The organism is Schlesneria sphaerica, from assembly GCF_044336245.1.
Classification (GTDB): domain Bacteria; phylum Planctomycetota; class Planctomycetia; order Planctomycetales; family Planctomycetaceae; genus Schlesneria; species Schlesneria sphaerica.
This window is the reverse complement of sequence record NZ_CP172346.1, coordinates 5,559,384-5,617,054: the sequence shown is the minus strand read 5'-3', so window position 1 is coordinate 5,617,054 and position 57,671 is coordinate 5,559,384. Positions and strand designations below refer to the sequence as shown.

The following is a 57,671-nucleotide window of genomic DNA, read 5'->3' as shown; positions in this document are numbered from 1 at the left end:
CATCGAACTATTGGTGGTGATTGCCATCATCGCGGTGCTGATCGCCCTTTTACTACCCGCCGTGCAGCAGGCACGTGAAGCAGCGCGCCGCACCCAATGCAAGAACAATCTTAAGCAGATGGGCCTGGCCTTTCATAACTACCACGACGTCTACGGCCAGTTCCCGCTGCCAGCTATTCTTAGTATCGACGTCAGTAGTGGTTCTTTGCGTTTTGGGCAGACAATCGGATGGGGAACATCCATTCTTCCATACCTGGATCAAGCTCCAGTGTTTAATTTGTACAATGTTGGCGTATCCGTCTATGACCCTGTTAACGCGGCAGCCATTGCCTCTCCGCTTAAAGCATTTGTATGCCCCTCCACTCCACGCAACGGCACGACGACCACCTACTCCATTCCTTCAGGCACCGTTCTCGCCAGCGGATACCCCGGCACTGCACAGACCTATAACTTCACCGGCGGAGCCTCTGACTACCTCGTTCCTTCCGGTGTCAGAGGGGTCTTCAGCAATCTGGCATACCAGGGAACGTCGTATACGGGCGATCGTAGCGGATACGCGACCTGGTCTATATCAGTCCGCCCGTTCGAACTGGGTTACAGCAGTGGTGGCCGTCCCGGGCGAATCGCGAACATCACGGATGGATCGTCGAACACAGCATTGATTTTCGAAAACGCCGCTCGAAACACGTTGTATCGTCGAGGCAAAGCGATTGGGAGTTCCGATCCAGAAGCCGCCGCGATCGGGATCAGCGGAGGGGGAGCATGGGCTGACGCCGTTTTTTCGGGCGATATCTGGATTAACGGAACTGGCTACAATGGTGAACTTCTAGGTGACGGTGGACCGTGCGCGATTAACTGTTCGAACCGAGCCCACTCAGGAATGTATTCCTTTCATGTCGGCGGAGCTCATACTCTGATGGCTGACGGAGCTGTTCGATTTGTGAATGAGAACACTGCCGCTTTGATCATCGCGTCAATTATCACCGCCCAACGTGGAGAGATCCTCGGCGAATTCTGACGAATTCCAGTACGTTCGTTGTCTTTCAGGGCAACTCTGCATCTGGTGGGGTGCCCGGTTCTGCTTTGACTTGATGAGGCATGGTTCATGGTTGGGCACCGATTCCTGTTAATGATGGTCACACTTGGAATCTTTCTCGGGTTCATCGGGTGTGAGCGAGGACCGAAAGGGGTCGTGCGCGACAAGGTGAGCAAAGTAACGGGGACCCTGCTTATTGACGGTGAACCCGAGTCGATGGTGGCAGTTCGCCTGATTCGGGTGAACGGCCCCGATCCCGAGGCGGGCACATCACAAGTGATCGTCCCCTCCGCATACACAGATGACGAAGGGAAATTCACCATCGGTACATACGAAGGCGGCCCGAATGCAGATGGAGCCCCTAAAGGTGATTATGCAGTCGTCTTTCAGTGGGGACAGATCAATTTGATTGGCGGCAATTACGCTGGTGACAAGTTCAAAGGTAAGTACTCTGATCCAGAAAAATCAGAAATTAAGCTGACCGTTGCCGACGCCCCTGTCGATTTGGGCGAAATTCAGCTCAGCACGAAATAGGAAACTGGAAGCATCACACGTCTTCAGGTATGCCACACAATGCAGCTGCACCATTTCGTGCCGATGAATTCACATCCCTGTAAGCTCAGCCAACATGCCCCCCACGTCGTTCAAGTCACGCGGGACCCCACTCACATTGCCGTTCGTCACGAGAACATAGTTCAAACACGTTTTGGTGGCGGAATAAGACTTGAGACCGTGGAATCCCGGTCGGAATCGGCCGGTCGGCATCGTCGATGAGCCACTGAAGCCCTCTTTTCCGACGACGCCGCAGGATTGTCGCGGTGAAGCTGATCACCTACGATAAAATGACTGAAACTCATTCCTCTCTTTCTCTACGAACATTCACCAAAACTTCACGAGAGTTGACTAGTTTGACGTTCGTCGAGACCAGTCCTCGGCATTATTCCTTCAAGGTTATTTCACAACCTGTGAGCAATTGCTGTGGCATCTGGTTTTATAGGCAGAATTCCATCGACCGCATATGCAAAATGGATTTCGAAACTGCTTCTCAGCTTTAGGGATTTCAATGTCAGAAAAGCCTCTACGTAAGCGTCAGCGCGGATTTACTTTGATCGAATTGCTGGTTGTCATTGCCATCATTGCGGTCTTAATTGCCTTACTTTTACCAGCCGTTCAACAGGCACGGGAGGCGGCTCGACGAACACAGTGCAAAAACAACCTCAAACAAATTGGCCTAGCCATGGCCAATTATGAGAGCACCTACGGACGGTTTCCAATTCCTGTGTTTTTGTCCCTGATGAACTCAACGGGTTACAGTGGCGCTCTTAGCTCCACCGTCTGGTCATTGGCGGTGCTGCCTTACATGGATCATGCCGCGACCTTTAATCTCTACAACCAGAACTACAGTGCCTTTGATCCTGTCAATGTTACCGCCGGTCAGACGGTCATCACAGGATACTTGTGCCCTTCCACACCTCGATCAAGCACCAAGATCTCTTATGAGAATCCTTACGTGGTTGGAACATTTTCAACGGCTCCGTGGAACCTCACGAGCGCCGGGGCGATTGACTACATCAGCACCATTCAGGTCCAGCGACAGTTCGTCGATATCGTCTACAACACGACAGGTTCGGTCACGCTGGATGGTTGGGCCGTGGGCGGAAATGCGATCGCGGGGAACGTCCTCAACATCCCCACCGGGGGCCGAATCTCTGACATCACGGATGGAACATCCAACACGATGATGGTCGGTGAACTTTGCGGACGGAACACTCTGTACCGAGGGGCCCGCCAAGTGGTTCCGACCTCAGATCCGGAATCGGGTTGGCAAGCTTCATTCGGCGCGGGGGCGTGGGTCGATCCGTTCAATGGACAGTGGAAGCTCTCGGGGCGGAATTATGATGGTTCCGGTGATCGGGGACTCTGTACGATCAATTGCTCGAATGCTCACTTTCGCAGTGGCAGCCCTACCGAATATTCCGCGGGACTCTACTCCTGGCACACGGGAGGAGCCCAGATCCTGCTCTGCGATGGGTCAGTCCGTTTCCTGAGCCAGAACATCAGCGGCATTACGATGGTCGGGTTGGTCTCCGCCCGAGGTGGCGAGATCATCGGCGAGTTCTAATTGTGGAACAAAAAATCTCCGCATGGGTGCAGGACTGATTTGTTACACAGATTCGTAACGCGGCGCGTCAGGAGTCTCCCCACAATCGGTTCTTCAACCACGGCCCCCTGGCGTTCTTGAACGCGATGGAGTGCCCTCCCCAGGGCCATCACTAACTGGGATATAACGTTTTAGAGACAACGCGTGAGAAAGTGGAAACTCCCGGTGAGTTCACTGAGTACTCCCACACAGGCAGAGGCTCCCCACATGTAAGGTGTCGGGAGCCTCTGGAATTAACGGACTCGCTTTGTCAGCAGTCCGCCCTATGACGACTTGTCACTCTTTGAGTACGATTTGCCTCGGAAACTGGAATGCACACACGGAAATTTGAAATCTATTTGTGGATGGTTCTGGGAGGACTGATTTCCGGCTGCGCGCCTGCTCAGCAAGGGGGGCCTCGAATCGAAACCACCCCGGTGACGGGTATCGTGGAAGTCGACGGTGAACCTGCGGAAAATCTCCTTGTCGAATGCCATCCCCTGCCCGGCACAGAAACGATCAAGTACCCCTTGACCGCCTTAACAGACGCGGAGGGACGTTTCTCGATGTCGATGTATCAGGCCGGAGACGGGCTGCCAGAAGGGACCTACAATCTCGCATTCGTCTGGGAAGAAATGGGGATCCCGCCCAAAGACAGACTGAAAGGGGCCTACGCCGACCCCAAAAAATCCAAACACCAGCTGACCGTTGTGTCCGGTGAGTCAAATGACATTGGGTTAATTGAGCTATCGACGAAAGGAGCGAAGCCCTAGACCTTCACTCGCATTGCATAACCCCACTGCTCGGCCTGTTGCCTCGTCTTCTGAAATCACGGGCTGACATTGAAAGTCTTGCTACACACTGTTTCAATCATTCTTCCTGTCCAATTAAATCACTTCTGAACAAAGAGACGCTATGAAATTTGTTCGACCGAACTGTTTGACTTGCCTGATGCTGGTTTTTGCCAGCACGGCATTCGCCCAGTCGTCCCCCGCTCCGGTCGCATCACCGCTTCAGGATTACCTGAACCTGCCAGACAAGACCTTCGCCTGGAAGCTCAATGAAAAGATTGAGAATCCGCTGGGCAAGATCTACGACGTCGAACTCGCGTCGCAGGCCTGGATGGATATGACCTGGAAGCACGTGATGATGGTCTACGAGCCAGCCGACCTGAAACACAAGGACCATGTGCTGCTCTTCATTACCGGCGGGGGCAATCTGAACAAGCCCAGCGATGGTGACCGCATGATGGGCCTGCTGATCGCGAAACTTTGCGGGGCACGGGTCGCCATGGTCCATCAGGTCCCCAATCAACCCCTGCTGGGTGGCCGCAAGGAAGATGATCTGATCACAGACACCTTCCTCTTCCACCTCGCCACAGGTGATAAACGCTGGCCGCTCCTGTTCCCGATGGTCAAAAGTGCCATCCGAGCCATGGACTGTGTCGAACAGCTTGCAGAAAAAGAGTGGAACGCGCCCGTCAAGGGGTTTGTCGTCACGGGAGCGTCGAAACGAGGATGGACCACGTGGTTGACCGGAGCATCCGACAAACGGGTCGTCGGCATTGCCCCCATCGTGATCGATACGCTGAACTTCCCCAAGCAAATGGACTACCAGATCGAAACCTGGGGACGCTACAGCGAGCAGATCGAAGATTACGAACGGAAGGGACTGATCAAGCATCTGCAGGAAGACAGTGACTTCCCGCTGTGGCGCTGGGTCGATCCCTGGTTCTACCGCGACCATCTGACTCTGCCGAAATTGATTATTAACGGTACCAATGACCGTTACTGGACGGTCGACGCTCTGAACGTCTATTGGAATGACCTGTCAGGCGACAAGTACATTCGTTACGTCCCCAATGCAGGACATAGTTTGCAGGGGGGCCGCGAAGGGGCCTTCGCCACACTGGGGGTATTCTTCCAGCACGTGATCGAAGGAAAGGCGTTACCCGCCATCGACTGGAAGCACGAAACCCTCGGCGACGCTCTCCAGTTGACCATCAAGTCAAACCAGAAGCCCACCGCCGTGCGGCTGTGGAAGGCATCCTCAGCCACCAAAGACTTCCGTGAGTCGAAGTGGGAAGCCAAACTGATTAAGGACACCAACGGCGACTATATCGCCACGCTGCCGAAACCAGCGGACGGACACGTGGCTCTCTACGGCGAGGTTCAGTTCCACGCCTATGGACAAGACTACACGCTGACAACACAAATTCGCCGCGAGTAATTTCCGCAGGCAACGTCCCTCCGAATTGAGTCCCCATCGGGGTCGGGTATTCTTACTTTCAGAATCGGCACTCCAGCGCCCCATTCGCCGTGTGGGCCGAGTGCCGATTCCGAAAGTGGGACGCCCGACCCCGATTTTTCTTTTACCCTTCTTTGTTATGCTATCGATGCGGGGCTTTCTAAAACACGAACTCGATTTTGAACTTCAAGAAGATCATGACGAAGACCACACCCTGGACTCACCTTCCTCCCCTGGCCGGACTTTGTTCTTTCGCCGATGCTCAGCGATCAGGACTCTCCGTTGAGGAGTGTGTCACGTGGATGAAGCGGCATCACTACCTGCTGGTCCGGCTTCATCAGATCTTCACCGCACGGATCACGGCAGAACCGGTCTACGAACTGAAAACGGCGTTCAGTCTGCACACCTACTTGTGTGCCGAGCACGCCACGGCAATTCGGCAGCGGGTCAGCGAACTGCGTGACCCCCCGCTGGGTTTGGAGGTCGTTCCGCATCCCGCACTCGAACTGCTCTGCGACGAAGTACTCGCCGCCCCCACGCATACAGAATTAGTGCTGGGAATCTACGATGTGATTGTTCCCGCACTGCTGGAATCACTGCAGCAGTATATTTCGACCACGAACCCTCTGTCCGATTCTCCTTCCGTCCGGATCGCCCGTTTCTGCATCCTGGAAATGGAGGATCTGCTCACCTTCGGCCGCCAGGCGGTGAATTGCCTGGTCGATGCAGAATCGGCTCGAAAGCGTGAATCATGGCGATCGCTGCTCATGGACTGCCTGGCACATGCCGGTGGTGTGTCTGGTCGCGACGCATGTGTTTTGAAATCGAAAACGGACGTGGCTGCGGCCGCGGAAGACGGCGACGAGGTCCACTCCCTGGTTCCCCAGTTTTCTGCCGTCCCCTACGAATACGATCCCATTCCGAAACGGGATGCGCGATTTCAAGACTCGTTTAATGGCGGGGTCAATCCGGAAGCATTCCTCTACGACGAGCGTTTTTCGGCCCGGGACAAATCCCTGATGATGTTCTACAAGCGTCTGAGGGAAATTGATGTTCCTGAAATGATGGCCAGTATTCTGGTCCAGACGCCGGGCAAGCCCTGGAAGTATTATCGTGATATGACTCGCCAGCTCTGGGACGAGGCACGCCACGCGATGCTGGGGGAAGTTGGCTTTGTGCACCTGGGGATTGACTGGTCGCAAATTCCGATCAACTTCACCTGGTCGCGAAACCTGAATACGCAGCTCAAGCCCTGGGAACGCCACGCCGTCCTGTTCTTCATCGAGCAGGGACTGATGCCCCGTACGGGCAAACGCTACGAATGGGAAGTGGGACTGGCTTCAGGCGTTCCGCTGGCGGGACTGTTCCAGGACTTCGACTGGGCCGACGAAGTCCTGCATGCCCAGATCGGGCGTGAGTGGTATGTCAAAGAGTTTGGTAACCTGAACGAGGCCATGTCGTATGGGGACCGTTGCTGGTCTCAGGTTCTGAGTCACTGGCGCAACTATCTCGACGAAGGCCTGACCCAGCACCGAAACTGGTGGCCAGTCATCTATCGCGCTGCGTGCGAACACTGGGGTGTCACCCCCGATCCTGACGCACTCGCCTTCAACACCACCTACGAAACGACGCGCGCTGACCTGCAGGAGATCCACTAACGATCGCATGTCGAGAGGAAGTGATTGATCCGGCCTCGCCGTTCACTCAACAGCGGGCCCCCCGCTCTGTCGGGGTCCGGAACGGCAGGCATGAGATACGCCGCAGGGATGAGCGCGGAAGGGGGGCGCTCGTTTGCTCTACTCAAGAAGTCGCATCGGTGGCCAGATGTCGGACTGCATCGCATTCCCCCCCATACCGCAGGTCTACATGTCTGCCCATCGGTCGTCAGTGATGATTGCGGTGAGCCGAAAGAATCCAACAGATCCGAAGGTTCTAATGGATGCCCCTCGGCGGTGCTCTTTTTGTGCGGATGTGCCTTCTGGCTGAGCAATCTACGATGAGCTTCGAGAAATTGAATCTCTTTCAAAACTCATTTTCTGCATGACATTCGCCCGGAATCCATTTTATTTGCGAGCCGTCACGTTGCGGCACGCCCCTTGCTTTCGTATCTCTTCGTCAACAAGACTTTGACTTCGACTGCTGCAAGGATGCAGATATTGAACATGTTTCGCAGTCGGTTCCACCAAGGGTAAGTCGGCTGGAAGTGTAGCCGGAACTGGTCTGATGGCCAGAGCCGGGCGAGCGCCTATGCTTTCAGCCGACTCCTCTTTTTGGAAACGACTGCGAAACTTTTTTGACAGGACAATCCAGCGCTGATTGCTGAGGTGGATTACCTGAAAGTCTCTCGCCCTCTGCGTTACGCCTCCCGGGCATCGGTCAACAACTTCGGCTGACGTGCTGGGACCAGCAACGAACGACAACTTCTGGCTCACGGCCTCGAACAGATCAGCGTGAGACTGTGTCCCCTTCGTTCACCGTTCCTTCCGCCCTGAAATGACACCGCGAGCGGGCGTTTCGTCGCTGCATCCGTGCCACCTTCACGACAGTGGCTCACCAGACACAGTGGCTCACCAGACATAGTGCACGGCGATTCGGGCTTTGCCGTTCTTCAATTGAACGGGAATCAACAGTTCCTGCTGCTCACCCGATTTACGAACGAGCGGCTGCACGGTCTGCGAATCTTCAACCTCGATCTTCCAAACCCCTTCGATCTGATAAAGACCGGTTCGTTCCGTAGTAATCGACTTCCCCGAGGCTGCTCGAAACCAGAGACGTGAGGTTTGATCCGCCCGGTCAGGGGCATTCTCAAAAACCAGGCTCCTCTTCAGCGAGGGATACTGCCCCTCTCTGGCCACAGGCAGCGGCGTGTCACTGATGGTCAGTCCATTCCACGAATAGCGAAACGTGGGTCGGTTGGAATCGTCCAGACGGTATCCAAGAAACTTGAACCCCCGATCGCGGGCGGGTGTCGCAGGAAATTCCTGATCGAGTGCATCGAGAATAGCGAGTGGACTCTGCTGCGGCAGGAAGAGTACGTCGTCTCCCAAGGGGTCGGCAAACCCCTGCCCTCGCCCGGTCCAATGTTTGGAAGCGTCGATGAACGCCCCATGCCAGATGACAGCCAGACGCATTTCATTGGCGTCGAACGCGAGGTTGACTCCTTCGGGGTATCCGACACCGATTCCTCTGCTGCCCGCTCCTTCGATGAAATTTCGGTAGAGAATCGGCTCGTTGGTCGGCTTCAATTCAATCGGTTCCCGGACAAGCCCTGCGGGGACTGCGGCTTTCTCGGCATCGGACAGATAGAGCCAGACGGCCTGTACCTGAAGATTAACGTCGGCATTGAGGACATTCCGGACGGTCGTCTGTCCGAACGGCCACGGAGCGGGCATGCGTGTTCCACGTCGATAAGCCTGGGGATCCAGTACGTATCTGTAGAACCATTCCGGTCTCAATCGTTTATGCATCGAGGTCAGATTTATGGCGCGGACACCCGTCGAAGGGTGCGGACCGAAGTCGTGACACTTAATGCAGGACAGAGACTGCCCCCCCACCATCAATCGCCCGTGTGCCTTCACGCGATATTCCGGCTCAGTAAAGTCGGCCGGTGGCAACGGATCAGGCTGCTGGTCAAGTTTGCGGAACTGGTCCACCAGGGGTTCCACATTCGTCGCTCCGTAGCGGGGCATGCGGGTGACCAGATATTCCTGGCGATCATTGCTGCTGTGATGAAGAATCTGCCGCAGCCAGTCTGCCCGCAGCTTGTCACCGACTCCTGTCAGCGTGGGAGGAAGGCGACCTTCGTTTCCCATTTCCCGCTGCCGCGACTCGAACGCCCCGTCGCGTTCGGCTTCGGCTCCCCCCAGACCATTGCGCTGATGGCAGGCGTAACAGTTCAAGGTCGTCAGCGTACGATGTACGCCTTCCGCGAGAGTTTCTTCGAACGGTACCTTCAGCGCCAGATGCAGGGCCGCTCGCTGGGCCGCATTCAGCCCGTACCGGGGATGGTTGCCGGAAATGTGTTCGGCAAGACAGCCTGAATCAGGTCGTACCTCAACCAGTGGCTTGACTTTGAGTGATGACGCGATTCGTTGACCATCCACATTTATGACATGACACGCAGCACATCCCATGCTGGCAAACAGCTCTTTTCCTTTTGCCGCCAGTTCAGGCACTATCACGAACGATGGCTGTTCTTCGGTGGAAGGTTTGGGTGTTGCCTCGAGCGACAGCAAACCGCTGAGGGGTTGCTGGGGCAATCCAGGCCCCTTGATCTGCACTTCCAGCGTCGCTTCCCCTCCACCCTGGAAATACTCGACAACCACCTGATGCTGGCCAGCTCCCAGGACTTTTCGACCCTGCACCGTCTGATGGGGATGTATGCCGTCACAGTCCAGGACGACGTCGTGATCGATGACGAGCCTGCTGCCGTCATCCGATCCCAGCCAGAACTGGAATTCACCGTCGTTCTGAACATTGAGAAGTGCGGTGAATTGGATGGCGTAGTCGTTTGCACGCCCGGAGACCGATAAATCAAAACCAAAGCACTCACCATCCCCCACCGGTTTCAACTCACGGAAGTCGGGTAGTTTCTCCCAACTTCCGTGAAACAACAGATACTTCGACGTCGGGCTCAGGTTTTTATCCTGGACGAAGAAATGAGCCAGACTCGCTGCTTCTTCATCGTTCAATCCCAGCGAAGGCATTCTCCCCGAAGGGCGGGACTTGAGTGGATCCTTGAGGAACGACATCAGACCGGATGTCGTGTACTTCTTTTCCAGATCAGGCAGGGGTACCGACGTTGCAAGCGGCCGCAGATCCGTCCCGCGTGCGTCGTGGCACGCCAGGCATCCGGATGTTCGAAAAAGGTGGGCTCCCTTTCTGGCGGCGGCGGGATTGGGATTGGTCAGCGTCAACCCCCCGGTGGAGGCGAGAAAATGGGTGAGTGCCTCTGCATCCTCGGCCCGCTTGGATTCGGACAGTCCCTCCATCAGGTCAGGCATCGTCGTGCCAGGTTTCGTCGTGTGAGGACTCAACAGATAAGCACGCAACCACTCGGGCTTTACTCGAGCCCCAATGGTGTCGAGAACGGGTGCCTGCTTCGAGGCCAGTCGGGTGCGAGTCTCTTCGTCAACGGCATGACAGGCGACGCAGTTGAGTTCACTTAACAGCACACGGCCACCCGTTTCAGGGCTCAGTGGGATCGGTTCGCTGTCGTCGCCCTCCTCCTCGGCATCCGCTTTTGGTGGGTGAGCCGGCGGTGCATAGAAACGTTCAAACCCTGGCAGCCGAGGGGGGACGAGTTCAGCAGCGAAGAGGTGACTTTCCCGAACTCCGACAATCAGAAGGACGACACAGCACGCCGAACGCACAAACATCTCGCAGACTCCCTGTCGAGTTCTGGAAAACGGTCCCGTCTAGATTGGTGTTCTATTCTTCAGTCCCTGCAACGTCGCACAGTTGCCCTGTGGCCAACAAGAATGCCGAGGCGACCTGATCGAGAATTCTTTCAAGATCATCCCTTCGGCATTTCCGTTCGACCGAGTGCGGAGTCGTACTCACTGATGGCTGGAACGAGCATGGCAAGTGTGGTGAAGCCGTAAGCCGCGACAACGAACAGACAGACCCCCAACGTCTGACCGAGCAGGAAGCTGGTGATCGCATAAAACGTGCAGAACGGCAAGATTCCAGCCGCTAGAGTAAGGGCCGGAGATGGGTTGCGGTGGGTGAGCGACGCCCAAAGCCCCAGACTTCCCCCCAGGATGAAGACCAGAAAGCTGGGAAGCTGCAGGCCGAACGAAGCGCGGGCCTGAAGGATCAGGATCATACAGATGAAGATCCCGACAAACAGGAAGAACATGGTTCCAAGACTGCTGGCGATTGCCGTCCGGGATACGGTGTAACTCAAACCCGAATGCAGCCCCAGCATGGCGGCAAACGTCACCAGCGACAGGAAACCGAGCGCAATGTAGATGAAGTTCTCGAGTGTCAGTTGGCCCTGTCCGAGATACCAAATCATGAACAACAGCGGAATCAGAATCAATTCTTTGCTGTTATACAGAACCCCACCAAGCTTTCCGAAAATGAACTCTTTTGCACTGATATCCGTCGCGAGCAGCAGTTCCAGTGTCCCGGTGTCTCGTTCACTGGTGAGCGCCGTCACTCCTTGAGCATTGATCAGCAGCATCGAAAGGAGACTCAGCGAGACGAAAGCCGCTCCGACCGGCGAAATCATTCCCAGCACCAGGGGCGAATTCGGCGGAGCTGTCAGTACCGAATAAAGAGCCGCAGCGGCGATCACCACATAGGCCAGCTTGATGACGATCACTTTGCGTCCATACGCTTTCGTCATCATCTCTCGCCAGATGACCGGACTGTTCCAGACCGGACGGGGTGGACGAACAACGCCTCGGTCATTCTCGTCGAGCGTGGCCATATCGCCCAGGGTGCGGGATGGATTCCAGACACGAACTCGAACGATCGTAAAGAGAATAATCAGCACCGCCACCAGCAGGAGCAGACCCGATGAAATGAGCGCCACCGCCGAATACGAGAAGCGGCCGGCACTGTTCAAGGGATCCAGCACGCGCGCCATCGCACGAAATGGGTTGAGCGAACCGATGATGATGCCGACATCGGACAGACTTCCTGTCACTGTCAACACCCCTTCAACCACCCCCAGAAAAAAGACGATTCCGATGAGGGTGATCGCCAGGGTCTGAAAGGTCTTCTCGCGCCAGAAAGCGACCAGCGAACCCCAGCTTCCCGCCACAAGCCCCGAAGCGGCAGAGATGGCGACCGCACACGCAACCTGCTGCAGCGAGACCCCTCCCAGCATTTGGACGAGGGTAAAAACGGGGATCGACGCGGCCAGAAGCACTCCGGGCAAAAGCAGGCTGGAACAGAGCTTTCCCAGTACCAGTTCGCGGTCGCGCAAGTCCGTCATCAGCAGGAGCAGCATCGTCCTGCGGTCTTTTTCCTGGGCCACGTTCCCGGCGGCGAAGAGCGCCGCGAAGAAAATCATGATGGCGAGCTGCACCATTGTCAGCACCTGAAAGACCAGTTGCCCATAACGAGCGATGTCTCCCAGGTTCCGCACCTGCTGCCAGCCGAACGTTGTCTGCGCCGCGGTGTACATCAGCACGAAGAACGCGGCGACATATCCCGACCGGATCAGAAAGTGCGACAACTGGCGGGGAACCGTCAATGCCTCACGCGAAAACAAGGGGCCAGCGAGCACAGGATCAGCCTCAGATGTATTGGATAAAGGCGACGAATCGGGGCCATTTCGCGTCCACTTCCGTCGCTGAGATAGATGCAATTACGTCGTGCGTATCATACGAACGAAATTCGCTTTCTTCGAGTTAAGCGACGAACGCTGTGCGAAATTCCCGAAACTCTTGTGTCCCCGAACTTTCGGTACGGATGATTGTGCCGGGCCCATACTCGGCAGCACTCAAGCGGCGCAGCCAGTCACAGAGACATCAGCTTTCATCGGCGGCGTCTTCCGTGGGGGCCGGGGCGGCAGCGGAATCGTCCTTCATGAGTTCTCTCAGCAGCGTCGTGGCGTAGACGCCGCTGGGAAGAGTGAACTTCAATTGAATCCCCTCACTGACCTGGGCCGTCTCCAATTCCGCAGGCCGTGCAACGAATGAACGGCGAGCCCCCGAAAGCAATTGACTGTACTTCTGGAACAGATCGAGGGTGAGCCCCGATTCCGCCAGCAGTTTGGTTTCCCGCTCCAGGGTGACCCCGTGGGGACTCAACATCTTCACCCCGAACATGGGCCCCGTCACAGTGACCTCACCCGCATCAAGACGTGCCTGCTCTTGAGTGACATCTTCCGAGACGAATTTTCCTCCCGATTGAGTCACTTCAAGGATATCCCCCTCCAGCACCGTGTGCAGCAATCCCTCCTGCAGTCGCTGAGACAGCGCCTGGTTGAACAAGTCGGACTGAACAGCCGATAAAGCAAGTCGCAACAGGAACTTCCGTTTGGAATACGGAATCTCTTGCGGTTTTTTCACTCCCGTCAGCAGATCCAGCCCCAGTTTCAGCGTTTCCCCATCGTGACCGAACCGCTGATCTCCGTAATAGTTCGGGAAACCAAACTGGCTCAGTCGCTGCACAACCGATTCAGCGACTGCCAGCGCGTTTTCGGCGGGATTGCGGATGACAATGGTGAAGCGGTTGCCGCGCAGATGGCCCGTTTTCAGTTTGTTGACGTGAGGAGTGGCCTGAAGCACAGTGATTTGATCCGAATTCAGGTCCCCCACCCGTTCCTGACAACTGATGGGAACCGAAACGTACTGTCGGGCGACTGCACGGCGGTCCTTAATCCCCGCGAAGCCGATGTCGTTCGGTGAAACCGCGAGCGTGCTTGCCATTCGCCGAATCAACTGATCATGCGGAATATCCCGCTTTTGAAGCCACAGAAACAGATGCTGCCCTTCACCACCCGGTTCGTAAGCGGGAATCTCTTCAACCACAAAATCTTCAGGCTCGACTTTGATTTCGCCCCCGATTCCCGGCAGGTCGGCGGTGAAATAAGGAAGATTGTTGCTGGCTTTGGGCATGGTCTCAGGTTCCGTCGAGTAGACATCGTCATTGGCGGCTTGGTGAATCGCGCAATCGCTTCCACCGTCGTACCGAATCCGGATTGTAGTGGATGAGCGAAGCGAAAGGGACAGAGGGTGCGTCGCCCCCTTTTGCCATCGCCCTGGGAAGTCCCACAAGAGGAATCACCACAAAAAATTTTCCGCCCGTACCTACTGGATCTCGGCCTGGACGATCGAAGACTGGCTGTCCTGCTGCAATGCGGTCCCGCGCGAGTTCTTCGCCTGATCTCGCGAGATCAGGAACGCCCCGACCAAGACGAGCAGAACCCCGGAACCGAGAAACGTCAGGTCATAGACAAGATGGTCAGGAGTTTCCCTGACGTGGTGCAGATGCAGAATGTGATGGTCAAGAATCCCTTCCACCAGATTGAACATTCCCCACCCCAGCGGCAATCCTCCCGCGAGCGTGTAGCCCGACCAGGGAACTTCCGCCCTGTTACTGGCCTTCCATAACAGGAGCAGTCCAGTGCAAGTCATCACCCAGTTAAACAGATGGAACATCCCGTCCCAGAACATGTTGATTTCCAGATTTCGAATCACAACCAAAGGATCGGGATCAACTTGGGGATACTTCGCCGACAACATCCCATGCGCTTGCAGGATCTGATGGAACACAATTCCGTCCAGGAATCCACCCAATCCGATCCCGAGAGCCGTTGCCGCAGCGATCAGAGGGCCTCGATGGGTTTTCATCTTGTTTCTCGCAGGGAGGAAAAGTTCGGTTCGGAGTAGGTCGTCGCAGGATCCCCAGACGGTTCCGTCGCCGCAGTGCGAATGGGGCAACCGAGGTAGAGCCAGCGCAGGACGAGGCAAAAGACGGCGAAGGGCAAGACCATCACGAGAGTGTTCGGCACGAACGACGCGGAAAAGATTTCATCGCGGACCTGATTGAGGCCGTTTGTCCCCTCGCAGAATGGACAGGCCAGCAGTGTGATCGCCATCTGCGTCTCTCCCATGATTTCTGATTAGGCCAAGCAGATTCCGTGGCCGCCCGTGTCGCAGCTGGACCAATCGGCAGTGCTCTCGAGCAATGGCCGACGACTCCCGAGGAGAGGTCGTGGTGCAACGAGCGTTCCGGCGGAGCAATCAGGCAGACTCGATTCCGGGGGATCCCATTCGAGCAGGCCGATGTCGCCTGGTTACGCACTCTTGCCCCATCAAATATTGCGGTTCCTCCTTCGGTTAGGCTCGGAAATACGGCTTGCTGAAACGTCGGGCTGGACGTTGACCATCCAGCAACGTCGTCGCGGAACGGTTGCGGCCGTTCTGTTTACGCCCCCTAGTGGCAGGAGGAGTCCAACCGGAATTGCCGGTTTCTCCGCAGGCGGACTTCGCTTGAAGCCGCGATCCGATACACTTGAGCTGATCCTCTCTTTCGGAAAGCGATGTCCCATGCCCGAATTTCAAATTGCGAGTCCGTTCCAACCTTCGGGGGACCAACCCGCCGCCATCGAATCACTCGTCAGAGGCATTCGCGAGGGCAAGAAGGACCAGGTGCTGCTGGGTGTCACCGGTTCGGGCAAGACCTTCACCATGGCCAATGTCATTCAGCAGATGCAGCGACCGGCGCTCATCCTGTCACACAATAAGACGCTGGCAGCTCAGTTGTACGGCGAATTTCGCGAGTTCTTCCCCAACAACGCCGTGGCCTATTTCGTCAGTTATTATGACTACTACCAGCCGGAAGCCTACATCCCTCAACGAGACATCTACATCGAGAAGGATTCCTCAATCAACGAGGAAATCGATCGACTGCGATTGCTGGCGACGAGTGCCCTGGTCAGTCGACGTGACGTGATCGTCGTGGCCAGTGTCAGTTGTATTTATGGATTGGGTTCTCCCAAAGATTACCTCGAAATGATGGTGCCACTGACCGTGGGAGGAACCATTGACCGAGATGACCTGCTGCGGCGACTGTGTGACATCCAGTATTCACGGAACGATATCGCCCCCGCCCGCAGTAATTTCCGTGTCCGGGGGGATGTGATCGAAGTCTGGCCCGCTTATGAAGAATTTGCCTACCGGATCGAACTGTGGGGTGATGAGGTCGAGAAGCTGTCGATCATCAATCCCCTGACCGGGGAAGAAGCTCAGCGACTCAACGACATCTACATTTATCCCGCCAAGCACTATGTCCTTCCCGAAGACAGGATCACTTCCGCGACCGATGAGATCGAGAACGAGCTGAACGTTCAACTCGAAAAGTTCCAGCAGGAAGGGAAGCTGATTGAGCGGCAGCGGCTGAACGCCCGAACGCGGCACGACCTGGAACTGTTACGTGAGATGGGATTCTGTCCGGGGATTGAAAATTACAGCCGTGCTCTGTCCGGTCGAAAACCGGGTGAACCGCCGTTTACGCTGCTCGACTTCTTCCCCGACGACTTTCTGCTGTTCGTCGATGAATCCCATGTCAGCATCCCCCAGATTCGGGCGATGTTTAATGGCGATCAGGCACGCAAGACGACGCTGGTCGAGCATGGCTTTCGCCTGCCGATGGCATTGGATAACCGGCCGCTCAAGTTTGAAGAATGGAATGCCCGACGTAAGCAGACCATCTTCGTGTCCGCCACTCCCGCCGACTGGGAAATTGAGCAGACTGCAGGAGAGGTTGTCGAACAGGTGATCCGTCCCACGGGTCTGCTCGACCCCACCATTTCCATCCACCCTGCCCGGGGCCAGGTGCCCCATTTAATCGAACAGATCAAAGCCAGGACCGAGAAAGGTCAACGAACACTGGTCACGACATTGACCAAACGGCTTTCCGAAGACCTGACGAATTACCTCACCGAAGAAGGAATCAAGTGCGCCTGGCTGCACTCGGAACTCGATGCCTTCGAACGTGTCGAAATTCTCCGAAACCTGCGTGAAGGCAAGTACGACGCCGTGATCGGCGTGAACCTGCTCCGCGAAGGGATCGACGTCCCCGAAGTGTCACTGGTGGCCATCCTCGATGCCGACAAGGAGGGCTTCCTGCGCAGCGCCACGAGCTTGATTCAGACGATCGGCCGATCAGCCCGTAACGTGAATGCGGAAGTTGTGCTTTATGCAGATCGTGTGACCGACAGTATGCAGGAAGCGCTCGACGAAACGAAGCGCCGTCGCATCCTTCAAATGAAGTACAATGAAGAGCACGGAATCACGCCGGAAACGATCAAGAAAGCCATTCGACGGGGTATTGAAGAAGAAATCGAAGCCAAGCGAATGGCCCAGAAAGTGATCGGCGTCGAAAGCGAAAGCCAATACGTCACGCAGGAGTACCTCAATGAACTTGAGGCCGAGATGCTTGCAGCGGCTGAATCACTGGAATTCGAGCGTGCGGCGAAGCTGCGGGATCGGATTGTGCAACTGAAGAAACAAATGGGCAAGCCCGTCCCCGCGGAAGACGATAGCGCCAGTCCCAAGAAGGGCCGCGGTCGTGGACGCAAAGGGAGTCAACGCAAGCCAAACCCCCATCGATAGAGTATCGGGGATGCCTGCCGCGTCTCAAAGCTTTTGACGGACCTTTCCAAACTTTGGTACACTGCAAGCTCCCAAATTCCTGTCATGAAATCCTCTTTTTCCGGTCGATTTTTTCGTGGGAAGTAATGATGAAAATCGTATTGCCTTCTCGTGTGTCGCATACGAGTTTCATCACCCGACCAATGCCGTCGTTACTGGACCATGAAACGGGGGATCGCAATGAGTAGCGAATCCGAACCGGCAACGAAAAATCAGGAATCGACCCCTCCCCTCAAGTCGCTGGGGAAGTACCAGATTGAACGCAAACTGGGACAAGGAGGGATGGGGACGGTGTATCTGGCGAGGAACACCGATCTCAAGAAGCTCGTCGCCCTGAAGGTTCTCCCTCGGGACAAGGCCAAGAATCCGACACTCGTCCGACGCTTCAAGGCCGAAGCGCAGGCCGCCGCCCAGCTTGAGCATCCCAATATCGTTGCCGTGTATGACACCGGTGAGGCCGACGGTTATCTCTACATAGCGATGGAGTACGTCGAGGGAATTGACCTGTTCGAACAAGTCCGGCGTCGCGGAACGATCCCCGTCAAACGCTCGATCGAGATCATTAAGCAGGTCGCCTCCGCATTACAGCATGCCTTCGAACACAATATCGTCCATCGAGACATCAAACCGTCGAACCTGCTGCTGCGAAAAGATGGCGTCGTCAAAGTGACCGACCTGGGTCTCGCCCGCTCGATCGACGACACGCTGGAAACCAACATCACCCGTGCCGGTACCACCGTCGGCACTGTCGACTACATGGCCCCTGAGCAGGCCCGCAGCAGCAAGTCTGCGGATATCCGCAGCGATTTGTATTCGCTGGGCTGCACGTGGTACCAGATGCTGACGGGCGATCCCCCCTTCGCGGAAGGAAGCCTGACAAATAAGCTGCAGGCTCACGCCATTAAGGATCTTCCCGACCCCCGGGACATCAATGAAAACGTTCCGGAAGGGCTGATTGCCGTTCTGCGGCGCATGACGGCCAAGAAGCCTGCTGACCGCTATCAGACTCCGGCCGAGCTCCTGGACGATCTGGAAAACTCCAAGCTGACCAATGCGGCGTTCTCGAACGAGATCTTCAGCGACCTGAGCGATGACGAGATTTCGACTCTCAAAGAACAGCCGGAAGCAGAGATCGAAGCGGTCGGCGATCCGGAATCACCCCGACCGAGCAAACGTCGTCGCAAGCCAACTCCGAAGGACGAACCTGAGGGGGACGAGTCGGACAAGCCCCGTGCGCGCCGGCGCCCCCTTCCGAACGATGAAGAGATCTCCGACGAGGTCTCGCCGCCCAAAACCCGTCGAAGGTCAAATAGTCCTGCACCTGACACGGCCGTCGACGACGCCACTCCCCTCCCTACTCGCTCAAAATCGCCCCGTTCACGCGTCGATCAAAGCGATGACGAAGGGGTCGATGAAGAATCGCTGCAACGTCTGACGGGACGAAATTCCCTCGATGACGACGAAGAAGACGCGGATCCACTGGCAACCAAACGCAAGCGTGTTTCGGCGACGAATGAGGGCTCTGATCCGACAGTCCCACGGAATCCCAAGGGGACTTCAGCAGGGTCCGCGCGGGACAAGCAACCCAAAAAATTCTCGCCGAAACCTCTCCCCCCCAAACGAGAACCCATTCCCCTCGCTTCAAATGAAGATCGACCGGCGATCAATCTTGATCCACTGAAGTACGTTGCCCTGGCTGCGGTCGTGCTGATCCTGGTGGGCGGACTGGGCTGGCAGATCGTCCAATGGGGAAACCAGGTTCAAACAGCAGAGAACCCCTTCGGAGAGCCGGTCGCTCCCCCTACGGCCGTCGCGGGGTCCATCCCTGAAACACAAATGCCTCAGGAAGCGGAGTCGGACGATTCCAGCGCAACGGGTTCCGCAGCCAACTCCACAGCCGCGCAAACGCCACCGGCGGAGTTTGACTTTACCCGGCAGCCTGTGCCCGAATGGGCAACCCGCCCATCGTCCGTTCCTGCCGATCTTCCGGCAATCACCGTGGGACCAGGTGCCACGACCACCCACCACTTCACAACCCTGGACGAAGCATTAAAAGTTGCCGGCAAAAGCGGGGGATACATCCAACTGGTGGGAAGTGGCCCATTCCAGCTTTCTCATCTGGAAATCTCGACCGCAAACCGCTTGATCATCGCACCCGCTTCATCAACAGACCAGCCCCTCGTGATGATCACGCCCACGCTGCAGGGCTCACGCACTGCTCTCGCCTTCAGTAACGGCACGCTGGAACTGAGGGGGTTGCATTTCGTCGTTGATCGAACAGCCGACATGGGACAGGCTCCCCTTTCCCTGATCTCGGTCAATGATGGCCGAATGTACGTCAGAAACTGCTCGTTCACCGCCACAGGGAGCACTTCAGCCCCCGCATCGGCGTTCTCATTCACCAGCGACCAGGACGCTCAGAATGTCCCCTCTGTGGAACCCCACGTCCTGCTGGACCATGTTGTCGTCCGCGGTAATGGTCTCACGGCACTTCGACTTGACCGTGCTCGCTGTGATGTGGTCATCCAGGACTCGTTGCTCGTCTCCGGCACGACTCCCTCTCTCGTCATCCGCAACAAGCCGTTCACCGGGACGGTGGAATCTCTTTCGACCACGCCCCAGCGCCTGATTCGAATCCTGCGATCGACACTTTATGGTCGAAAAGAAATCTTCGAGCTAGCAGCAGAGAATCAGCCCAAGCCACCGACGACAGCACTGCTGCTGCAGGACTCCATCTGCGCCGCCGAAGGAGCTGGCAACACGACCGTACTCGCATCGGCCGTCCGATGGCCCAGCTCAACGTCCTCGGCGTCCGGCTGGCTGACCAACTTCACCTGGACCTCACAATCGACGCTCTATATCGGGTTTGAGCGGCTGCTGGATCTGGATAAGTCATCGTTTAAAGTCGCCAACCCAGATGCATGGCAACGGGTCTGGGGCAAGCCATTTGAACCGAGGCAGTTTCAAAGGTTCATCTGGCCGGAAACCAGCTTCCCCGATCTGGGAGCCATTCAGCTTCAGAACTTTGATAAATCCACCCTTCCGTTCCGTGAGCTGACCGCCTCCAGCGGCGGCTTGCCGGGGTGTACAACGAGCCAGCTCATTCTGCCGGGGACCGTTTCGCAGGCCCGGCTCATCGCCCTGTCTCAACGCCCTGCGGTCCCGGAACCGACTCGGCCCGATGCTGCTCCTCCCACGCGAAAGGTCAACCTGGGACGGGAAGACCTCGGTGCAATCCTCAACAGGAACGACTGGACCAGCGGCACCCTGTTCGAAGCGACGGGGGCAGGTCTCGTCACGATGCAGCCTGCACGCATTGCGGGAAAATCGGTTCGCGTTGTCTTCACCCAGGCAGAAGGGTCTCCGCTGAAGATCCAGCCGAAGGTTCCTGAGGGAAAATCAAAAACCGATATCCCCGGCCTGTTTACCATCGAAAACGGAACTCTTGAACTTCAATCGGCGACGCTGGAGGCTTCGTCCAACACCAAAGCGGCTCCCCTTCCCTGGCTGGTCCATTCGACGAACTCCCTCGTCACCCTGCGAGGTTGCCAATTGAGCGGCCCACAGCTTCAAGAGGTTGCGCATCACCAGGGATTGGTCACCTGGCGAACCACTGCGGAAGCCTCTCCTTCGCCCGAAAGTGGTCCAGCGTATCTCGCCGTGACCGATTCGCTTTTGATGAGCAACGGCGTAGGAATCCAGTTCCAATCGCCCGCGGGTCAACTGCATGTGCGCAATAGTATCGTCGCCGTCCGGGGCTATGGCATCGACCTTCAACCCGCCCGGACGGGCAACGCTCTGTTGCCAGTGATCAATCTGCAGAACGTCACCTTCTCAGCTTCGCAAGCGGCTCTCCGAATCGTTGCCGCAGAAGGAACAGCAGTCGTCGAGACCCCGATGCGCCTCTATATCGATTCCTGCGCCGTCGTTCCGCCGCTGGAATTCCGCCTCAACGAGGCAGCTAACTCCACGGTTGTGGAATGCGTGGGGCCTGTGCTCGAGCAAAAGCAGGTCGATTGGTGGGGAATCTCCAACGGCTTCGCAAAAGAGCTCCCCTCGCTTCTGCGCGAGCAAAACAAGGAACCGATCACCGCTGTCGCTAACTGGATGAACCTCTGGGGTCCCTCGAATGATGACCGGCTGTTGACCGGTGCCAAGGGGGTACAGTTGAAAAACGGCCTGCCCAATAAGTGGGCTCTCTTGAAGATTTCCTCATTTCTGCTCGACCCTAATTCGGCAGGCGCGACCTGGGGTTCAGACGGCCAGGCGGTGGGTGCCCACATCGGTGCCCTCGAAGAATTGGCTGCGGTCAAAAAAGTGACGACCGACGCCAAAGCGGGCACTCAAACCACCATCCCCACTGTTCCGCCCAACGTGAGAGCAAAAAAGGACATCGGCTTCTGACCAACGGCACAGGAACAGTGACGTAGTCGATCAATCCACAGATGCTCCAAAGCCGTGAGCCGTTGTCGGTCTGGCCACAAATCTTACATCGGTCTCAGAGCGTAGCGCGAACATCGAGATCACGTTGACCGTCACCCCCTGCGGAACAGTCGTCTCGCCTGTCTGTAGAACTGTCCCCGATCAGGTTCAGCGACAGGAGGCCCAGTTACACTTAACGCTGTCACATTTAACACTGGCGTCAGACGGGCTCATAAAGCAGCTCTGCGATGGCAACAGGGCCTTCGACACACGGCTCGTTATTTTCCGGCTTGAATCCATTCATCGACAATCTCTTCCAGCACATCCAGCGGGACCGCACCATTCCTGAGTACGACATCGTGGAAGTCACGCAAGTCAAATGAAGGCCCCAGCGCCTTGGTTGCTCGCTGCCGGAGTTCCTTGATTTTCAGTTCACCAATTTTGTAAGCCAGGGCCTGCCCGGGCCAGGCGATGTAACGATCGATTTCATTGACGATATCGAGCTCACTTTTCGGCGCATTCGCCTGAAAATAGGCAATGGCCTGTTCACGAGACCATTTCAGCGAATGCATACCCGTATCGACGACCAGGCGCACGGCGCGCCACATCTCGTAGGTCAATTGCCCAAACTTGGAGTACGGATCGTCATACAGTCCCATCTCTTCGCCGAGACTTTCGCTGTAGAGGGCCCAGCCTTCGACGAAGGCAGTCACGTGGGCATGTTTGCGGAACTCGGGGACATCCACCAGATCGGTCGCGAGGGCAATCTGCAGATGGTGGCCGGGCATTGCTTCATGCAGCGACAGGGCGGCAATCTCGAACTTCGGACGGGTTTCAGGCTTATACAGATTGACAAAATAGGTCCCCGGGCGGGATCCATCTGCCGAAGGGGGACGATAGTAAGCAGTGGTCGTATCAGGAGCCATATGAGCGGGAATCGCTTCAATGCTGAAGGGGATCCGCGGCAGCTTCTTAAAAACTCGCGGCAGCTCCGGATCAACCCGTTTCACAAAGGCGGTGTAGGCGGCCAGCAGATCATTGGCATCGGTGTAATGGAACTCAGGCGAAGTTCGCAGGTGCGTGAAGAACTCGTTGAGCGTCCCCTCGAAGCCCACCTGCTGCTTGATTCGTTCCATCTCTGAACGTATTCGAGCGACCTCGCTGACACCGATATCGTGGATCTGCTGCGGCGTTAAGCTGGTCGTTGTGTGCTTGCGAGCCAGATACGCATACAACTCCTGCCCCTGCGGTAATTGCCATGCCCCGACATTCGGCAAGCAGGCGGGGAAATACTCTCGTTCGAAGAATTCCAGCAGTTTTCGATAGGAGGGGACGATCCGTTCCTGAATCGCGGCCTGTGCTTCATGCTGAAGTTGCAATCGATCTGCTTCAGCGATCTCGGCCGGGAACGATTTAAAAGGCTTGTAGTAAAGGCTGGTTGTCGGATCGTCCACAAGTTGACGCCGGATCTGCGCGGGAAGACGCTGCATCACGACCTGTGGTTGCACCATCCGTTCTGCCACTCCACGCCGCAGCAATTCGATGGTCTGGTCCATGTACTCTGGAAACGACCTCAGTCTTGCCAGCCAGTCTTCATAATCTTTCCGAGAGATAAATCGGCAGGCATCCGCGACCGAATTCTCGTCCTGGATTCCGTCACGGTGATTGAGTACGACAAGATGCCACTGATAGGGATACTCTTCCAGTTCGGTCTCCAGCTCGCGGCGGTAGAGCTTCTGATTGAGTCGTTCAGCGGGTGTCAGCTCATTCGATCGGATCGCGTTCAGTCTCTGCAGGACTTCACGCTGGTGTGCCTCCCGCCGGGCGATTGCGGCCAGACTGACATCCGCCCATCGATCGTTGTAGCGGTCATCTCCCAGGTGCGTCGCCGTGACGGGAAATTCTCGCAGATTGGACTGCCATTCCTCCTCGAACAATCTTCGCAACTGCTCAGAGGGTTCACTGGCCATCGTCACCAGCGGCCCCATCAGCAAAGCCACCACGACGATCAACGACGACGAGTGCATACCGATAACTCCAGAATTGCCGAGCGACGCTTGTTTTCCTTATGGTACATCAACCTCAAGGGGGCTTAGAAGCTTGTGGCACACTGAAATGAGACGAAACTCGACATGACCCAATCTCTCCCGACGCTCCATCCCCAACGCTGGCAGTCTGTCGCCGACCTGGCCAATCACTGGTGCGACACTGACGTACTGCCTTGCCTGGCCGCTGCGACGGGGACCACCAGCGAGATTTCAGGCTGCTTCCATACAGGGCGATTTCACGAGCACACTGAGGCGACTCATAACGCAGATCCCATTTTCCTCATCGCGTCCATCACGAAACCTGTCGTCGCCACAGCCGCGCTGCTGCTCATCGAGCGAGGCCAGCTTACCCTGGCCGACCGAGTCACCGACTACATTCCCGAGTTCGGACGGAATTCCAAGCACGGTGTCGAACTGCGGCATCTGCTGACCCATACCTCCGGTTTGCCCGACATGCTGCCCGACAATCAGGAGCTGCGACAGGCACATGCCAGCCTTGAGCGGTTTGTCGAACGAACATGCGAAGAACCACTTGCCTTCCCACCGGGACGGGGTGTGCTCTATCAAAGCATGGGCTTTGCGGTTCTGGGTGAAATCATCGCCCGTGTCAGCAGCAAAAGCTGTGCACAGTTTATTCAGGAAGAACTCTTCCAGCCGATCGGGATGCAGGATTCGGCGCTCGGAGCCCCGGATGAATGGTACGAAGGTCAGTCCGCGAACATGCTACGTGTCACCCCTTGTGTGGTACCGGAATCTCAGGCATCGGGAACCGAATGGAACTGGAACAGTCGCTACTGGCGGCAATTAGGGGCTCCCTGGGGAGGAATGTTAACGACTGCTAAAGACCTGTCGCTGTTTGCACAGTTCCTGCTGCGGCGAGGTATCACGCGATCGGGGGAGCGGCTCTTGTCACCTGCAGCCATCGACGCCGCCACACGGAATCAACTTCAATCGATGCGAGACGTTGCCGATGAGGAACGTCGCTGCCGCCCCTGGGGGCTGGGATGGCGTCTCAACTGGCCCGCTCACAGTGCCAACTTCGGAGACCTGCTTGGCCCACGCACCTTCGGACACTGGGGGGCAACGGGGACCGTGCTGTGGATCGACCCGGACGCGGAAATCTTTGCTCTGATCCTGACGACTCTGCCCCAGGAACCCTCGGGCAAGTATCTCTCTCGGCTTTCCAACACGATTGCTGCAGCCTGGCAATAGCGCCGAACGAAGTCTCCTCCTGACTTCTCGCGCCGTTTTCCCAGGTCCGGGGATCAGCTCAGGGATGTTTACCGATCACGAAAGCCCAGGACGCGACGAACTTCCGCGGGGCTGGTCCATCCCTTTGTAACGGCGTGCGTGGCCCGTTGATTGATGCTCAGAAATCCGTGCTGCTCTGCGGTCTCTTGAATTTCCGTGGCATCGCCTCGGTTCAATATCACCCGCCCCACCTCTTTCAGATCTGGCCTTAACAGTTCCGCCAGCAGCAGACGGCCACGGTAACCCGTTCCATTGCAGCGGGAACACCCCTGGGGGATCCGTACGGAACCGGTTGTCAGACCAAGACGATCGGCCTCGACGTCACTCCAGACAGCGCAATCGCAAAGCCGCCGGAATAACCTCTGTCCAATGATCGCTCTGAGTCCCGTACGGATCAGATAGGGTTCGATCCCCATATCACTCAGGCGACTGATCGACTCGGCCGCACGCCCCGAATGAAAGGTCGAAATGACCAGATGCCCTGTCAGACAGGCTTGAAAGACCGTTTCGGCGGTCTCGCGGTCCCGGATCTCACCGACCAGAATCACGTCCGGATCCTGTCTCATCAGCGAACGTAAGCCAGTGGCATAGTCGAAGCCAGCCGTGCGGTTCACAGGCGACTGTGAAACTCCCGGCAGCACACTTTCGATCGGATCCTCGAGAGTCACCAGACTTTTTCCATTCCCCGCCACACGCTGAAGTTCACGCAGACAAGCATAGGCGGTGGTCGTCTTCCCACTTCCCGCAGGCCCGGTAACGAGAATGGCACCACTGGTCTCATGCAGCAAATCCAGCAATTCCTCGAGCAGATCCTCGGGCAGGCCCAGATCCGATGGCCAGCGGTACTGCTCCGAAGTCGCAAAAAGTCGCACGACCCCTTTCTCGCCATAGAGCGTCGGAAAGGTGCTCAGTCGCATCTCGACGTCCGCCACAGACTCGCGCAGTCTCCCTTCCTGAGGCACATCCGTGCGATAGGTCAGCAGTTCGGCCAGAACTTTCAGCCGGGCGATCACGTTGGGTGCAACGGCTTTGGGAATCGTCGCTACCGACTGGAGGACCCCGTCAATCCGCCAGAGAATCTCCATCTCCGAGGCACCGACCGTGAAGTGGATATCACTGGCTCCCGCCTCGCACGCCCCTTTTAACGTCGTCGCAACCAGTTCCGTCGCGTACTTCGGATGCGTGGGGGGAACTTGCGGAGCACTCTGGATGAACTTTTCTGCCAGCGTCAGGTTCGTCTGTGACACCGGGTCGGAAGCGAGGGTTCCTTTTCCGGTGCTCGTAACAAAGTTGGGAGACATCTGCGCCGCCACTCCCTCTCTCCTGATCAGAATACGGAAACATCAACTTCAAGGACCGGGAACGATCGACATTTCCCCCCAGGCGACGCCCGAACCTGGGACGCTGCACCATCTGCAGAGGGCCGTATTCAGCGAAAGCCTTCTGTCTTCTCTCATGGCCAACGTCTCAGCATAACGTCCTGACCACAAAAAACTGGTTTCTTACAGAAGCTCATTTACGTTCTTCAGAACGTGGCACCAAGATTCTCAAAGAAGAAGGTCGGCGGGAACCACATTGAGGGAGGGTGTCCCACGCTGCAAACACAAGCTGCCGGGAGCTGCGTTAACTCGTGAACCAACCCCTAAAACAACAGGCCGGAACGAAGTTCCGGCCTGCTGGGATTGCTGTAGTAAAGATGTCGCAAAGCTTACTTCTTCGCGGCGGGCTTGGCAGCCTTGGTTGCCTTCGCGGCAGGCTTCGTTGCTGGCTTGGCCTTGGCAGATTTGGCTGGCTTGGCGGCCTTAGCAGCCTTGGTTGCCGGGGCCTTATCGGTCGTCTTAGCAGGGGCAGCTTTCTTCGTAGCCATAATCCGTGGCTCCTTGTGGGGGGGAGGCATTGGGTACCGGTTTTGGTAACTCGCTGTCTCTCTTTGGCACCCTAGCAAGAGAAACAACTCGAAAACGCGACACTCTATCTCTGAGTAGTGTTTCGTCCTTGAAACTTACCACTCACCCAGTGAGTTCGATCGTAAAACCGTTCGGCAATTGCGTCAAGCGGAATCTGTTGTTGGACAATAGTTTGTTCAAATTGGTCATTACGCAACTTCAATAAACTAGTGGGTGTGTCGTTGACGTAACCGTTCGCGACACCAGGCTTGGCCTGTTGCTTCTTTTTAGCCAATTCTGCTTGAGACAGATGACGAGGCTCGGGTTCAGGCGTCCGCCCGTAAGAAGGTCCGCTGATCAAATTTCGCATCGACGGAATATCCGCAAGAGATACTGAAACGGTGAACCTATTCCGCGACTTACGTTGCGTGCGAACGAGACTTGCGTCTGCGTGTATCGACAAATTCTGTCCGCACGTTCGTTATAAGTCTCACGTTTCAACACAGAGTACATCGGCTTGTTCAGCGTGCACGATGCGGTAAACTTATTGGAATATTCTGAATATTCCGAAACTTTACTGGTTTTCTCAGCAGCGATTCGTCCCAGTGACGTCAAGCTGACGAAAACGTTAACAACCGCAACCACTCGGGGCGGCGGGAACGGGCGAAACCGGCCGTAGCCTTGACTCCCCTTGCCGGGGGTAGAACAATTCGCCTGAATTGAGTCTCCTGATCGACCTTTGCTTTTGTCCGCAGAAACAGTTTCCATGACATCCATCGTCCTGTCCCCCGCGCTACGAAAATTGAAGCCCTCAGCCACTTTGGCGGCTGCCGCCAAAGCGAAGGAATTGAAGTCGAAAGGGATCGCCGTCCTCGACTTCACCTTGGGGGAACCGGACTTCAATACTCCGGCCAACGTGCGCGATGCCGCCATTGCCGCGATGAACGCCGGACACACGCATTACACCCCTTCAGGCGGGATCCCCGAATTGAAGAGCGCGGTTTGCGCTGCCTACAAACGAGACTACGGACTGACGTTCAGTCCCAGCCAGGTTCTGATATCAAACGGCGCCAAACATTCGATTCATAACGTCATCGCCTCGTTGTGCGGACCCGGTGATGAAGTCATCATCCCTGCCCCCTACTGGGTCAGCTATAGCGCTCTGGTCGAATTGGCTGGCGCCACTGCCGTGCTCGTCGATACAACCGAAGAGAGCGGCTTCTGCATGTCGCCTGAACAGTTCATCAATGCCATCACGCCCAAAACACGGCTGCTGATGCTGAACAATCCTTCCAACCCCACAGGTTCAACGTATCCCGCTGCCCAACTCGAGGCCCTCGCGCGAGTCGCCGTTGAAAAGAACATCCTCGTCCTTTCCGACGAAATCTATGAAAAGCTGATCTATCCCGGAGCCGAATTCCGTTGCTTTGCCAGCTTCGGACCGGACGTGGCCGCCCGGACCATTATCGTCAGTGGTGTCAGTAAGGCGTACGCCATGACCGGCTGGCGAATTGGCTGGACCATCGGTCCCGTCGAAGTCATCAAGGCCATGGACAACCTGCAAAGCCAGGAAACCTCGAATCCCTGCAGCATCAGCCAGTATGCCGCCGTGGAAGCACTGAATGGTCCGCAAGACAGCGTTGAAGAAATGCGGGTCGAATTCGAGAAACGCCGCGACTACGTCATGGAACGCATGCGACCCTGGCGGTCACGCTACGGAATCACTTTCGCCGAACCAGGCGGTGCATTCTACGCGTTCTTCAACGTCAGTTCCTGCTTCGGCAAGAAACTGATGGGGGGAGCCCAGGTCCAGAATGCCTCCGAGTTCTGCAACGCCCTGCTCGAACACGCTCACGTCGCATTGGTCACCGGCGACGCCTTCGGTGCCCCCGGCTACGTCCGTCTCTCGTTTGCCACCAGCCTGGAACAAATCAAAGCCGGCCTGGACGCGATCGAGAAGTTCCTGAACGGCTGACCGTTACGGTGGCAAAAGACAGGCGTCATTTGCAGTCGCTCGACCAAAACGTCCCCTGCAATTGACCGCCGATCATCCGCAGAAAAGACCGCGTCGTCATCACAGACGGCGCGGTCTTTTCGTTTCTCCATTCCTTCGAAAACAACCACGGCTCACAGGCGATCCGCAACGCCGTCCGCAGTCCCCCCAACCTGGGCCTGATTTCCAGCTGCAAACCCACATGAGATCCGTCCGTTTTTCACGACACGTTGATCTCTATTTCGCTAGGGCTGCTTCCCGGTTACCAGCCTGAAGAAGATTGCTGTTCCCTCAATTGGGCGGAGCGGTTTGCTGGAGTTCCTGCAGCGCCAGGCGGACAAAACCCTGATGGCTTGCATGCATCGACCCGAGAAGTAATTCATCCACATCGGCCCAACGGACCGCACGAGCATCGTCACCCGCTCTCAACCGCAGCCCGGCCCGCGCGGCCGGATTCAAATGCTGATGCAGCACTGTGGTTTCCATCCATGCATGATCTGTGTTGCGAGGATCATCGGCGATCCCGGCATAGAGCACTTTGGAAGTTTGGAAGCAGAGATCCGCCCCCGTCTCTTCCCGCAGTTCTCGAGCGACCGTCTCGGAAATGGCTTCCCCTTCGTCAACCATCCCGCCCGGAAGTGCACATGCGCCGGAATCCCCCCGCTCGATCACCAGAACCTGCAGGCGCCCCGTCTCCGGATCGACCGACGTTACCAGCGGGTCTCCCGCGAGATTTCTCCCCCACTTGCCGAGCAATCCCCTTCCACGGATTCCAGTCCGTCCCAGCGGATTCAATGGCCGCCCCCCTTCATCGACACGTACGGGGACTTCACCGCGGTCGGTTCGAGTCACGAACGGGCGGTTCACCGCTTTGACATCAGCCGGATCGGCCCAGTCCCCTTCATGTTCAAATACCTGAGGCGCCGTGTACTCGGGCGGATCATACTCTGGGAAAGGCAGATCCCAAGCCGCCTGTGACTCTTCCACTGGGAAGCGAGGTGGATAGCTTTTCTCGCTTTGCTTTCGATGTTTGGTTGGGGCCATCACGTCAAGTGCCCTCATGCAAGTCTCGCAACGGAAATCAGGCGGATACCACAATCGACGGCCACCGCAGCCGACAGCATCGACTCGCCGATGAGTCGCTCACGCGATTTCCTTAATCCGGGGAGCCCCAGACCTATTCGCCGGGGATTTGGATGGCCAGCCATATTGTCGGGTCCCACCCCCCTTCAATACAAGACGGCATTCCCGTGAACGGAAATCCCGATCTGTCAAACGGCCCAAGACGGGAGCGAATTTGCGGAGCGAGAGTTGTCCAGCGCTGGCAGTGCACCCGTCAGGCCGCCCGATTATTCGCGAGGCATTGTCACCGTCAAAAAAAACGCCGCCCGGCTGCCGTGTCATCGCGGCGACCGGGGCGGCGTCAGCCACAACCCGTTCTCTCAAGAAAAAAACACCTGGTCCGCTCGTAGTCGTCCGGTACTCTCCCTCTGGGGTATTCCCCTCCGAGTATGGCTCGTTTGCCTTACGCAAGAATATCGCGGACGACCGTTCCCGAGAGATCTGTCAGGCGGTAGTCACGACCGGCGAACCGGTACGTCAATCGTTCGTGGTCGTATCCCAAGAGGTGCAACATGGTTGCATGAAGGTCGTGAACCGAGACCGGGTTTTCGACCGCCTTGAAACCAAAGTCGTCCGTAGCACCGTAGATGGTCCCCCCCTTGATCCCCCCGCCTGCCATCCAGAGCGAGAAGCCCCAATGGTTGTGGTCGCGACCTTGCGATGCACCCGATCCGTTCTGCCCCATCTCCACCGAAGGTGTTCGACCAAATTCACCGGTACACAGAATCAGCGTCTTGTCCAGCAGGCCGCGCTGCTTCAAATCCTTGATTAACGCCGCCAGTCCCTGATCGCACTCACTGGCACATTTGCCATGTTCGTCCTTGATGTTGGAATGGCTGTCCCAGGGCTGCATCGCACCGTGCCAGGTTTGGACAAATCTGACACCCCGTTCGACCAGTCGCCGCGCGATCAGCAGTTGCCGGTTCTGTGGCCCTTCCCCGTACATTTTCTGGATATGTTCCGGCTCCTGACTGATATCGAATGCATCCGTCGCCTCGACCTGCATCCGATACGCCATCTCAAACGATTCGATCCGCGCTTCCAGAGCCGCTTCGCCCGGTCGTGAGGCCAGGTGACGCTGGTTGATCGTCTGCAGCAGCTGAAACTGCGATTGCTGCTGCTGAGACGACAATCGTTCATTGCGAATATGTTCGATCAAACGCGTCGGATCGGTCTGCGCCGTATCGACCAGTGTCCCCTGATAGACCCCGGGCAGGAATGAGGAACGCCAGTTCCCCGCTCCGGCGACCGGCAACCCCCCAGGACAGAGGACGATGAAGCCGGGAAGATTCTGGTTATCACTTCCCATGCCCCAGTTCAGCCACGACCCGAAGCTGGGTCGAACCAGACGGGAGTGCCCGGTATTCATCAGCAGCAGCATCATTTCATGGCTCGGCAACTCCGCGTACATCGAGCGAACAACCGCCAGATCGTCGGCACAGGTCGCCAGATTCGGCCAGATGTCACTGATCGGAATCCCGCTTTCACCGTGTTGTTTGAACGTAAAGGGGGAAGGGAGCGCCACTCCCGTTTTACGTTCGGTCTGCAGGTTCTCGAACGGCAACATCTGCCCCGCTCGTTTGGTCAGTTCCGGCTTCGGATCGAACGTATCGACCTGCGACATCCCCCCGTTCAGGAACACGTGAATCACGTGCTGAGCCTTACCAGGAAAATGAGTCTGCGTGGCAGCGTCCCCTTCACTGGCCAGCAGATTGGCCAACGCGACCGAGCCGACCCCCAGTCCACAACGCCCCAGGAATTCACGCCGATTAGGTTGTAGAAAATTTTGCATGGGTTCAGTCCAAAAAGATAAATTCGTTAGAAGCAAGCAATGCGTGAGCCAGTTGACTCCACGGATCAACTGGTGTTTTGGTCTCTTGAGGTGGTACTGCAGCCGCAGCCCCGTCCGGCGAACGGGCATTCCCGGCCTGACTGACGGCAGACAGATTCGCGTCGACAAAGGCACGCGCCACGCGAAGCTCCTCGGCATCAGGATCACGCGAAAGCAGCGAACGATAGATCCAGCGAACCCGTTCATCCGGATCCGTTGCAGCAGCCTGAGCACGTCCGGCCAGCTTGACCGCCCGGTCTTGAATGAACCCCGAATTCAATGCATACAGGGCCTGCTGCGGGACATTCGTGTCGGGCCGTTTGGCCGTACAGGTGATCGGGTTGGCTCCGTCAAAAGTACTCGACAAACTCGAAACGATATCGCGATTGATAAAACCATAAATGCTGCGTCGAGGAACCACCGGTTCCGCACTCAGATCGATCGGCCGTCCTCCGGGCGTCAGATCCAGTTCGCCGGAAACGGCCAGCATGGAATCGCGCATCGCTTCCATCTCCAGTCGTCGGCGCGGCATCCGCCACAAAAGTTCATTGAGCGGATCCTTGTTCCGGCTTTCGGCGCTTTCAACGGCCCCCTGCTGATAGACGCCTGACAGCATAATCCGCTTATGGAGCTTCTTGATTGACCAACCGTCGTCCGAGAAAGTCGTTGCCAGATAGTCCAGCAGTTCGGGATGCGTGGGGGGGGAACCGCGCGTCCCGAAATCATCCGGTGTTCTCACCAATCCCTGATTGAAATGGTTCTGCCAGACCCAGTTCACAACCACGCGTCGCGTGAGTGGATTGTCAGGAGCCACGATCGCCTGGGCGAGTCCCAGTCGCCGTTCCCCGTCGCGGAATGCGGGCGCGTTCTGGTGAGACAGGGCCGTCAGGAAGCGAGCCGGCACGGCTTCACCTCGACTCAGGGAATTCCCCCGCAGAAAGACATGGAATGACGGCGGGTTCTTCGATTCTTCCAGCGTCATCGCCCGTGGGGGTGAACCGGGCGAGTTCAATTGCAGATCGTGAATCGCCCCCTTGCGGCCAGCCAGCGTGTCACTGACAGTTCGATTCAGCAATCTGACGGAAATCTCGTCGGACATCGCGGTCGGCGTATCAGTTGAATAGAGGTGCCGACGCAACTGACGCGCAATGGGACTGTTGATCTCGGCATGGCCGGGATCCTCATCAGGTAGAATCGTCGCTCCAACGGCGCTCGCCAGGGAGGTCTCCAGCAGTGACTTGAGCCACGCCCGATGCACGTCTGCGAATAGTTGACCGTAGGCTTCCGCCAACTCGATCAGCGTCTTTGGCTGCTTTTTCTCGACCGCATCAATAACGCGCGGATTCCAGGCAGGGGCATGCAGTCCCAGGCTTTGCTCGTTGGCGAATTGTTTCGGATCACCGTTCGCGGCCTTCATGCTGGCAACCAGTTCGCTGCAGCGTGCGGCGAATTCACCGGGCTCGACTTTGAAGAGCTGCACCCAGAGTCCGAAGACCGGATCGTCGGCGGGCATTTTGGACAGATAGTCGCGCCAGCGGTTCAGCACCAGCGGCCGCACGTCGTCGGTACGGTAGGAAAGAAAGGCCGCAGACAGATCCTGCTCGGGCGTCCCCTTGGCCAGTTCAATCAGATACAAACCCACCTGCATCCGGATTCGCGTCCGCATCACTTCCGCCTGATCGCGAGCCATCTCCTGGTAACCGACCTGCCGCTTCGCCAGTTCCTTCTCGTAAGCCTTGAATTGATCGGTCACCGCAGGAGTACCAATCATGGGAGGGAGTTCCACCGCATGGCTGCTCGCGAAAGTCGCATAAAGCGCGTAGTAATCCGTGGTTGGAATGGCATCAAACTTGTGATCGTGACAGCGGGCACACGCGACCGTCAGCCCCAGCAGACCACGACTCACCACATCGATCTGATCGTCGATCAAGTCGTGCACGCTGCGGTACTGCATCCCGACAGTCAAAAAGCCCAGTCCCGCCAGGGCTGGATCATTCTCGGGAAGTCCGATCTGGTCTGCAGCCAGCTGCTCGACGATGAACCGGTTGTAAGGAACATCGGCATTCAGCGCATTGATGACGTAGTCACGGAAGGTGTAGGAAAACGGAAACTTCGTGTATCCAATCGCACTCCCACCGTGCGTGTCCGCATAGCGCGCAATGTCGAGCCAGTGTCGTCCCCAGCGTTCCCCATAGCGAGGTGAGTCTAACAGCCGATCAATGACTTTCTCGAAGGCATTGGGAGACTGATCGTGAACGAATGCTGTCACCTCATCCCATGTCGGCGGCAAACCGGTGAGATCGAACGTCGCACGACGGATCAATTGCTCGCGCGAAATCCGGGGCGACAACTGAAGCCCCTGCTCTTCCAGCGCGGCGACGATAAATCGATCAATTTCCGTCGACGCGGACGATCGGGTTTCCGGAACAGGTGGCTTCTGGATCCGCTCAAACGCCCAGTGGTCTTCAAATCGCGCCCCTTCGGCAATCCATTTGCGAAGCAGTGCAATCTCGGCTTCAGTGAGACTTTTGCCATGTTCAGCCGGCGGCATTCGCAGATCCGGATCCGTCGACGTGATTCGTTTGATCAGCTCACTCTGATCCGGCTGATTAGCCACGATGGCCGACTGCTTGCTGCTGGCCTCCTGATCCAGTCGCAACCCCGCCTCTCGACGCTGTTCGTCCGGACCGTGGCAATTCAGACAGTGTTCGGCCAGCAGCGGGCGGATCTGTTTGCCAAAACTGACATCGGCCGCCGCGTAACTGCCGTACGTCACCATGCAGAAGACGACTGTTGCCGTCAGGCCCCATCGCCTCGTCTGCACCGGGAACGAGGCCCTGCGCTGACCTCGTTCATTCTGCATCAGATTCAAACTTTGACTCATCGTACGTCTCTTCTTTTGATAGCAGTACTGCGCGTCCCCACCCGCCTTCACCGACCACAGACGTCTGCCCGGGCAGCAAGAATCGGCGAGGAGCCCTCAACCCATCTAAGTTTAACGATATGACTCGTAAATGAGAAAACCGGTTTGGCCATTTTGGGCTCATTTCCCAATTTCAAAAAGCGCAAGACCATCCGTACACTGTTCTTGCCCCTGCCCAGTTTCTCAGATCGACTCCAATCAACTTTCCTCTCGCGCGATTTCGCCGTTCGCACCCCCCTCCCATCCCATCAGTCCGTCTAACCGGTGCCGACCGCAACTCTCGGGCACCTTCCCTCCGCCCACTCCCCTGCCGCAAGGAATTGGACAGCCTCATTTTCCGTTACGCACTACAAGTTCGTCGTTGGCTCCAGAGGCGCCGCAGCACCTGGCCAGGTCGAGGAGTGGCCCCGGGCATCGCTTTGGACATCTGGGTTGCAGAGCAAACGGAGGCCGCGAGCCGTGGCGTCACGATGCGAAGCTGTCGTTTACGGTCAGCGAAAGCGAGTCCACGCGCTGCGTGCCTGGTGCATACAGCCTCAAGAGATTTCGACGCAGATCAGACCTGCAGCAGTCGGGCCAGTAACTGGGGGAGGCGGGTCGCGGGTGGTTGACCGATATCGGAACCCGACAATAGTCCCTTCAGATAGAAGACCAGGCGAAGTTCTGTGCTGGTCGCAGATGCCCTTCAGGGATCCGTCACTGGCGTACGACATCGTCCAGAATCGATAAATCCAATCCTGCCTGATGAAGCAGGGACAGTATTTCTAAGGCCATCAGTACACGGCGTGACGCGCGTTCCCGCAGCCTCGGGCACAGATGTCATCCTTGGGCCGCAGAGTGTCCCGCGAGGGAATGGGAACACAGTCGAGCACGATCAACTTGCGTCTCGTGCGACAGCCGCGAGGCCAGCCAGCGCAAATAACGCCATGTGCTGGATCAGGGCGGGTGCGTCCTCGGGTTGTAAACCAAACTGGGGATAGGCACGTTTGAGCGTCGGGCGGTCGCAAATCGCCAGCAGGAAGCAAGGCGAAAGTACGTTGATGCAACCGCGCGCCACTGCGGGATGGTCCTCGGGCAAGCCGGTTACTTCACTGACGATCCCTTTCAGAACCGACATCTTCTGAGCGAGATCTTTGTTGTGAGCCGATTGATCCGTCACAGTCGGCGCAGCAAATTCCCGTATCAAAACTCGCAGCCTCCACGATGAGGCTGCCGGGCTGGTCATCGCCTGGATGAACAGCCTGAGAAACGCTTTGAGCTTGGCCTCGGCATCAGGTTGTCCGTCGACCGCAGCCCGCAAATCAGCAGAACTGATGCGCAGGATGCCCGCCTCTTCCAGCACGGCAGCGTAAAGTCCCTCAATTCCCCCAAAATGGTAATTCACCGCAGCGATGTTAGTGCCAGCCTTTAACGTAATTTCTTTGCTGGTCGTGCGGTCAAAGCCCTTCTCCGCGAAGATTTGCCCCGCCACTTCCAGTAACAATTCTCGTGTATTCGCACTGTCGGAACTCGGCTTCTGCTGCGGGGATTTCTGAGAGGACTTCTTCATTCAGTTCTCGCAATCGCTTGGGCCATTACCGAATCGGGATTCGCAGAAACAACAGAGCAGGCGAGTCTCTCTCTGCCCGATTACCGCAAATCTTAACACAATCACTTCCACCACCGAAACAACTAAATTCAAATTTGAATTTGACAGAAATCCACAATCCGCCTATGCTCCTGTGACACCACGCGCACCGCCGCGCGCAGGGAAAGTCATTCACTGCCCGATCGCGTCCAGTGCTCAGTTTCATGCAGATAATCAGTTCGAAATTCAATGGCATCGCTAGAGCCTGCTCAGAGTTGTCATCTCCGTCCTCGACATGCTGAACCCTTTCGGGGCAACGGAAAGACTGCCGTAGCCGTCATCGATACATCTTTCGCTCAAACCATCGACCAAATCTCGCAGTCCCGCAAACAGGGAGTCTCATATGAATGGGCAACCGCTCTTCAGGCGAGCGCGCATTCGTTTTCCAATTGCGTTGGGTACGAGCGTCCTGCTGCTTACGACATTGTGCAGCAGTCCGTTCGGCCTGCCGACTCTTTTGGCACAGTCCCCGCCTCCGCTTTACGACCCCTCGCGACAGGCCCCTCTTGTCGAAGCCACGTTTCCTGAACGAGATCGCGATGGGATGGATTCGTCGGTATTTGCCGAGAATGCGAGTGTGCCGGCTGTACCCCCGTCTGTATTGCCATCTCAACCCGCAACGGAATGGAGCTGGAAGTTTCTGCCGCAGGGATTTCTGTACCACACTTACTGGGCCAGTACGGCGGAACCACGGCTCTCCACACGCGCCGTCAGTGACTCAGGAGGACACAACTCTCTCGACTCACAGATCGGCGGTCGTTTCGGCATTGTGCGATTTGGCAACCCCAATGCAGATGAGGGATTTCAGCTCGATCTTCTCGGAGGGGCGAATCTCAGACAGAACACGGACACGGATGACTGGGACATGACGGGGACCGATTATCGATACGACATTCCATTGACCTATCGGCGCGGACCTCATGCCTGGAAATTCGGATTCTATCATGTCAGTTCTCACATGGGTGATGAGTTCCTGAAGTTTCATCCCTCAGTCTCGCGAATTGACTATTTCCGTAACTCGTTCTATCTCGGCTACTCATACTATGTTGTTCCCGAGTTCCGATTGTATGGAGAAATCGACTACGCCGTGCGGTCCGACTTTGCTGAACCATTGCACCTTCAGGTAGGGTTTGATTGGGGTCCCGTACGTCCGACCGGCGTTCAAGGTGCTCCGTTTCTGGCAGTAAACGGCCACCTTCGCGAAGAACTTGATTATAGCGGGAATGTCAGTATCCAGGCGGGATGGGCGTGGAAAGGGGAAGGCCGGACGGCCGGAACCTTACGAACGGGCCTGCATTACTATAACGGCGGCAGCCCTCAGTACTCTTTCTATCGTGAAAACGAACAGCAAATCGGCTGCGGATTATGGTACGATTTCTAGGCGAGAACAAATCCGTGACCCCATCGCAACATCGCAACATCGCTCCACTCGTCCTTCCGACAGTCCTCTTTGCCCCCCGCGTTTGAAAAGTGGACGATGTTTGCTGAGGCGAGGCTGATTGCTTTGAAGAAAGTTTTCAGCGGACAGGTTGCAAACGATGGACGGCGTTAATCCGCCCTTGATCGGTCGGACCTGATCAAAAGGTCGAACTCGATCGGGAAGTCACTTAGCGCCCATTGCCGACCACACCCGATAGCGACTACAACGCCAATTGTGAGCCGCTGCCTGCCTGACAGGACCGTCACTCGGATCGCGGCTTCGAGTGGTCCCACCATAAACTTCAGGTGTGGGCCGCATGTGCTGCTGGCGAACATCGAAAGCTGTGAGGTCCCTCTCCACGCGGCCGAAAGATCAACTCGTCGGTTCTCCGATGCGGATGGGGGTGTTCGACCGTGAATGAACGAGTGCAGCAGAGCCCAAGCCCGATCTATTCGACAGGGGCGCTTGTCGTGTCGCTGCGTGATGTCGTCGGCCAAGATGGGCAGACGGTTCATCCACGCGGGGCGGTCGGTATCATTGTTCGTTCTCCAGGAGACCTCGATCCCACTTGTCGAGTTCGGTTTCACGACGGATTTGAAGCAGCATTGCACCGAGCCGAGATGGTACTGCTGGCGCAGTACAAAGAAAGCGAATCCGGTGAAGTACAGATCTCTTCGACTCGCGGCAATCTCTATGATCGAGTGATCCTTCGCTGTGTGATCGGCTCACGCGCCTATGGACTCGCCGATGATCAATCGGACACGGATTACCGGGGCATCTTCCTGCCCCCGGCCGAATCGCACTGGTCGCTGCATGGCGTGCCGGAACAGCTTGAATGCCAAGAGACGCAAGAGCATTATTGGGAACTGCAGCGTTTTCTCACCTTGGCCCTCAAGGCGAACCCCAACGTCCTCGAATGCCTCTACTCACCTCTGATCGAGAAGATGACTCCGCTGGCAAGTGAACTGCTGGAAATGCGGACCATCTTCCTCTCCCGATTGGTCTATCAAACCTATAACGGTTATGTACTGTCCCAGTTTAAAAAAATGCAGGCCGATCTTCGCAATCAGGGAGAAGTCAAATGGAAGCATGTGATGCACCTGATTCGATTACTGATTTCAGGCATCGCCGTTCTGAAGCACGGTTTTGTACCAGTGCGGGTCGACGAGCACCGAGACTTGCTGCTGGCAATTAAGCGTGGTGAAGTCCCCTTGGAAGAAATTGACAAGTGGCGATTGAGCCTGCACGCTGAATTCGATCGGGCATTGTCAGGGTCGAAGTTGCCGGAACGCCCCAACTACGAACAGGCAAATGCACTGCTTGTGAGGGCCCGGAGAGCAGCGTTGTCGGAGGAGCTACCATGAGCAGTGATCCCAGGCTCGAAAAACAGGTGCATTCACACCCTTATCCGCTTTTGTTCGTCACGATCAGTGGCGCACATCTTTACGGTTTTCCTTCACCTGATTCCGATTTCGATTTACGGGGCGTTCATCTACTACCACTCCAGGATGTGGTGGGGCTGACCCCGACCGGTGAAACTGTCGAGAAGTCGGGCATTGATGATGGCTTGGAAATTGATCTCGTGACACATGATGTCAAAAAGTTCTTTGGCCTCATGCTGAAAAAGAACGGGTACGTGCTGGAACAATTGCTGTCGCCGCTGATTGTCTACACAACTCCGGAACACGAGGAATTGAAGGCCATTTCGAGAAACTGCCTCACCAGGCACCATGCCCACCACTATCTTGGTTTTGCTCAAACGCAGTGGAAGCTTTTTCAGACGGCAGACCCACCCCACGTCAAACCCCTGCTCTACGTCTATCGTGTGCTGTTGACAGGCATCCATCTGATGCGAACGGGAAATGTCGAAGCGAACCTGACCAACCTGAACGACGAGAGCCGACTGCCCTATATCAAGGAACTGATCGACCGAAAGACGGGGGGACCCGAATTAGGACGCCTTGAAGCCGCAGACTTCGAATTCCATCAGAAGGAATACGAACGTTTACGATCCGGATTGCAAACAGCGTTCGAAGAAAGTCCGCTGCCGGACACCCCCAGCGGCACTGCGGCATTGAATGACTTACTGGTAAGAATCCGATTGAAGACAGAAGCAAAGTAAAGACTTCCACCCACAAACTTTTGTCAGTGGACGTCTGTATTGCAGAGCAACAGGAGGACGCCGGCCGGTCCGTAACGATGCCGGGCTGTCGTTTGCCGTCAGCGAAAGCGGGGCCAGGTGATTCGTGTCCAGGTGAAAACATTGTTCAGACGATCGGCTCGGAGAGTGCCTGCAGCAATTTGGCCTGTGATTGTCCAGAAGATGCACTGTCCCTATTGAATCGCCAATGAGCACAGTCGTAATCCTTGGTCGAATTGCCTTAGCGAAACCCGCGATGGACCGGCTACCTGCTGTCGTCAACGGAGAAAGCATAGAAGATATCTCTGCCGTCTGGACTCAAGCATGAGGCGAAGTGTCTGGGCGTAATAATGTCAATGTCTGAGCCATAGTGATGGCCCGCCTTCGAAGAAAGTCGTGCATTTACCAATGTTCCTGATACTATCCGCTTCAACACTTTGGCAGATTTCAAATCTATCAGTTCGTAGATATCTGAATGTTGCCTGAAGCGACAGTCTCCGTATCCGGGAACGTACCCGACGCCGAGCCTGTCCGAATTTAATGTACAATCGAGACGACGAATCTTCGTGTCGGTGAGATTCGTCACATCAACAGCCTTTTTCCACCGATCTGTAAGTGTGTTTCCCTGCAGTATCCGCAGTGTCCTATGAGGCATAAGTGTGGCTATCGTACCGGTGGACGGATCCACAACAAATTCCATCCCTAGAACGTTATTAGAGTCTCGAAGAAATCTTGCGCACCAGGGCAACGTCAAGTGACGATTTGTTACCTCATTCCCGGTTTCGAGAAGGAATTGACGAATGCGATGATCAGTACAGATGACGGATACAACACCCGGTTCGGCATCAAAAAAGAATGCGGCAGGCTGCACATCTTTAGTTGCTGGACAGCAATGGAAGGCCTTGCCGTCAGCGAGCCGAAGGATCGTCACATTCTGTGACTCATCCAATGAAACAAAATACTGTGAACAGTTTGAAAAGCCGATCCGTAATCGCCCAAACTGTTGCTGGTTCACATTCTCTTCCCACCAGGGGAGTTCAACTCGAGCGTAGGAATTCCACGGGCGACTAAACTGCTGCGTTTGATTCGCTGGTGGTTTGGCATATCGCAATTCCCAAAGTGGTCGAAAGGGTGCCGTTTCCCAGACAGAGACCTTCATCGTGCCGACGCATAAAGCTTGCATCCCCCGGTCGGCCTTTTCTTTTCGCGCAAGTCGATCAGATTCCACTGCCGAACCAGGCTCAGTACCGTCAGCCATTGTGGCAATTTCGTTCTTCGGTGAGCTGTATCGGCTCAACAACTCACCTGGCGGAGTCCATCCCTCTGAACTGGCCATCCCCACAAAGCGACCATCAGGAGATGTAACGATTTGGTCGGGTCGCCGATGGTGATACTTGATCCTTTCGAATTTCGACGTGTCCAAATTAACGACGAGCACACAGTCTTCCGGATCTTTACCGATGTTTTTCAACGGAATCGGCCTCTTCACCTCCACCGGTGGCCCTCCAACAGAGATGATAGCGAAATCCTGGCGTTCGCCATTCGAGTGCCTCTGGGCAATCGCCATGCAAGCGCAGTAGTTCCCACCAGAGACGTTTGGCAAAACGAATGGATCTCGATCTGTGTGAAGTTCAACTCCATACTGCGGTACTGAGTCGCTCATCTCATCAACTTGAGGCGATGGTTCGGGAAGGTTATGGAGAACAAGATTAGTGTCTGCAGCTTCAGCTTGTGGAAATATTATCGGCAATATTGCGACAAGACCTAGATAACATATATGTGCTGTTACGATGGATTTGTATCGTTTATGCAACGCAATTCTCTGAGGGTGCAACCCCGTTTTGCGTTCGGTGAAACTCTTGATTACAGGGTGTTTTGTGGACTCGCGGTTTGGGGTTCAACTTTGCAGGACATCAGTTGGGGTGTCCATTGCCAGGTGGCGAGGTGATGTTTCTTGGTCCAAGCTCGCATTCGTTTGACCTGTTCATCCCAACGGCGACTGATCACCAAGGCGCGCAGTTGCAACATTTCTTCCGCGTGATGTTCTCGCCAGAAGACGCCGTTTCCTTTCAGCCGCAGGTTGATGACTCGGCGGATACTGCTTTCAATGGCACCGCTTCCCAGGGGGAGACCGCAGCGACGAAATTCGGCATAGTTCAATCGTCCCGCATCCCCGTGTCGCTGGAGGTAGTTCAATTCGGTTTGAAGTTCCGCGTTGGTGGGTTCGTCTTCAGCAAACACTCGTAGTTCCTGGACGACGTATTCCCATTCTCCGTTACGTAGTCGCGTGCGAAGATCCCGATACAGGGGCATCCGCTGTTCCGTGGTCACGCCGAGCGTGGCTAACGCTCGTGAGATATGATGCACGGCATGGCAGGTATCCAGAACCTGATGAATCACGACCTCCTTCGGAATCCGCGCTTGAGCCACGATTTGATCGACGCGGTCCCAGATCCAGACCGCTCCATCACTGACAAAGGTCAGGCTCAGTGCCTTGGCTGCTCCCAGGCGATGCAAGTGCATGGCAACCAGTTCCGCCATAGCGTCAGGTCCCGCAAACGTCCCATCCATTGTCATGCGTGACTTCTTCTCCAGGCGCCCCTGCTCATCATGAATGAAGATCGTCATCAACTTGGGTTCGCGCCATTCGCCATCGAACGTCCGTTTTGCGAGGCGCTTAGAGCGTCCCGGCGCATCACTGATAATCAAACCGTCTTCGTTGAGTTGTTCTGCATGAGGCGTTGCCGCTCGCAGTTTTCCACGGAGTTTCGTCCGGCCGCCGTCGATCTGGATCGACACACGCTTCCCCGACAGTTCGTTTGTCGATGCCAAAGTTCCAGCACGCCAGGAGGCCAATTCTGCCGTTCGTAGCTTCAGCAGTTTCTCACCGCACTGCTGAGAAATCCGCCGCACCGTTTTGAGATTGAGCGACAGTCCCTGACGCTCCAGTTCCTCACAAGCCAGTTCAAACGAGGGACACAGAGCCGACTGCCGAGAGACCGTACTCTCCAGCCCGGGAGAGACTTTCTTTCCCAGCCCGAATTGCACCTGTTCAATCTGTAGGCCCGAGACTGATTCTTCCTTCTGCAGACCATTCCCGCGACGACGACTCGCTTCACAGTAAAGCGACGTGATCCACATGACCACGCCCCCCAGAAGCCGAACCGACATCTTTCGATCACGCCCCTTGGATAGCGGAATCGAATAGTCTTGTCGCGTCTGCTCGGCGGCAGCGGCAAATTCCGGTGTCTGCATCACGACTGATGCCAAGCCCGCCACGACCATCCCCGCACCCCGCGCGAACTCCCGCTGGACTTCCAACTCAAGGGCTTCCAGACTCAGCGGGTCTCCTTTCAGACGACGTTCCCACTCCCCCAGCTTCGGAAACACCTCGCCACTGAATCGGAAGAGCATCTCCGAAACGGATTTAATAAACTCACCATCCCGACCGTCCAAGGAAATCCCTCCCATTCGACCGCCCTCCATTGCGATCTCGGTGCCGAATCCATCCAATCCTCGATTGGACAACAGCAGGGAAGAATAACACAGACTCAGAGATCACTCAGCAAATAATCACTTCTCCGTACTCGACCGCAAAACGGGATTGCACCCATTCTCTGATTCAGTTGTTTATATTTCATTCGTTTTTCCGACCTTTATAGGAAATTTAAAGAATGACACTGAGGTACGATTATAAGCGGTTTCAAAGCCAGTTCGTGCATTTCATTACGCGGGCGAGGCCGAAAAAGCCTTCGAAGAGATGCGGGAAATATTCATGCCGGACAAGAAGCCTACTTTGATAGCCTAGCCAACCCTGTCGTACTCGGCCGCCGTCGCTGGGGCTACATGGACTGGGTAATCCGCATGTAAGGGACTCTTTTCTCCCTTATGGGTATGCAAATGGGCGGATTCTGAAATTGTCGGGAATTGATGGACAAGAAATTGGGGTATGAGAAAGTCCGTGAATCGCTGTAAAGAGCGTTTACCACAACGTTTTTTCAGGGAGCGATTCACGGATGAACGCAGAATATCAACGACTGGAAGCGGAGGCGAGTGTCGTCGAAGCAGAACTGCGGGATTGGGGGATGACTGTCGATCTCCTCTCCGCTGCCGACGTGACGAAGTGTGAGCAGCAGTATGCCGCCCTGGGCAGAAAGTTGGCATCGCTCCGCCTGGGTCTTCACTTGATTCGGGCAACTCACTCTTGCGAGCTGCGATTGAAGGAACGGCAGTTTATCAAGTCACTGCCAAGGACCTACCATTCTCAGGGAATTCGCCAGAAGAAAGTTCATCTTCCAGGTAACGTCGCCGTAACACTCATGGTGACGTATTACCACCGTTGCCAATCGGGTGGGAACAGTCGTCGGGGTTTGTTTCCGATGCTGATGCTGCTGGGGATTGCCGGTCATTACACCCCACAAATCCGCACGCGGATGGCGAAAGCCGCGGCACTGCTGGGATCCTATGATGAGGCGGTGACGATGCTCGCCGAAGAAGGGATCAGCATCTCCGTCAACCAACTGCGAACGGTGACTGCGGGAATGGGCCAATTACTTCGGCGAATGACCGACCTCGGTTCAATGACCGCGACGGGAACAGTGTCGGGCCGACGGATTGTGGTGTCGATGGATGGGGGGCGTGTCCGTTTGCGGGAGCGACGTCGAGGCAAAACGAAGAAGGGGCGCAAGCGATTCTCACCGAAATGGCGTGAACCACGACTCTTCATCATCTATGCCGTGGATGAAGAGGGCCGGATGGCGAGCGACTTCGCCCCCGTCATTGACGGCACCATGGGTTCGTGTGACCAACTGTTCGCATTACTGCTGGCCTACCTGCGGGGGCTCGACTTGACGGAAGCCGCTCGCATCCTCTTCGTGGCGGATGGCGCCACTTGGATCTGGCGGCGGATCCCCAAGCTGATCAAGTCGCTGGGACTCCTTGAGGAAAAGGTCCAGCAATTGATCGACTTCTGGCACGCGATGGAATACCTGGGCAAGATTGCCGAGAGTAAGTCGCTCACGGGAAGTCGCAAGTCGCGCTGGCTGACGACTCAAAAGAAACGCCTCTGGCGGGGAGAGATCGGGGCAGTGGTCGATGAGATTCGATCGCTACTGGGCTCGCACAGGACGAAAGACCAGAAGACCTGGTTGAACTATTTCATCACGAACGGACTGACTAATCGTCGCATGGACTATTCTCATGCGCGCGATCACCAGCTGCCGATCGGCAGTGGTGCCATCGAGAGCGCCGTTCGTCGCGTCATCAACCTGCGTGTCAAAAGCAATGCCGTCTACTGGCTACGGGAGAACGCGGAAACGATCATCCGAATCCGAGCATGGATCAAAGCAGGGAGAGCAGAAGAACTCTTCCATCAAACAACTTGCGTCACGCCCGAACTCGCTGTCTGATGCCTACGATTTTGAAATCCGCCCTATGCAAATTGCTGTCCAGAGTAGTTGTTGCAATAAAATGGTTTTGAAACTGCCTCTAAATCTGTGTTTCGTCAGTCTCATTTGGAACGCGAGTTTTGCAAGTTTTTGGCACTGCCAAGTTGTCGCCAAGTCGTGGGTTGGTCCAGACGCCGGTGTCCCGAACGTGTCGGTTTCGAGTTTACTGAGGTATCCGGCTCAACTGATTTCGCACTTCCATGAGTGCGAATCCCAGCAGGTTCAATCCCTGCCATGTCAGAGGGCTGCCCGCTCGTTCGTCATTTGCGCTTAAGCCGATCCCCCAAATCTTATCGACGGGGCTCGCCTCTACGAGGATTTTGTGTTCGCTGGCCAAGAGATAACTTCTCAGCGCCTGATGCTGCCTGAACTTTGCGAGATTGCCCTCGATGGCCAACTCCACACGTTTTGATTCCCACGCACTGGCATCGAAATTGGAAACATTTCGCCCCAGCTCCTTGACCGACTTTGGGTCGAGCGCCTCAATAATTTGCCGTAGCGACGTTTCGTCGCCGAACAAACGGGCTTTCGAAGCCATCAGCCAATGCTCCGCCGTTGGATAAACGATACCGTCGATCTCAAACGGGGCGAGATACCACTGGCTCAGACACGATTGCCGTATCTCACCAGTCTTGGCGGGGGTGTGCCCCCAGAAGTAAAGGTACTCCAGCGGTTCACCGTCCCGCGCTCTTTGTAGTAACGTTTCCAGATTGAGCATGGGCAGTTCTCTTTCTGCTCGGGTGCGGCGTTTTGCACTGCAGACTCGTCCTAGGCCAGCCGGGATCCGTTTGGTACCGGTTTGTCAGGGACCGCCAGAACGACCGCTTTGTCGTCTCGATACAGTCCCGTAACGAGGAATTCGGAACGAAAAGGCCCAATCTGCTTGGTGGGAAAGTTGACTACGCCGATGATTTGTCGACCCACCAGCTCTTCTTTCGTGTAGAGCGTGGTGATCTGAGCGCTGGACTGTTTCACGCCAATCTCTGAGCCAAAATCGGCCTTGATCTTGTACGCAGGCTTCCGAGCGTCAGGAAAATCCTCGACCGAAACAATCGTGCCCACACGAAGTTCCACTCGTTCAAAGTCTGACCACGTAATCGGATCCACAGAACGCTCCTCTGGCATGAACCTTCTCGCCGCATCCATTGTCTAACCGAGCAGACGATGCGCCACAAGGACTTTGCGGCCGTGGTCACTCGTTTCGAGCCCCGCCTAGTTAGTGATGAATCAGATGTGTGAGCAACGTGACGTCGGTCTTGGGGTCGAACCATTCTCGACAGGGGTGATTCCTCTCGGCAAGATCTGCGCGCTGCTTTCGCTGGCCGCGATCTGGGGAATTTCGGTTCCGGTCACAAAACTGGGCCTGCTCTCGATGCCTCCGCTCACATTGACAGCACTGCGATTTGGAATCGCAGTCCCTGTTCTGGCATTTCTGATTATGAACATGCCTCCCCTTCCCTGGAAAGCGGTGGCTCCATTGGCCTTGCTGGGGGTCGTAGGGATCGGCATCGGACAGATCGCCCAATCCTTGGGAGTGGCGAGAACGCCTGCGTCGATTGGTACGATTCTTTCAGCCACTATTCCGGTGTTTGTCGTCGTATTTGCGACGATTCGACTGAAACAGTCCATCACGCGTACCCAAACTCTCGGGATTGCCGTGGCATTCGGGGGAATTGCCGTCGTGGCGACGGGTGGACCGTCGACTGAGACGGCCGCCACACTGGCGGGGCCGCTGCTGGTATTGGCATCCGCTCTCGCGATTGCCTTCTACTACGTCTGGAGCGTCGAACTCACGCACCAATACGGCAGCCTCGCGGTTGCAGCGTGGAGCACCTTCTTCGGCTTCGCGGCGCTCTTGCCCTGGGCGATCTGGGAGGCCAGCTTCACCCCGTTTCAGCTCACGCTTCCCGCTATCGGGGCCGCCACGTTTCTGGGCCTGTTCGTTACAGTAGCGGGACTGCTTCTGTGGCTGAACATTCTGCGAGAGATACCAGCGCGAGTTGCTTCGAGCGTCCAGTTCTTGCAGCCCGTCTTCGGAATTGCCACGTCCACCTTCATTTTCCAGGATCAAATCGGATCACAGTTCGTGATGGGTGTCATTCTGATCCTGACCGGTTTGGCATTGACGGTTCATTCACGCCGTCAGGCCGCTTAGGAACGTCCGGCTAAAGCGAGTCTCCTCTTCGAGATGACCGAGCACAAAACTGCCCGGTTCCCCTTCACGGAGAGTCCCCGCCGACGCACCTTCGCGGCCACTGCGGCGGCATCGACCGCACGAGTTTTTATCGAGCGGAACGGACCAGTTCATTGTGCGGACGCTAACCGCAGGCGGGACTGGGCGGCACGTCTGAGGATTTCGTCCTCTTCGAGGGCCGACCCATGCTTCGTGAGACTCATCGGCATTCTGACTTTGACTGGCCTCGGCAGGCCGGCCTCCGAGTTGTAGACGTAAAACTGCCCTGCTTCTAACGTGGCAATGTCGTCACCCCGTCCTCCTCGCTCCTGAAGCTGCTCCTGAATGGTCTTAATCGACGTGGGAGAACTGGCGCGGCCGTAGAAGTGAGTGGCACAATTGCCGATGATCCGGTTTTCAATCTCTTTCGGATTTTGCGTCGCGAAGATCAGGCCAAGGTGGTACTTCCGCGCCTGTGACGCCAGCAGTTGCAGACTGACCTTAGACGGAATCGACTTTTGCGAAGGAATGAAGTCGCGCGCTTCATCCACCACCAGCAGCCCGCGCAGTGCTCGATGGGGCGGCGTCGGGTTTTTCTTGATCCAGGTGAAGAGTGTCATTCCCAGTTGATACACAAACTGCTGCTTCAGCTCGGGGGAAGCGAGTCCCATCAGACTGATGATCGAGATTCGCGGGCCGGCCTTCAGTTTCCTGACGTCACCGAACAGGATGGCGGGATCCAGCCCCGTCCCGATGCCGCGCAGCATCGGATTTGTCTCGATGCGGGCCAGCAGCAAGTCAGCCATTTCCTTGGCGAACTTGCTTTCTCTCGCCATTCCCAACCCGGCTTCTTCGGGCAGGTCAGATAAAAGTGCGATGAAGTCGTGCAGGTCTCCCGCACCGTTGTGGGCAAAGTAGCGGAGGGCCCGTGACAGCAGGCCGCGCTTGTTTTCGTTCGTCCCCCCCTTCCCGTTAATAACGAGCGAAGCGAGGCCATCAACGGCGGCATCAATCGCTTGCCTGAGCGCTTCGCTATCCGAAGCAGCCCCGGCGAGATCTGGCAGGGGTTCGAGCACCAGCGAATTGCCACTTTCTCGTCCCGGCGTCCAGTAGACGATATCCGTCGTCTCATGAAAGGCCTTCGCTTTTTGCGCGTCCCCTTCCATCCAGCCTGGGTGCGGTTCCGGCCAGTGATCCCCCAGAGCGGCCAGATCGTTGGCGCCGTCGATCACGATGGAAGGGATCCCGGCCAGTGCGGCCTCTTCAATGATCCGCTTGAGTAAACTCGTCTTACCAGACCCCGCTCCGGCTAGAACCACGGTGTGCTTTTCCAGCAGTGACAACGGAAGCGTCACCTGCTCGGTATGCTTACCAACCTGACGGGTTCCAATCGGTATCTGATCCGGTAACGCGCCGACTCGGCTAACAGGTGCTTCACCTTCTAATTCGACTTGTATCTTTCCCCCCTGATCGACTTGCGCGGTCGGCTCAGCTTCTGATGTATCAGGTGTATTGAGTGGGGATGGTGTCGCCGGTGTTCGACTGAAATTGTGAACGACGGATTCCGTAGTCTCGTCCTCTACGGGTGCGCTGTCCCTGATTTCCCCAAGACATTTCAGGACCGCCTGCAGCCACGGCAATCGCGATGCATGACGCTGCCCCCTCAGCCACTCATCAAGGCCGATCGGACCTTCTGACTGCAGCATGTGTAGTGCATGCAAGGTCCTGATGTGCTCGGCCTGCGGTGCACACCATTCCCCACCGCTGCGGTTATACCGCTCAACCAGTTCTTGAGTGATCTTTCCTCCTGGCGGGGGTGTCGTCCTGAGCAGCACACAGTGGCGGAAGGGCAACTTCTGATCGATGCCCGACCCGTCGATCGCCCCCTTCACCCTCCCCTGGAAGGCATTGGCATTCGTCCGCTGCAGAGCCCGCATACTGAAGTGCTGCTCCCTGTCATTCTCGTCGTGGTTAATGACTCGAATGCGCGCGTGAAGCGACTTCGTATTCTTTCCACCGGGAAACTCATCGACAACCGCGTCAAGGCCACGCGGCCAATCGATCTCTTTCAACAGGCAACGACAGGCCGAAATCAGCATCGGTGCCATTCGTTCATCTGCCGTCGACTCTTCCAGAATCGTTTGTACGGGCGCCGTTTCATAAAACCGCGTGAATAACTGGTCCAGTTCCGGATGCACCCCGACAGGGAGAGAGACAGCCTCCCCCTCGTCAGTGAGACTGAGCAATTCCGTCACCGTTTCGGACGCCAGACAACGACGTTTATGCCGTTCACACGTTTTGAGCAATTCCCGGGGAGAAACCCCACTGATGTTGCGGAGGGCCCGGGGTGAGACGGGCCATGTGGGATACGGGGGATTAAATCCCATGCTGCGGCAGCCGGCTGTCGTGCGAGGGAAGAGCAGGCTTGCCGCCACTTCGGCATTGTTCAACGACGGAAGGAGGCGAGCATCCTCAAACCGATCCTGCCAGGACTGAATGGAGTACTTCCGCAATGCGGCGAGCGTGCTTTCAATGCACGAAACGACCGTCAGCGTGCGATAAGTCTGATCGAACATGGCACTCAGGCCTTTGGAAATCTCCTGAATGATCGACAACGCCCTCAGCCCCTCCGGAGTCGACTCGATTCCCCCTGCCTGTGCCGCAGGATCGAGTTGCGCCACGATCGGGTCGAGCTGATCGAACGCCACGACCGTCGATCCGCAAAGACTCATCATCCACGAAAGGGCTTTGACGATGCGAATCGGCTCTTCCTGATTTTTGGTGAAACCGAGCAGCTTTCGCATCTCATCGTCGACGGGATTGGCATTAATCCAGCTCAATCCTGCAGCGCTCACCGATGGATCATGGGACGTCGTTGCCAGGATCGCACGGATCACATCCTGATACATGGCCGCTTCGCGCGGGTGGATCTTTCGAATCGCAGTGACAACGGCAGTCACCTGCTGGGCGTGCTGCTGCTGTGAAAATTCCGCAAACCGTCCCAGAGCCCGCTCCGCGGTCACGTCGTAGTCGATCAGCTTCAGGAACTTTTCTAACAGGGTCCGCTGCTGGAACTGTCCCGGGATGTACTCCACCTGCAGCGAGTCGAGATATCCCTGCAGCACCGTGCTCCAGAAATCACGTACGTCAGTCATATCAACCAGTACGAACGAGATCCCTCGGGCTGCGGCCTGCTGCCGACAGACAGAAAGAAAATGCGTCTTCCCACACCCGGCGCTCCCCACAAGCAGCCACCCCAAAGGGGAATTCGCACTCTTATCGACCTTCAGGGAATCGAGCCGTCTCTGAAACTCGTCCCGTAAGCGGGTATGAATCTCGCTCGAATCATACGCCGCATCCGCCCAGACGCTTCTGAGATGCATCGTCCAGTCGTAATTGATTTCGCGGAGTGCGGCGAGTTCCAGAGCGGCGTCCTGTTTCGGTGGCTCAACGACAGCGGGCATGAATTTCTCCTGGCCGTTCAGTAACCGTTCGCGTTCGAGATTTATCTGGGATTCGACAGGTACAGAATGTGACGGTCCTTCCCCTGACTGTTGGACAGCGCCGCCTCTTCATCAGCGGTTCGGATCTCGCGGGGATCATCCAGCGGCATGATGGACGCGGCTTCCGACTGTTCCAATTCCCGCAGAGCATTGTCGAGTTCAGGTCGCGGGACGTCGGCGAGCCGGGACCGCAAGTCGGCCAGGCGGATTCGTACTCCGTACACTCCATCCCCGGCAATCTGAAAACAAGCGTCGTACAATCGCCGCTTGAGTCCGTCTGACAGCTCACCGGGCTCTTCCGAAGAAACCTCCTCCTGAATCCGCCGCAGAGATTCCTGGCCATCAATCCATGCATGCCTGTCGTGGTCACGCTGAGCCGTCTGGGTGAGAGATCGATCAGGCAAATCCTTCGCAGATTCCCGTATCTCTTCCCCGGAAGAAGCCTCTTCACGAGTGACCTCAAGCTTCTCAGAACTGGTCCCTTTTATCTCCAGACTGACACCTGGTGTCTCGGGGATCGTGAAGAACGTTGCCAGAGATATTGCACCCGAGCTGACGTGAGCTTTCAGGAGCTGCAGGACTTTGCTCAGAATGACCAGGCCTGCAGTCCCCGTCGTGGGCAAAGTGGCGTCCAGATGCGTTTCTGCCCATTTCCAGCCCTTCTCTGTCAGCGTCGCATGTAACGCCGCACGGGCCTTGGGGGATTCCTTCTGTTTTGAGACATGGATTAAGCCTGCTGCCTCGAGCGTTTTTCGTTCGTGCGCGGACAACTCGGGTTTCGTCTTGCCAATGTAAAAGCCTTCCGGCTGAGTCAGCAGCCGCAGTAGGAACAGAGCCTGGCGTGGATTTACTTCGTCGGCCATCACGATCGTCCTCCCGATATGTCCCAGTGATCAGACTTCAACATCTATCAGAACGAGATTGAGCCATCCCTGCTGAAAGAGCGTCCTATAAATGGTCAATCGCTTTGGTCAGAGCCGTCGGTGCTACCGAGCATGGCAGTTCAGACGACAGCCGTCGCTTAATGCAGCTGGACCAGTCTCCGGATCTTTTCCACAACCCGATCCGGATTCGAGAGTAATACATCGTGAGGAACTCTCATCACACGGTAGCCACTTATTAAAAGTTCATAGTCGCGGTGACGATCAAGGACAAACTGAATTGGAGTTGCGTGCCAGTAATACCCATCCACTTCTACAATGACTCTACCGTTCCGCCAGACAAAGTCCACTAAGTACGCCTCGCCCCCCGATGTCGTCACCCAGACATTACATTCAAATAGTCCCGCAAGTTCCCTATCCGAACAAAGCCGTGACCAGAGTAATTGCTCACCCTGACTTCCCGGGTGAGGTCGCCCGATCAGGGGATGGATGAATAATTCTCGCCGGAAGGACCGAGGTTGTTCGCGGGATTCTGCAAAAAAGCGAGACGGCTCGGTGCCTGCCCCGGACTCGGCCTCGATATCAAACTCAGAACTCCTGTCGAGGTGAAAGCCTTCAACGATGACTTCATCGCCGTGACTGACTTCATTTTCAAGACTCGATAGCGAGTCCTCCAACGGGAAGTGTGATGAGGGTAACGAGTCCTTCGGTCCCGCTACTGCAGTTAACCCAAGTGCACTCACTTCACCAGGCTGGACCGTATCGAAGCTGATACTGTCAAGTTCCACTGCGGAGGCCAATTGCGAGGGAACGACGACAATGACAGGCATCTCTGTTTCTTTCGCCAGCCATTCAGTCGTCCGGGCGAGACCGAGCAGCGCCGCAGATGCCTGGGAGGGGTCACGCACAACCAGCAAAAGTTGCACAGCGGGTGAACCGATGACTCTCGTCAACTGCCGCACTTCGGCATTCGCCGTGAACACCCGTTTGAATCGAGGGGCCCGGCCGGATTGAACGGCCCTGGTGGCCAGCTCAAGCCAGTGATTGAGCCTTCCATTTCCCGTATCGATTGGTTCCTTTCCCTGGCTTACCCCGGGATTGCTCATGCCACGGACAGGTTGCTCAGGAGCGGATGCGTTCCAATCAGGCCACAGCGACAAGGCACAATCCGCCAGTCGATCCAGGACTTCATCCAGGATTCGGGGACCGGGAGGAAGCTGATTCCAGACGAGCGCGATGAACCGGCGTCCTTGAAGCTCTGCTGGCCCCAACCGCTTGATGGTCGCGAGCAGATCATCGGTCCGGTCACTCACCACCAGGCGGCAGCAACCTCCCGCCAGCTCTTCCCAAAACGGCGAAGCTCGTGAACCATCCTCAGCCACCATGATCGCCCCACGCTGGACACTCGTGATGATCGTATCCACCGAGCGTAGGGTGCTGCTTCACAAAACTGAAGTATCAGCAACGTCCCTTCGGGGTGACTCAATAAAGAAACTCGCCACCCTCGATCGGAAGAGGGGGCGAGTTCCTGGTGTGAGATTACTCTGGGCGTCTATTCTCTAATCACGGCTGCCTGGCGTGAAGCAGCCACGGACTTCCCGGACTCGATCATTTTTTGGATGTGAGTCGGAAATCGGCAGAATCGGTCCCCCCTTCAGGGACCTGGTACGTCAGCTTCGTCGTCTTGGGATCACTCATTTCCGGTGGTATCAAACTCCCTTTCGCCCCCTTCCCCCCTTGTGACTTGGCCCTTGCTTCCATCATGGCAGCGACCTGTCCTTCGTCCATTCCTGGAATACTGGTATCGATCCCCTTGGCATTAGAAGTGTCAAACTTCTTGAATGAGATCTTATTGTCGCCGACAGCGGCACCATTGACGAGTCGGTACTTCCCCTCAGAATCGGTGGTCCCGTAGCCTCCATAGGTCCCTGAAGAAAAATAGACATCCGCCCCCTGCAGCGGCTCACCATCCAGGGTCACCGTCCCTGAGACATCGACGGACTTCACTCCCCCCTTACTGCCACACCCAACAATACACGTTACTAAAATCAGAGCTGTACAGCCCAAGAATTCTCGCATCACGATACTCCACACTCCTCGAGCAGCGACAAAGAGTTGAGCGCCAGGACGAAAGCCCCGACGCACACCATGAACCTTCACCGTTAACGTCAGTTCTGACTCAACACACTCACCGACAGTGACCTGTTGTGCCACGTCGGCCATCGTGGATAGTCACTGTCAACTGGGGGCTCACTTATCAGCGATGTCCCCCCCAGCTGCGGCCTCTCGGTTTCACTCAATCGATCTCCCTTTAGAATTCGCCCAGAATCTCGCTTCCGCTGATACTGACAATTCCATTCAGCAGATTCTGGTCAATATTCGCACTGATAAATCGTGCGGATCCGTCCCCCATTAACGCCTGGCAGCCACCCGTATGAGCGCTGCCAGCCCTCCAGGCATAGACCAGTTTCGTCGTCAGATAGTTCTGGTTAATGCCGTAGGCCGGGATGATGAAATGGGTATGAGTGTATCCGGTAACGAAGGGACCGTACGCCGTGTCCGTTTTCTGGAGCGGGGTTTCAATCATGAGAAATGTGTTGCTGGAGCCATCCTTGATGGAATGCAGTCCCGCCGACGAGTTGATTCCGAATACAGACCGGCCCGGGTTCGTATTACTGCTGTACAGTCCGCCAGTCAGGCCGTGATACTCGGTTTCTTCATGCACGAACCCGTAACTTGTTCGCTGCGCCCCCGTAATGGTGTACATATTCTGTGGCGTATAGGTATGGGGCGTGTCGTACTCTGGATCACTTGGGCAAAGAAATCCGGCAAGTTTCAGGTTATTGAGTACGGGTTGTTCGCCCCCGCCTCCGAGTGAGTTCCAGTCTGCCTTGCCTGTTGCCAGGCTGAAGTTGATCTGATTGTAGACATTGGCCTGATCGATGAACGGAAGAATGTACAAATAGCCCGTAAAGTTTCGGACCTGTCCCGGTGGAACAAAGGTCGCCGATCGTTCTGATCCCGGATTGACCGTCGACGGCGGGAACATCTGGTAGTTGTCATGGTAGTTGTGTAGAGCAAGCCCCAATTGCTTGAAGTTGTTCTTGCATTGAGTCCGTCTTGCCGCTTCACGAGCCTGCTGCACCGCGGGCAGCAGGAGTGCAATGAGAACTGCGATAATCGCAATTACGACAAGCAACTCAATCAAGGTGAACCCGGACGGGACCAAACGTTGACGACGTACGCTGGGCATCAGCGACCTTTCTCTCGAAACGTTCCGAAGAAAATGCGCGAAGTTGCGCCGAAAACAATGACAGAAGTGAAGTGAACGAAGGACATGCTTGTTGACGTTACGACAGACGTCGACGATAGCAAACAACGTTCCTTATAAAAAATCAACTCTGAGCAGTGATTTGCATTTCGAATGATCATCGCCGCAGCCTAACCACGCTTTAGCGAGTCGCTCGCTGAACGAATTGAGCGATAATTGTGGCTTTGTAACGGCACCAATCCTATCACAGGACAATGGTGGCAGTCTTAATAGCACCTGAAAAATGAGCTCAGAATTCCCTAAAATTGGCCGCAGGGAGGCGTTCACCGAACGCGGGTCGAACGGCAGCGACAGCAGTCGATGTATAGAAAGCATGCAGTAATGATTGTCTTAGTGGCAGCACCCGCCGTGGATTGCTGACTCACAGGATGGTCCTACGGCGCAGGTGGTTCAGTTCCTCGAAAATCTCTTTCGATGACCCTTCGGTTATCCCTTCTTTCCATCGTTGACAGTGTGATTTCCACAAGATTAGGCTGCTCGCGTCAGGGACGGCTGCGTGCACTTCCTCTCCGCGAGAAAGCTTCAGATCTCCGGAAAGAACTTGCCGTCAGCTTCACAGTGCCGTTGATCTGCTCAATTCTCACTGGACCATCCGCCTACTTTCCCATCGACATCTCTAATAGTGACACCCGGATCGGAGACTTTGAGCTCGGAGCCAGTTGCTTTGCGAACGTGTCCTAATTACCTGGCGTTCCGCCACTCTCTCATGCTGATTCACCGGTTGAGAGCGTTTCTTACATGCCTCCTGCTCTTGGAGGTTTTAGGTGGCGTATTGGGCTGTCGCCACGATCCTTCGGAAATTCCCCCTGGCGAAATAATCTCTTCTCCTCAGCCCCACCGGCCAACCGGCCTTGCCCGTTCGTTTCAATCGAGCTCGCGCCTGGTCGCTCCTGAAACCGTCAATCCTTCCCCGCCCGAAACAGAGCAGTCTGACTGGTTTGAAGATGTCACAGCCGCAAGTCGGATAAGCTTTACCTATCGCAATGGCGAAGAAGGAGGTCACCTCTTCATCCTTGAGAGTCTCGGAGGGGGCGCGGCAGCCTTTGACTTTGACCGGGACGATTTCACGGACATTTTTTTCACCGGCGGCGGCACCATCGATTCCAACGCAACCATTGCCGGTTTGCCCTCCGCCTTGTTCCGTAACGTCAGCGAATTTCATTTTGACGAAGTCTCTGCCCAGGCCCGCGTGTTGAGTGGGGGAGACTATTCGCATGGCTGCTTCGCGGCGGATTTCGACTGCGACGGTTTTCCGGACTTCATCGTCACAGCTTACGGTCGCTGTCGACTCTTCAAAAACCTTGGCGACGGGACGTTTATTGACATGACAGCCGGAAGTGGCGTCAACCAGACGGGCTGGTGGACCGCAGCCGCATGGGGAGACATCAATCGTGACGGATTGCCCGATCTCTACCTCGCCAGTTATCTGCAATGGTCTCCTGCGTCCGACCAGAAATGCTGGAATCCCTTGAAACAACGAGAAGTCTGTGGCCCCAACCGCTTTCCTGCCGCAGATGACCGAGTATATCGCAATCTCGGTGACGGCTCGTTCGAAGACGTCACAGAGAGCATACAAGTCAAACCGGGTGGCAACGGTTTAGCCGTCGTGGCGGCAGACATTAACCGCGATGGATTCGTCGACTTCTACGTCGCGAACGACGAGACAGACAACTTTCTTTATCTGGGTCGTTCTGACGGCACTTTACAAGAAATGGGACACGCGGTCGGCGTCGCCGTCAATCAGTATGGGACGCACGAAGGGAGTATGGGTGTTGAAGCGGGTGACTACGATCAGGATGGACGTTGCGATCTGTGGGTCACGAACTTCGAACTCGAAGATAACGCACTTTATCGAAACCTGGGCGATGACATCTTTTTGCAAACCACGAACACGGCGGGGCTTGCCGGACGGTCGCGTCTTCAGGTTGGCTTCGGAACTGCACTGGAAGATTTCAATGGTGATGGCCGACTCGATCTGCTGGTGATCAACGGACACGTTTTTTACGGGGGAGGTCAGCTCCCGTACCGCCAGAAGCCCCAGCTTTTCCAGAACACAGCAGATGGTCGATTCAAAGAGGTTTCTCGCTCCGCTGGAACATATTTCCGTGAGAATCATCCCGGTCGAGGTGCGACG

Annotated in this window: 37 protein-coding genes (2 of these 37 cut by a window edge); 16 read left to right on the top strand and 21 right to left on the bottom strand. The window is 56.2% G+C overall.

Annotation, left to right across the window (positions count from 1 at the left end; translation table 11 throughout):
- The 6 genes from ACGY09_RS20345 to ACGY09_RS20320 all read left to right on the top strand — a co-directional run.
- Positions 1–1,018: the 3' portion of a DUF1559 domain-containing protein gene (locus ACGY09_RS20345; protein WP_397569207.1), read on the top strand. 44 nt of this gene lie to the left of the window's left edge; 1,018 of the gene's 1,062 nt are visible here — the last part of the coding sequence; the start codon falls outside the window, past its left edge; its stop codon occupies positions 1,016–1,018.
- An 87-nt stretch (positions 1,019–1,105) separates the two neighbouring features.
- Complete coding sequence (locus tag ACGY09_RS20340; RefSeq protein WP_397569206.1) at positions 1,106–1,570, top strand: hypothetical protein; 465 nt, start codon at positions 1,106–1,108, stop codon at positions 1,568–1,570.
- A gap of 529 nt (positions 1,571–2,099) precedes the next feature.
- Complete coding sequence (locus ACGY09_RS20335) at positions 2,100–3,158, top strand: DUF1559 domain-containing protein (protein ID WP_397569205.1); 1,059 nt, start codon at positions 2,100–2,102, stop codon at positions 3,156–3,158.
- 350 nt (positions 3,159–3,508) lie between these two features.
- Entirely contained in the window at positions 3,509–3,949 is a 441-nt protein-coding gene (locus ACGY09_RS20330; RefSeq protein WP_373653146.1) for a hypothetical protein, read from the top strand.
- 142 nt (positions 3,950–4,091) lie between these two features.
- Entirely contained in the window at positions 4,092–5,405 is a 1,314-nt protein-coding gene (locus ACGY09_RS20325) for a PhoPQ-activated pathogenicity-related family protein (protein ID WP_397569204.1), read from the top strand.
- A 215-nt stretch (positions 5,406–5,620) separates the two neighbouring features.
- Complete coding sequence (locus ACGY09_RS20320; RefSeq protein ID WP_397569203.1) at positions 5,621–7,081, top strand: hypothetical protein; 1,461 nt, start codon at positions 5,621–5,623, stop codon at positions 7,079–7,081.
- Between the two features lie 909 nt (positions 7,082–7,990).
- On the opposite strand, the gene ACGY09_RS20315 is transcribed toward ACGY09_RS20320, so the two are convergent.
- The 5 genes from ACGY09_RS20315 to ACGY09_RS20295 form a co-directional block, all read right to left on the bottom strand.
- The gene (locus tag ACGY09_RS20315; protein ID WP_397569202.1) at positions 7,991–10,801 is read right to left on the bottom strand and encodes a c-type cytochrome; all 2,811 of its coding nucleotides are present in this window, start codon (positions 10,799–10,801) and stop codon (positions 7,991–7,993) included.
- 137 nt (positions 10,802–10,938) lie between these two features.
- The gene (locus tag ACGY09_RS20310) at positions 10,939–12,663 is read right to left on the bottom strand and encodes an ABC transporter permease subunit (RefSeq protein WP_397569201.1); all 1,725 of its coding nucleotides are present in this window, start codon (positions 12,661–12,663) and stop codon (positions 10,939–10,941) included.
- Between the two features lie 244 nt (positions 12,664–12,907).
- Positions 12,908–13,999, bottom strand: coding sequence for a tRNA pseudouridine(13) synthase TruD (gene truD / locus ACGY09_RS20305; RefSeq protein WP_397569200.1), 1,092 nt, complete (start codon positions 13,997–13,999; stop codon positions 12,908–12,910).
- 192 nt (positions 14,000–14,191) lie between these two features.
- Positions 14,192–14,734, bottom strand: a complete 543-nt coding sequence (locus ACGY09_RS20300) for a DUF2243 domain-containing protein (protein ID WP_397569199.1) — start codon at positions 14,732–14,734, stop codon at positions 14,192–14,194.
- Positions 14,731–14,982: a hypothetical protein gene (locus ACGY09_RS20295; RefSeq protein WP_397569198.1), complete on the bottom strand. Its 252-nt coding sequence runs from the start codon at positions 14,980–14,982 to the stop codon at positions 14,731–14,733. The genes ACGY09_RS20300 and ACGY09_RS20295 overlap by 4 nt, the downstream gene beginning before the upstream one ends.
- 451 nt (positions 14,983–15,433) lie before the next feature.
- On the opposite strand from ACGY09_RS20295, the gene uvrB reads away from it, so the two are divergent.
- Positions 15,434–17,500 carry an excinuclease ABC subunit UvrB gene (gene uvrB / locus ACGY09_RS20290; RefSeq protein ID WP_397569197.1) on the top strand — a complete coding sequence of 689 codons (2,067 nt, stop codon included), beginning with the start codon at positions 15,434–15,436 and terminating at the stop codon, positions 17,498–17,500.
- 219 nt (positions 17,501–17,719) lie between these two features.
- The gene (locus tag ACGY09_RS20285; RefSeq protein ID WP_397569196.1) at positions 17,720–21,943 is read left to right on the top strand and encodes a protein kinase; all 4,224 of its coding nucleotides are present in this window, start codon (positions 17,720–17,722) and stop codon (positions 21,941–21,943) included.
- A 296-nt stretch (positions 21,944–22,239) separates the two neighbouring features.
- On the opposite strand, the gene ACGY09_RS20280 is transcribed toward ACGY09_RS20285, so the two are convergent.
- Positions 22,240–23,988, bottom strand: coding sequence for a DUF885 domain-containing protein (locus ACGY09_RS20280; RefSeq protein ID WP_397569195.1), 1,749 nt, complete (start codon positions 23,986–23,988; stop codon positions 22,240–22,242).
- 105 nt (positions 23,989–24,093) lie between these two features.
- Here ACGY09_RS20280 and ACGY09_RS20275 point away from each other — a divergent pair, with 105 nt between their 5' ends.
- Positions 24,094–25,221 carry a serine hydrolase domain-containing protein gene (locus ACGY09_RS20275; RefSeq protein ID WP_397569194.1) on the top strand — a complete coding sequence of 376 codons (1,128 nt, stop codon included), beginning with the start codon at positions 24,094–24,096 and terminating at the stop codon, positions 25,219–25,221.
- A 68-nt stretch (positions 25,222–25,289) separates the two neighbouring features.
- Here ACGY09_RS20275 and ACGY09_RS20270 read toward each other — a convergent pair whose 3' ends face one another.
- Both ACGY09_RS20270 and ACGY09_RS20265 read right to left on the bottom strand, forming a co-directional pair.
- Complete coding sequence (locus ACGY09_RS20270; protein ID WP_397569193.1) at positions 25,290–26,561, bottom strand: GspE/PulE family protein; 1,272 nt, start codon at positions 26,559–26,561, stop codon at positions 25,290–25,292.
- Positions 26,562–26,968: 407 nt separating this feature from the next.
- A complete protein-coding gene (locus tag ACGY09_RS20265; protein ID WP_397569192.1) occupies positions 26,969–27,127 on the bottom strand; it encodes a hypothetical protein in 159 nt (52 codons plus the stop codon).
- 785 nt (positions 27,128–27,912) lie between these two features.
- Between ACGY09_RS20265 and ACGY09_RS20260 the strand changes: the two genes are divergently transcribed.
- Entirely contained in the window at positions 27,913–29,121 is a 1,209-nt protein-coding gene (locus tag ACGY09_RS20260) for a pyridoxal phosphate-dependent aminotransferase (protein WP_397569191.1), read from the top strand.
- Between the two features lie 309 nt (positions 29,122–29,430).
- On the opposite strand, the gene ACGY09_RS20255 is transcribed toward ACGY09_RS20260, so the two are convergent.
- From ACGY09_RS20255 to ACGY09_RS20240, 4 genes are all read right to left on the bottom strand, one after another.
- Entirely contained in the window at positions 29,431–30,183 is a 753-nt protein-coding gene (locus ACGY09_RS20255; protein WP_397569190.1) for an NUDIX domain-containing protein, read from the bottom strand.
- Positions 30,184–30,664: 481 nt separating this feature from the next.
- Positions 30,665–32,053, bottom strand: a complete 1,389-nt coding sequence (locus ACGY09_RS20250; protein WP_397569189.1) for a DUF1501 domain-containing protein — start codon at positions 32,051–32,053, stop codon at positions 30,665–30,667.
- A 4-nt stretch (positions 32,054–32,057) separates the two neighbouring features.
- Positions 32,058–34,976: a PSD1 and planctomycete cytochrome C domain-containing protein gene (locus ACGY09_RS20245; protein ID WP_397569188.1), complete on the bottom strand. Its 2,919-nt coding sequence runs from the start codon at positions 34,974–34,976 to the stop codon at positions 32,058–32,060.
- Positions 34,977–35,889: 913 nt separating this feature from the next.
- On the bottom strand, positions 35,890–36,564 hold the full coding sequence (locus tag ACGY09_RS20240; RefSeq protein WP_397569187.1) for a TetR/AcrR family transcriptional regulator: 675 nt from the start codon (positions 36,562–36,564) through the stop codon (positions 35,890–35,892).
- A 421-nt stretch (positions 36,565–36,985) separates the two neighbouring features.
- On the opposite strand from ACGY09_RS20240, the gene ACGY09_RS20235 reads away from it, so the two are divergent.
- The 3 genes from ACGY09_RS20235 to ACGY09_RS20225 all read left to right on the top strand — a co-directional run bounded on the left by ACGY09_RS20235 (position 36,986) and on the right by ACGY09_RS20225 (position 40,184).
- Positions 36,986–38,023, top strand: coding sequence for a DUF1207 domain-containing protein (locus ACGY09_RS20235; RefSeq protein WP_397569186.1), 1,038 nt, complete (start codon positions 36,986–36,988; stop codon positions 38,021–38,023).
- A 452-nt stretch (positions 38,024–38,475) separates the two neighbouring features.
- Complete coding sequence (locus tag ACGY09_RS20230) at positions 38,476–39,426, top strand: DNA polymerase beta superfamily protein (RefSeq protein ID WP_397569185.1); 951 nt, start codon at positions 38,476–38,478, stop codon at positions 39,424–39,426.
- Entirely contained in the window at positions 39,423–40,184 is a 762-nt protein-coding gene (locus tag ACGY09_RS20225; RefSeq protein ID WP_397569184.1) for a DNA polymerase beta superfamily protein, read from the top strand. Before ACGY09_RS20230 ends, ACGY09_RS20225 begins: the two co-directional genes overlap by 4 nt.
- A 283-nt stretch (positions 40,185–40,467) precedes the next feature.
- On the opposite strand, the gene ACGY09_RS20220 is transcribed toward ACGY09_RS20225, so the two are convergent.
- Together ACGY09_RS20220 and ACGY09_RS20215 are read right to left on the bottom strand one after the other, a co-directional pair.
- The gene (locus tag ACGY09_RS20220; protein WP_397569183.1) at positions 40,468–41,769 is read right to left on the bottom strand and encodes a hypothetical protein; all 1,302 of its coding nucleotides are present in this window, start codon (positions 41,767–41,769) and stop codon (positions 40,468–40,470) included.
- A 296-nt stretch (positions 41,770–42,065) separates the two neighbouring features.
- Positions 42,066–43,688 (bottom strand): hypothetical protein, encoded by a 1,623-nt coding sequence (locus ACGY09_RS20215; protein WP_397569182.1) that lies wholly within the window; start codon positions 43,686–43,688, stop codon positions 42,066–42,068.
- A 530-nt stretch (positions 43,689–44,218) separates the two neighbouring features.
- Here ACGY09_RS20215 and ACGY09_RS20210 point away from each other — a divergent pair.
- Complete coding sequence (locus tag ACGY09_RS20210) at positions 44,219–45,610, top strand: hypothetical protein (RefSeq protein WP_397569181.1); 1,392 nt, start codon at positions 44,219–44,221, stop codon at positions 45,608–45,610.
- 202 nt (positions 45,611–45,812) lie between these two features.
- Here ACGY09_RS20210 and ACGY09_RS20205 read toward each other — a convergent pair whose 3' ends face one another.
- Both ACGY09_RS20205 and ACGY09_RS20200 read right to left on the bottom strand, forming a co-directional pair.
- Entirely contained in the window at positions 45,813–46,367 is a 555-nt protein-coding gene (locus ACGY09_RS20205; RefSeq protein WP_397569180.1) for an NADAR family protein, read from the bottom strand.
- Between the two features lie 50 nt (positions 46,368–46,417).
- Positions 46,418–46,756: a tRNA-binding protein gene (locus ACGY09_RS20200; protein ID WP_397569179.1), complete on the bottom strand. Its 339-nt coding sequence runs from the start codon at positions 46,754–46,756 to the stop codon at positions 46,418–46,420.
- A gap of 124 nt (positions 46,757–46,880) precedes the next feature.
- Here ACGY09_RS20200 and ACGY09_RS20195 point away from each other — a divergent pair, with 124 nt between their 5' ends.
- Positions 46,881–47,804 (top strand): DMT family transporter, encoded by a 924-nt coding sequence (locus ACGY09_RS20195; protein ID WP_397569178.1) that lies wholly within the window; start codon positions 46,881–46,883, stop codon positions 47,802–47,804.
- A gap of 149 nt (positions 47,805–47,953) precedes the next feature.
- Here ACGY09_RS20195 and ACGY09_RS20190 read toward each other — a convergent pair whose 3' ends face one another.
- From ACGY09_RS20190 to ACGY09_RS20170, 5 genes are all read right to left on the bottom strand, one after another.
- Positions 47,954–51,286: an ATP-binding protein gene (locus ACGY09_RS20190; protein WP_397569177.1), complete on the bottom strand. Its 3,333-nt coding sequence runs from the start codon at positions 51,284–51,286 to the stop codon at positions 47,954–47,956.
- Positions 51,287–51,327: 41 nt separating this feature from the next.
- A complete protein-coding gene (locus tag ACGY09_RS20185) occupies positions 51,328–52,188 on the bottom strand; it encodes a hypothetical protein (RefSeq protein WP_397569176.1) in 861 nt (286 codons plus the stop codon).
- A gap of 158 nt (positions 52,189–52,346) precedes the next feature.
- On the bottom strand, positions 52,347–53,630 hold the full coding sequence (locus tag ACGY09_RS20180; protein ID WP_397569175.1) for an endonuclease domain-containing protein: 1,284 nt from the start codon (positions 53,628–53,630) through the stop codon (positions 52,347–52,349).
- Between the two features lie 184 nt (positions 53,631–53,814).
- Entirely contained in the window at positions 53,815–54,285 is a 471-nt protein-coding gene (locus tag ACGY09_RS20175; RefSeq protein ID WP_373653175.1) for a hypothetical protein, read from the bottom strand.
- Positions 54,286–54,517: 232 nt separating this feature from the next.
- Positions 54,518–55,459, bottom strand: a complete 942-nt coding sequence (locus tag ACGY09_RS20170) for a DUF1559 domain-containing protein (protein WP_373653176.1) — start codon at positions 55,457–55,459, stop codon at positions 54,518–54,520.
- 850 nt (positions 55,460–56,309) lie between these two features.
- Between ACGY09_RS20170 and ACGY09_RS20165 the strand changes: the two genes are divergently transcribed.
- Positions 56,310–57,671, top strand: the 5' portion of a protein-coding gene (locus tag ACGY09_RS20165) for a CRTAC1 family protein (protein WP_397569174.1). It continues 375 nt past the right edge of the window; 1,362 of the gene's 1,737 nt are visible here — the first part of the coding sequence; it begins with the start codon at positions 56,310–56,312; its stop codon lies off the right edge, out of view.

What these genes read in the sequence shown, in the direction of transcription:
- ACGY09_RS20275 (WP_397569194.1), top strand. Translation starts at nt 24,094, where the DNA reads ATGACCCAATCTCTCCCGACGCTCCATCCCCAACGCTGGCAGTCTGTC.
- ACGY09_RS20250 (WP_397569189.1), bottom strand. Translation starts at nt 32,053, where the DNA reads ATGCAAAATTTTCTACAACCTAATCGGCGTGAATTCCTGGGGCGTTGT.
- ACGY09_RS20190 (WP_397569177.1), bottom strand. Translation starts at nt 51,286, where the DNA reads ATGCCCGCTGTCGTTGAGCCACCGAAACAGGACGCCGCTCTGGAACTC.
- uvrB (WP_397569197.1), top strand. Translation starts at nt 15,434, where the DNA reads ATGCCCGAATTTCAAATTGCGAGTCCGTTCCAACCTTCGGGGGACCAA.
- ACGY09_RS20270 (WP_397569193.1), bottom strand. Translation starts at nt 26,561, where the DNA reads ATGTCTCCCAACTTTGTTACGAGCACCGGAAAAGGAACCCTCGCTTCC.
- ACGY09_RS20295 (WP_397569198.1), bottom strand. Translation starts at nt 14,982, where the DNA reads ATGGCGATCACACTGCTGGCCTGTCCATTCTGCGAGGGGACAAACGGC.
- ACGY09_RS20320 (WP_397569203.1), top strand. Translation starts at nt 5,621, where the DNA reads ATGACGAAGACCACACCCTGGACTCACCTTCCTCCCCTGGCCGGACTT.
- ACGY09_RS20195 (WP_397569178.1), top strand. Translation starts at nt 46,881, where the DNA reads ATGTGTGAGCAACGTGACGTCGGTCTTGGGGTCGAACCATTCTCGACA.
- ACGY09_RS20340 (WP_397569206.1), top strand. Translation starts at nt 1,106, where the DNA reads ATGGTTGGGCACCGATTCCTGTTAATGATGGTCACACTTGGAATCTTT.
- ACGY09_RS20205 (WP_397569180.1), bottom strand. Translation starts at nt 46,367, where the DNA reads ATGCTCAATCTGGAAACGTTACTACAAAGAGCGCGGGACGGTGAACCG.
- ACGY09_RS20285 (WP_397569196.1), top strand. Translation starts at nt 17,720, where the DNA reads ATGAGTAGCGAATCCGAACCGGCAACGAAAAATCAGGAATCGACCCCT.
- ACGY09_RS20170 (WP_373653176.1), bottom strand. Translation starts at nt 55,459, where the DNA reads ATGCCCAGCGTACGTCGTCAACGTTTGGTCCCGTCCGGGTTCACCTTG.
- truD (WP_397569200.1), bottom strand. Translation starts at nt 13,999, where the DNA reads ATGCCCAAAGCCAGCAACAATCTTCCTTATTTCACCGCCGACCTGCCG.
- ACGY09_RS20280 (WP_397569195.1), bottom strand. Translation starts at nt 23,988, where the DNA reads ATGCACTCGTCGTCGTTGATCGTCGTGGTGGCTTTGCTGATGGGGCCG.
- ACGY09_RS20255 (WP_397569190.1), bottom strand. Translation starts at nt 30,183, where the DNA reads ATGGCCCCAACCAAACATCGAAAGCAAAGCGAGAAAAGCTATCCACCT.
- ACGY09_RS20215 (WP_397569182.1), bottom strand. Translation starts at nt 43,688, where the DNA reads ATGGAGGGCGGTCGAATGGGAGGGATTTCCTTGGACGGTCGGGATGGT.
- ACGY09_RS20300 (WP_397569199.1), bottom strand. Translation starts at nt 14,734, where the DNA reads ATGAAAACCCATCGAGGCCCTCTGATCGCTGCGGCAACGGCTCTCGGG.
- ACGY09_RS20245 (WP_397569188.1), bottom strand. Translation starts at nt 34,976, where the DNA reads ATGAGTCAAAGTTTGAATCTGATGCAGAATGAACGAGGTCAGCGCAGG.
- ACGY09_RS20225 (WP_397569184.1), top strand. Translation starts at nt 39,423, where the DNA reads ATGAGCAGTGATCCCAGGCTCGAAAAACAGGTGCATTCACACCCTTAT.
- ACGY09_RS20220 (WP_397569183.1), bottom strand. Translation starts at nt 41,769, where the DNA reads ATGGCGATTGCCCAGAGGCACTCGAATGGCGAACGCCAGGATTTCGCT.
- ACGY09_RS20235 (WP_397569186.1), top strand. Translation starts at nt 36,986, where the DNA reads ATGAATGGGCAACCGCTCTTCAGGCGAGCGCGCATTCGTTTTCCAATT.
- ACGY09_RS20260 (WP_397569191.1), top strand. Translation starts at nt 27,913, where the DNA reads ATGACATCCATCGTCCTGTCCCCCGCGCTACGAAAATTGAAGCCCTCA.
- ACGY09_RS20325 (WP_397569204.1), top strand. Translation starts at nt 4,092, where the DNA reads ATGAAATTTGTTCGACCGAACTGTTTGACTTGCCTGATGCTGGTTTTT.
- ACGY09_RS20210 (WP_397569181.1), top strand. Translation starts at nt 44,219, where the DNA reads ATGAACGCAGAATATCAACGACTGGAAGCGGAGGCGAGTGTCGTCGAA.
- ACGY09_RS20315 (WP_397569202.1), bottom strand. Translation starts at nt 10,801, where the DNA reads ATGTTTGTGCGTTCGGCGTGCTGTGTCGTCCTTCTGATTGTCGGAGTT.
- ACGY09_RS20240 (WP_397569187.1), bottom strand. Translation starts at nt 36,564, where the DNA reads ATGAAGAAGTCCTCTCAGAAATCCCCGCAGCAGAAGCCGAGTTCCGAC.
- ACGY09_RS20330 (WP_373653146.1), top strand. Translation starts at nt 3,509, where the DNA reads ATGCACACACGGAAATTTGAAATCTATTTGTGGATGGTTCTGGGAGGA.
- ACGY09_RS20185 (WP_397569176.1), bottom strand. Translation starts at nt 52,188, where the DNA reads ATGGCCGACGAAGTAAATCCACGCCAGGCTCTGTTCCTACTGCGGCTG.
- ACGY09_RS20265 (WP_397569192.1), bottom strand. Translation starts at nt 27,127, where the DNA reads ATGGCTACGAAGAAAGCTGCCCCTGCTAAGACGACCGATAAGGCCCCG.
- ACGY09_RS20175 (WP_373653175.1), bottom strand. Translation starts at nt 54,285, where the DNA reads ATGCGAGAATTCTTGGGCTGTACAGCTCTGATTTTAGTAACGTGTATT.
- ACGY09_RS20335 (WP_397569205.1), top strand. Translation starts at nt 2,100, where the DNA reads ATGTCAGAAAAGCCTCTACGTAAGCGTCAGCGCGGATTTACTTTGATC.